General features: G+C 67.8%; 58 protein-coding genes (2 of these 58 only partly in view). 34 read left to right on the top strand and 24 right to left on the bottom strand.

The features are described 5' to 3' along the window. Nucleotides 1-184, bottom strand: partial view of a bacterioferritin gene (gene bfr, locus QN239_RS16700; protein WP_090360767.1) — the 5' end (the start) only. 296 nt of this gene lie to the left of the window's left edge; only the first 184 of its 480 coding nucleotides appear in the window; its start codon is at nt 182-184; its stop codon lies beyond the left edge, outside the window. Between the two features lie 260 nt (nt 185-444). On the opposite strand from bfr, the gene QN239_RS16695 reads away from it, so the two are divergent. Beyond that, nucleotides 445-1,080 carry a fatty-acid--CoA ligase gene (locus QN239_RS16695; protein WP_499012025.1) on the top strand — a complete coding sequence of 212 codons (636 nt, stop codon included), beginning with the start codon at nt 445-447 and terminating at the stop codon, nt 1,078-1,080. 4 nt (nt 1,081-1,084) lie between these two features. Then, nucleotides 1,085-1,270 (top strand): (2Fe-2S)-binding protein, encoded by a 186-nt coding sequence (locus QN239_RS16690; RefSeq protein WP_090360771.1) that lies wholly within the window; start codon nt 1,085-1,087, stop codon nt 1,268-1,270. On the opposite strand, the gene QN239_RS16685 is transcribed toward QN239_RS16690, so the two are convergent. After that, the gene (locus QN239_RS16685) at nt 1,267-2,022 is read right to left on the bottom strand and encodes an enoyl-CoA hydratase/isomerase family protein (protein ID WP_499012022.1); all 756 of its coding nucleotides are present in this window, start codon (nt 2,020-2,022) and stop codon (nt 1,267-1,269) included. The genes QN239_RS16690 and QN239_RS16685 overlap by 4 nt on opposite strands. Continuing rightward, complete coding sequence (locus QN239_RS16680; protein ID WP_499012020.1) at nt 2,019-2,729, bottom strand: EthD domain-containing protein; 711 nt, start codon at nt 2,727-2,729, stop codon at nt 2,019-2,021. Before QN239_RS16680 ends, QN239_RS16685 begins: the two co-directional genes overlap by 4 nt. Nucleotides 2,730-2,848: 119 nt before the next feature. Between QN239_RS16680 and QN239_RS16675 the strand changes: the two genes are divergently transcribed. Further along, entirely contained in the window at nt 2,849-4,873 is a 2,025-nt protein-coding gene (locus QN239_RS16675) for an FUSC family protein (protein WP_499012017.1), read from the top strand. Here QN239_RS16675 and QN239_RS16670 read toward each other — a convergent pair. After that, nucleotides 4,821-5,468, bottom strand: a complete 648-nt coding sequence (locus QN239_RS16670; protein WP_499012014.1) for a PaaI family thioesterase — start codon at nt 5,466-5,468, stop codon at nt 4,821-4,823. The two genes, QN239_RS16675 and QN239_RS16670, sit on opposite strands and share 53 nt — an antisense overlap. 81 nt (nt 5,469-5,549) lie before the next feature. Here QN239_RS16670 and QN239_RS16665 point away from each other — a divergent pair, with 81 nt between their 5' ends. From QN239_RS16665 to QN239_RS16650, 4 genes are read left to right on the top strand one after another with little or no spacing between them, the layout of a single operon-like run. Beyond that, nucleotides 5,550-6,293 carry a GntR family transcriptional regulator gene (locus QN239_RS16665; RefSeq protein ID WP_499012011.1) on the top strand — a complete coding sequence of 248 codons (744 nt, stop codon included), beginning with the start codon at nt 5,550-5,552 and terminating at the stop codon, nt 6,291-6,293. Between the two features lie 57 nt (nt 6,294-6,350). Continuing rightward, complete coding sequence (locus QN239_RS16660) at nt 6,351-7,769, top strand: allophanate hydrolase (RefSeq protein WP_499012008.1); 1,419 nt, start codon at nt 6,351-6,353, stop codon at nt 7,767-7,769. Next, a complete protein-coding gene (locus QN239_RS16655) occupies nt 7,766-8,452 on the top strand; it encodes a cysteine hydrolase family protein (protein ID WP_167160060.1) in 687 nt (228 codons plus the stop codon). Before QN239_RS16660 ends, QN239_RS16655 begins: the two co-directional genes overlap by 4 nt. Nucleotides 8,453-8,475: 23 nt before the next feature. After that, nucleotides 8,476-10,083 carry a SulP family inorganic anion transporter gene (locus QN239_RS16650; RefSeq protein WP_499012006.1) on the top strand — a complete coding sequence of 536 codons (1,608 nt, stop codon included), beginning with the start codon at nt 8,476-8,478 and terminating at the stop codon, nt 10,081-10,083. Here QN239_RS16650 and QN239_RS16645 read toward each other — a convergent pair. Next, nucleotides 10,080-10,469, bottom strand: coding sequence for a cupin domain-containing protein (locus QN239_RS16645; protein ID WP_499012003.1), 390 nt, complete (start codon nt 10,467-10,469; stop codon nt 10,080-10,082). The two genes, QN239_RS16650 and QN239_RS16645, sit on opposite strands and share 4 nt — an antisense overlap. An 89-nt stretch (nt 10,470-10,558) precedes the next feature. On the opposite strand from QN239_RS16645, the gene QN239_RS16640 reads away from it, so the two are divergent. From QN239_RS16640 to QN239_RS16615, 6 genes are all read left to right on the top strand, one after another. Next, nucleotides 10,559-12,244, top strand: coding sequence for a tetratricopeptide repeat protein (locus QN239_RS16640; RefSeq protein ID WP_499012001.1), 1,686 nt, complete (start codon nt 10,559-10,561; stop codon nt 12,242-12,244). Between the two features lie 142 nt (nt 12,245-12,386). Then, nucleotides 12,387-12,572 (top strand): hypothetical protein, encoded by a 186-nt coding sequence (locus tag QN239_RS16635; protein WP_090360795.1) that lies wholly within the window; start codon nt 12,387-12,389, stop codon nt 12,570-12,572. Further along, nucleotides 12,557-13,225, top strand: coding sequence for a rhomboid-like protein (locus QN239_RS16630; protein ID WP_499011999.1), 669 nt, complete (start codon nt 12,557-12,559; stop codon nt 13,223-13,225). The genes QN239_RS16635 and QN239_RS16630 overlap by 16 nt, the downstream gene beginning before the upstream one ends. A gap of 10 nt (nt 13,226-13,235) precedes the next feature. Further along, nucleotides 13,236-13,715 (top strand): nucleoside deaminase, encoded by a 480-nt coding sequence (locus QN239_RS16625; RefSeq protein WP_499011997.1) that lies wholly within the window; start codon nt 13,236-13,238, stop codon nt 13,713-13,715. Further along, on the top strand, nt 13,712-14,992 hold the full coding sequence (locus QN239_RS16620; RefSeq protein ID WP_499011995.1) for an alpha-amylase family glycosyl hydrolase: 1,281 nt from the start codon (nt 13,712-13,714) through the stop codon (nt 14,990-14,992). The genes QN239_RS16625 and QN239_RS16620 overlap by 4 nt, the downstream gene beginning before the upstream one ends. A 338-nt stretch (nt 14,993-15,330) precedes the next feature. Next, nucleotides 15,331-16,326, top strand: a complete 996-nt coding sequence (locus QN239_RS16615; RefSeq protein ID WP_499011993.1) for an esterase family protein — start codon at nt 15,331-15,333, stop codon at nt 16,324-16,326. A gap of 64 nt (nt 16,327-16,390) precedes the next feature. On the opposite strand, the gene QN239_RS16610 is transcribed toward QN239_RS16615, so the two are convergent. Then, nucleotides 16,391-17,119 (bottom strand): SDR family oxidoreductase, encoded by a 729-nt coding sequence (locus QN239_RS16610; protein ID WP_499011991.1) that lies wholly within the window; start codon nt 17,117-17,119, stop codon nt 16,391-16,393. After that, the gene (locus QN239_RS16605) at nt 17,116-18,072 is read right to left on the bottom strand and encodes an NADP-dependent oxidoreductase (protein ID WP_499011989.1); all 957 of its coding nucleotides are present in this window, start codon (nt 18,070-18,072) and stop codon (nt 17,116-17,118) included. The genes QN239_RS16610 and QN239_RS16605 overlap by 4 nt, the downstream gene beginning before the upstream one ends. Nucleotides 18,073-18,185: 113 nt before the next feature. Between QN239_RS16605 and QN239_RS16600 the strand changes: the two genes are divergently transcribed. From QN239_RS16600 to QN239_RS16565, 8 genes are all read left to right on the top strand, one after another. Beyond that, entirely contained in the window at nt 18,186-18,824 is a 639-nt protein-coding gene (locus tag QN239_RS16600) for a VC0807 family protein (protein WP_499011986.1), read from the top strand. Between the two features lie 28 nt (nt 18,825-18,852). Next, on the top strand, nt 18,853-21,174 hold the full coding sequence (gene lon / locus QN239_RS16595) for an endopeptidase La (RefSeq protein ID WP_499011984.1): 2,322 nt from the start codon (nt 18,853-18,855) through the stop codon (nt 21,172-21,174). A gap of 77 nt (nt 21,175-21,251) precedes the next feature. Continuing rightward, nucleotides 21,252-22,259 (top strand): LLM class flavin-dependent oxidoreductase, encoded by a 1,008-nt coding sequence (locus QN239_RS16590; protein ID WP_499011981.1) that lies wholly within the window; start codon nt 21,252-21,254, stop codon nt 22,257-22,259. A gap of 1 nt (nt 22,260) precedes the next feature. After that, nucleotides 22,261-22,650, top strand: a complete 390-nt coding sequence (locus tag QN239_RS16585; protein WP_499011979.1) for a nitroreductase/quinone reductase family protein — start codon at nt 22,261-22,263, stop codon at nt 22,648-22,650. Between the two features lies 1 nt (nt 22,651). Then, nucleotides 22,652-22,993 (top strand): TfoX/Sxy family protein, encoded by a 342-nt coding sequence (locus QN239_RS16580; protein ID WP_167160090.1) that lies wholly within the window; start codon nt 22,652-22,654, stop codon nt 22,991-22,993. Between the two features lie 19 nt (nt 22,994-23,012). Further along, the gene (locus QN239_RS16575) at nt 23,013-23,660 is read left to right on the top strand and encodes an endonuclease (protein ID WP_499011976.1); all 648 of its coding nucleotides are present in this window, start codon (nt 23,013-23,015) and stop codon (nt 23,658-23,660) included. A gap of 23 nt (nt 23,661-23,683) precedes the next feature. After that, the gene (locus QN239_RS16570) at nt 23,684-24,910 is read left to right on the top strand and encodes an NAD(P)/FAD-dependent oxidoreductase (protein WP_499011974.1); all 1,227 of its coding nucleotides are present in this window, start codon (nt 23,684-23,686) and stop codon (nt 24,908-24,910) included. Nucleotides 24,911-24,997: 87 nt separating this feature from the next. Next, on the top strand, nt 24,998-27,214 hold the full coding sequence (locus tag QN239_RS16565) for an arylsulfatase (RefSeq protein ID WP_499011972.1): 2,217 nt from the start codon (nt 24,998-25,000) through the stop codon (nt 27,212-27,214). On the opposite strand, the gene QN239_RS16560 is transcribed toward QN239_RS16565, so the two are convergent. Beyond that, complete coding sequence (locus tag QN239_RS16560; RefSeq protein ID WP_499011969.1) at nt 27,185-28,156, bottom strand: TetR/AcrR family transcriptional regulator; 972 nt, start codon at nt 28,154-28,156, stop codon at nt 27,185-27,187. The genes QN239_RS16565 and QN239_RS16560 overlap by 30 nt on opposite strands. Here QN239_RS16560 and QN239_RS16555 point away from each other — a divergent pair. Both QN239_RS16555 and QN239_RS16550 read left to right on the top strand, forming a co-directional pair. Beyond that, nucleotides 28,083-28,652 carry a GAP family protein gene (locus tag QN239_RS16555; protein ID WP_499011967.1) on the top strand — a complete coding sequence of 190 codons (570 nt, stop codon included), beginning with the start codon at nt 28,083-28,085 and terminating at the stop codon, nt 28,650-28,652. The two genes, QN239_RS16560 and QN239_RS16555, sit on opposite strands and share 74 nt — an antisense overlap. Before the next feature lie 260 nt (nt 28,653-28,912). After that, nucleotides 28,913-29,581: an alpha/beta hydrolase gene (locus tag QN239_RS16550; protein WP_499011965.1), complete on the top strand. Its 669-nt coding sequence runs from the start codon at nt 28,913-28,915 to the stop codon at nt 29,579-29,581. 47 nt (nt 29,582-29,628) lie between these two features. Here QN239_RS16550 and QN239_RS16545 read toward each other — a convergent pair whose 3' ends face one another. Genes QN239_RS16545 through QN239_RS16535 form a run of 3 tightly spaced genes read right to left on the bottom strand, consistent with a single transcriptional unit; the run spans nt 29,629 to nt 34,919 of the window. Continuing rightward, a complete protein-coding gene (locus QN239_RS16545; protein ID WP_499011963.1) occupies nt 29,629-31,104 on the bottom strand; it encodes an acetyl-CoA acetyltransferase in 1,476 nt (491 codons plus the stop codon). 30 nt (nt 31,105-31,134) lie between these two features. Then, entirely contained in the window at nt 31,135-32,559 is a 1,425-nt protein-coding gene (locus tag QN239_RS16540) for an aldehyde dehydrogenase (RefSeq protein WP_499011961.1), read from the bottom strand. Then, on the bottom strand, nt 32,556-34,919 hold the full coding sequence (locus tag QN239_RS16535; protein ID WP_499011959.1) for a CaiB/BaiF CoA-transferase family protein: 2,364 nt from the start codon (nt 34,917-34,919) through the stop codon (nt 32,556-32,558). The genes QN239_RS16540 and QN239_RS16535 overlap by 4 nt, the downstream gene beginning before the upstream one ends. Before the next feature lie 66 nt (nt 34,920-34,985). On the opposite strand from QN239_RS16535, the gene QN239_RS16530 reads away from it, so the two are divergent. Then, nucleotides 34,986-35,762, top strand: coding sequence for a CPBP family intramembrane glutamic endopeptidase (locus tag QN239_RS16530; RefSeq protein WP_499011957.1), 777 nt, complete (start codon nt 34,986-34,988; stop codon nt 35,760-35,762). Here QN239_RS16530 and QN239_RS16525 read toward each other — a convergent pair. After that, on the bottom strand, nt 35,759-36,328 hold the full coding sequence (locus QN239_RS16525; RefSeq protein ID WP_499011955.1) for a CGNR zinc finger domain-containing protein: 570 nt from the start codon (nt 36,326-36,328) through the stop codon (nt 35,759-35,761). The two genes, QN239_RS16530 and QN239_RS16525, sit on opposite strands and share 4 nt — an antisense overlap. 176 nt (nt 36,329-36,504) lie before the next feature. Here QN239_RS16525 and QN239_RS16520 point away from each other — a divergent pair, with 176 nt between their 5' ends. Continuing rightward, complete coding sequence (locus tag QN239_RS16520) at nt 36,505-36,882, top strand: hypothetical protein (protein ID WP_499011953.1); 378 nt, start codon at nt 36,505-36,507, stop codon at nt 36,880-36,882. A gap of 1 nt (nt 36,883) precedes the next feature. Here the strand turns inward: QN239_RS16520 and QN239_RS16515 are convergent, their stop codons facing one another. The 4 genes from QN239_RS16515 to QN239_RS16500 form a co-directional block, all read right to left on the bottom strand. Beyond that, a complete protein-coding gene (locus QN239_RS16515; protein WP_090360843.1) occupies nt 36,884-37,183 on the bottom strand; it encodes a GlsB/YeaQ/YmgE family stress response membrane protein in 300 nt (99 codons plus the stop codon). 125 nt (nt 37,184-37,308) lie between these two features. After that, entirely contained in the window at nt 37,309-38,277 is a 969-nt protein-coding gene (locus tag QN239_RS16510; RefSeq protein WP_499011951.1) for an APA family fibronectin-binding glycoprotein, read from the bottom strand. Between the two features lie 199 nt (nt 38,278-38,476). Then, on the bottom strand, nt 38,477-39,559 hold the full coding sequence (locus QN239_RS16505) for a sulfate/molybdate ABC transporter ATP-binding protein (protein ID WP_499011949.1): 1,083 nt from the start codon (nt 39,557-39,559) through the stop codon (nt 38,477-38,479). Further along, nucleotides 39,556-40,344 carry an ABC transporter permease gene (locus QN239_RS16500; protein WP_499011947.1) on the bottom strand — a complete coding sequence of 263 codons (789 nt, stop codon included), beginning with the start codon at nt 40,342-40,344 and terminating at the stop codon, nt 39,556-39,558. Before QN239_RS16500 ends, QN239_RS16505 begins: the two co-directional genes overlap by 4 nt. A gap of 129 nt (nt 40,345-40,473) precedes the next feature. On the opposite strand from QN239_RS16500, the gene QN239_RS16495 reads away from it, so the two are divergent. The 3 genes from QN239_RS16495 to QN239_RS16485 all read left to right on the top strand — a co-directional run bounded on the left by QN239_RS16495 (nt 40,474) and on the right by QN239_RS16485 (nt 43,692). Continuing rightward, nucleotides 40,474-41,145 (top strand): SDR family oxidoreductase, encoded by a 672-nt coding sequence (locus QN239_RS16495; RefSeq protein WP_499011945.1) that lies wholly within the window; start codon nt 40,474-40,476, stop codon nt 41,143-41,145. A 68-nt stretch (nt 41,146-41,213) separates the two neighbouring features. Then, entirely contained in the window at nt 41,214-42,140 is a 927-nt protein-coding gene (locus QN239_RS16490; RefSeq protein WP_499011943.1) for an LLM class F420-dependent oxidoreductase, read from the top strand. A gap of 172 nt (nt 42,141-42,312) precedes the next feature. Further along, the gene (locus QN239_RS16485; RefSeq protein WP_499011941.1) at nt 42,313-43,692 is read left to right on the top strand and encodes a type II NADH:quinone oxidoreductase Ndh; all 1,380 of its coding nucleotides are present in this window, start codon (nt 42,313-42,315) and stop codon (nt 43,690-43,692) included. 40 nt (nt 43,693-43,732) lie between these two features. On the opposite strand, the gene QN239_RS16480 is transcribed toward QN239_RS16485, so the two are convergent. From QN239_RS16480 to QN239_RS16445, 8 genes are all read right to left on the bottom strand, one after another. Continuing rightward, nucleotides 43,733-44,359, bottom strand: a complete 627-nt coding sequence (locus QN239_RS16480; RefSeq protein ID WP_499011940.1) for an urease accessory protein UreD — start codon at nt 44,357-44,359, stop codon at nt 43,733-43,735. A gap of 3 nt (nt 44,360-44,362) precedes the next feature. After that, nucleotides 44,363-45,043, bottom strand: coding sequence for an urease accessory protein UreG (gene ureG / locus QN239_RS16475; protein WP_499016819.1), 681 nt, complete (start codon nt 45,041-45,043; stop codon nt 44,363-44,365). Between the two features lie 25 nt (nt 45,044-45,068). Then, nucleotides 45,069-45,731, bottom strand: a complete 663-nt coding sequence (locus tag QN239_RS16470) for an urease accessory protein UreF (protein WP_499011939.1) — start codon at nt 45,729-45,731, stop codon at nt 45,069-45,071. Beyond that, nucleotides 45,731-47,464: an urease subunit alpha gene (locus QN239_RS16465; protein WP_499011937.1), complete on the bottom strand. Its 1,734-nt coding sequence runs from the start codon at nt 47,462-47,464 to the stop codon at nt 45,731-45,733. Before QN239_RS16465 ends, QN239_RS16470 begins: the two co-directional genes overlap by 1 nt. Then, on the bottom strand, nt 47,461-47,778 hold the full coding sequence (locus QN239_RS16460; RefSeq protein ID WP_090360869.1) for an urease subunit beta: 318 nt from the start codon (nt 47,776-47,778) through the stop codon (nt 47,461-47,463). The genes QN239_RS16465 and QN239_RS16460 overlap by 4 nt, the downstream gene beginning before the upstream one ends. Before the next feature lie 85 nt (nt 47,779-47,863). Then, nucleotides 47,864-48,166 (bottom strand): urease subunit gamma, encoded by a 303-nt coding sequence (locus tag QN239_RS16455; RefSeq protein ID WP_090360872.1) that lies wholly within the window; start codon nt 48,164-48,166, stop codon nt 47,864-47,866. A 72-nt stretch (nt 48,167-48,238) separates the two neighbouring features. Further along, a complete protein-coding gene (locus tag QN239_RS16450) occupies nt 48,239-48,640 on the bottom strand; it encodes a PaaI family thioesterase (protein WP_499011935.1) in 402 nt (133 codons plus the stop codon). A 157-nt stretch (nt 48,641-48,797) separates the two neighbouring features. Next, the gene (locus QN239_RS16445; protein WP_090360877.1) at nt 48,798-49,577 is read right to left on the bottom strand and encodes an iron reductase; all 780 of its coding nucleotides are present in this window, start codon (nt 49,575-49,577) and stop codon (nt 48,798-48,800) included. 215 nt (nt 49,578-49,792) lie between these two features. Here QN239_RS16445 and QN239_RS16440 point away from each other — a divergent pair, with 215 nt between their 5' ends. From QN239_RS16440 to QN239_RS16415, 6 genes are all read left to right on the top strand, one after another. Further along, nucleotides 49,793-50,209 (top strand): BlaI/MecI/CopY family transcriptional regulator, encoded by a 417-nt coding sequence (locus tag QN239_RS16440; protein ID WP_090360880.1) that lies wholly within the window; start codon nt 49,793-49,795, stop codon nt 50,207-50,209. 14 nt (nt 50,210-50,223) lie between these two features. Beyond that, complete coding sequence (locus QN239_RS16435) at nt 50,224-51,171, top strand: M56 family metallopeptidase (RefSeq protein WP_267289180.1); 948 nt, start codon at nt 50,224-50,226, stop codon at nt 51,169-51,171. A 73-nt stretch (nt 51,172-51,244) separates the two neighbouring features. Then, a complete protein-coding gene (gene gnd, locus QN239_RS16430; protein WP_499011931.1) occupies nt 51,245-52,690 on the top strand; it encodes an NADP-dependent phosphogluconate dehydrogenase in 1,446 nt (481 codons plus the stop codon). A 25-nt stretch (nt 52,691-52,715) separates the two neighbouring features. Further along, complete coding sequence (locus QN239_RS16425; RefSeq protein ID WP_499011928.1) at nt 52,716-54,152, top strand: GuaB1 family IMP dehydrogenase-related protein; 1,437 nt, start codon at nt 52,716-52,718, stop codon at nt 54,150-54,152. A gap of 230 nt (nt 54,153-54,382) precedes the next feature. After that, on the top strand, nt 54,383-55,753 hold the full coding sequence (locus QN239_RS16420; RefSeq protein ID WP_090361560.1) for a hemolysin family protein: 1,371 nt from the start codon (nt 54,383-54,385) through the stop codon (nt 55,751-55,753). Continuing rightward, a protein-coding gene (locus tag QN239_RS16415) for a hemolysin family protein (RefSeq protein ID WP_267289178.1) crosses the window boundary here: on the top strand, nt 55,746-56,335 show its 5' portion. It continues 460 nt past the right edge of the window; the window shows 590 of its 1,050 coding nt (coding positions 1-590); its start codon is at nt 55,746-55,748; the stop codon falls past the right edge of the window. The genes QN239_RS16420 and QN239_RS16415 overlap by 8 nt, the downstream gene beginning before the upstream one ends.

The raw sequence follows: 56,335 nt of genomic DNA, 5'->3' as shown, positions 1-56,335 counted from the left end.
TGCGGTCGGTGATCCATTCCGCGTGGTGCATTTCCTCGATGGATTCTTCGCGCGTGTGTTGCGCTAATTCACTGAATCCCCAATTGTCCTGCATCTTCGAATGCAGAAAATACTGATTGATTGCCGTGAGTTCGCTTGTCAACTGCTCGTTGAGCAGTTTCAGAACTTCCGGATCGCCTTGCATATCACTCCTAAGCACCTTGAGGGCTGGTCAAGTGTTGCTATTGCCGTGCGCTTCGAATCTAGTGCAGCGCGGACACGGGGGCGAGGGCTTCGGCGGCGATTCCGCGCGACATCGGACGGGTTTTGCGCTGCCTATAGGTGAGGCTAACCCTAGTCAGCGATACAGAGATGGACTAGCTTGCCTAACTAAGGCTACACTCACCTAACTATCAACGGTAGCGCCGGGAACCCGGCTGCCATGGCGGCGGAGGCGGTGTGCAGATGAGCGAATACCATTTGCATTCACTTATTCTGGCCGCCGACTATCGCGTCGCCGATCCCGAGTCGATGTGGAATTCGTTGAAAGGCCGCCAGCAATCGCTGGTGAATATCGACGCCCATCATGTCGTTCTCTACACGTCGATTTGGGAACCGGGACGCATTCTGGTAACCATCGGCGTATCCCATCCCAATTCAGTGCGCGACGTTCTGCGTTCGCCGGCGATATTCGATCTCTTCGATATCGCGGGCGTCGACGATATTCCGGCGATCTTCGCGGGCGAGGTCGTGGAGAAGATCGACCTGTTCGACACTGCGCCGGGCAGCGCCGCGGAAACCGTCGCCGGCGTGATCGTGGGCGTGGTCGCCACCGTGGACAGCGTGGAGGACCTGATGGTCAAGGTGCACGGCGCCTCAGACCGGTTCCGGCAGTCCGGCGTCCGCAAGATCTGGGTGTACCGCGCGTTCGACGACGGACACGAAGTGCTGATCCTGCAAGAGATCGAGAACGAGGCCAGTGCACGCCGCTGGATCGACCATCCCGATGCCGCCGCGGAGTGGTTGTCCCGAGCCGGATTCGGGGCCTACCCCTCCCTGTTCGTCGGAAAGTTCGCCCATCTGATGACGGTCGGGGGCTGAGCCGATGTTCGTCTGTCTGTGTACCGGCGCCACCACCCAGGCCGTCCACGATGCCGTGGCTGCGGGTGCCACCACGTCCAAACAGATCGCCGATGCGTGCGGGGCGGGATCGGACTGCGGACGCTGCCGCCGCACACTGCGCGCGATCCTCGCGGCCTCCCGCGAGTGCCCGGTGCATGCGGCCAGTTAGCCGCGCTTGTCGACGAACGAGGCCAGCGCGTCGACGTTGGCGGCCTGGCCCAGAAGCTCGGCGAACAACGCGTTCTCCCGCTCACTGGCCTCGGCGATACCCGGCCGAATCGGCTCCAGCATGGTCTTCTTCACCGCCAGCAGGCTGCCCAGCGGGCGCGAGGCCAGCACTTCGGCGTGCCTGCGCGCCTCGGCCAGGAGATCCTCGGGCTCACAGACCTTGAACACCAACCCCATTCGCTGGGCCTCGGCCGCGTCGATCCACTCCGAGGACAACAGCAGCCACGCCGCGTTCTGCCTGCCGATCAACCGCGGCAGCAGATACGACGAGGCCGCCTCGGGCGGCACGCCGAGGCTGGTGAACGGGCACTTCAGCCGCGCCGTGGACGACATGAACGCCAGATCCGCGTAGCCGAGGATTGTCGTGCCGATACCCAGCCCGACGCCGTTGACCGCACAGATGAACGGTTTCGGGAAGGCGGCGAGGGCCTCGACCATGCCGCGGAAACCGTACTTGCCCGGCTTGTAGTCGGGGTCGGTGACCAGCTTCTGCATCTCCACCAGGTCGTTGCCCGCACTGAACGCGCGACCCGCTCCGGTCAGCAGCACGACCGACACCTCGGGGTCGTCTGCCGCTGCCGACAGCGCCTCGGTGGTGGCGTCGTACAGCGCCTCGCTGAAGGCGTTGAGCGCTTCGGGCCGGTTCAGGGTGAGCGTGCGCACCCGGTTGTCATCGGAGATCAACAATGTCACGCCCGTAGCGTATCCACCTGGCCCCACAGCGGGTACCGGCTGGTGGGCACCGTGTCGATATCTCGGTCTGCGCCGAACCGTGCCACGCTGGCCGCCATCTTCCCCATCCGGTCCCCGAGATCGGCATCGTCGGCCGCACCGAAGAACGCGTGCAGGTCGGAGACCGCCTCGATCGGGAAGAGTTCCTCGACGATGGCGTCGATCCGAGGTGCACCAGCGGTGAGGGGCCGCACCACCGTGTTCTGGGTATAGCCGAAAGTGGCCTGGGTGGCGATGGCCACCGGGGTGTGGTCGATATGCCATCGAACGAGCCACGTGGCCTGGTCCAGGTCGGCGGGCCTGCGCAGCAGCGCCACGTTGGCCAGGCCGGGGGTACGCGCACTCGGCGGCCCCGTCGGTCCGGGCAGGGGCACCGACTCGGTCACCAAATATGCTGCCAGATAATCACATTCGGCGGCCAGCAGCTCGAGGGCCGCGGTGAGGGCCGCGCCGTAGTACTGGTGGGTCCAGATGCTCACGACCGCAGCCACCGGTGGATCCAGCGTGGTGAGCGTCATCAGCGAGGCCCGGACGGCGTCATCCCTGACGTTGACGGTCAGGCCGGGTAGGTCCAGTTCGGACAGCGCCGATGCCACCCCGGTCCGCAATCGCCGACACCATTGCTCATCCGCTTCGGCCCGCCGCAACGTGACCATCACCTTTTCCACTCCCCGAAAGTAACAACCGCCGAGACGCGATAGGGGCCGGATCACGTCGCGGTCAGGACGCGATTTCGGGAACGCCTCAGTTACCCCCGGCGGGCCACGCGGGGGACAACAATGAGTAGGTGGCGAAGGGTAAGCCCCTGGGGCTGACGCTCTACGAGTTCGGCGCGGTGATGCGCAGCCTGCTCGGCGTGCTGGGGGTGGCCGCCGTTGCGCTCTACCTCGACTCGCCAGGCGCGGCCATCGCCGCCGGGGGCGCCGCGGCAATGGCCGGTGCGACAGCCCTGCAGGACAGTCCGCGCAGCCGCTTACCACTGGTCGTCGCCGTGTCGGCGGGAATGGCCCTGGCGGTGGCTGCCGGCGGACTCAGCTCCACCTGGACACCGGTGTTCCTCGCGGTGGTCGCCGTGTGGTGCTTCGCGGCCGGCATGCAGTGGGCGCTGAGCGCCAATGCCGGAATGGTGGCCTCGGGTGCGGCAATTCTGCTCGTCACCGCCTCGCCCACGGCGGGCAGCCTCACCACGGTGTCGACCGCGAGTGGCCTGGCTCTGGTCGGCGGGCTGGCTCAAGGGGTGCTGATCTCGCTCTGGCCGCAACGCCGATGGCGCGACCAGCGGGAGGCGCTTGCCCTCGCATACCGTTCGCTCGGCGCCGACGCCAAGCGATTGGCATCGGACCCGGGGGCACAGGTGGACCGGCAGCCGTTGATCCGGCTGCGGGAGGCGTTCACGCTCAGCGAGTCTCAGGCCCGACTCCGGCCACCGGCCTACCGCGGCTGGTACGGGTTGCCGGAGCGGATCATGGTGACACTCACCGCACTCGGTCGCGAGGGGCCCCGGGACGGGGCGGCCGCCGACGTGCTGCAGGCCGGCGCCGACCTCCTCGATCTCATCGCCCGGCGCGCGCCGCGACGCCAGGTCGGTCCGGCGCTGGCACGGGTGGACGCGGCGGCCGAGCAGCTCAGCGGGGCGACCCGAATTGTCGCCCAACGGCTTTCGCACCAGCTGGCGGAGGCCGTCGAGCTGCATCTCGGCCTGTTCGAGCCCGAACAGATCGCCCCACTGCGTCGGCCCGGGCTTCCACATTCCTGGGCGGTGGCGGCCGGCCTGATCCGTGCGCAACTGAGCTGGCGGTCCCCCATCCTTCGGCACGCCGTGCGGCTGACGATCGCCGCGACCGCCGGGGTGGCGATGGGCCGCGCGGCCGGCGCCGAATCCGGTTACTGGATCGCGGTCACGGTCCTCATGGTGCTGCGCCCGGAGACTGCGCACACCTATACCCGGTGCATCGGCCGGATCACCGGCACCGCAATCGGCGTGATCGCCGCCTCCACATTCACCGCGCTGCTGCACCCAGGCGGGCCGGCCTCGGCGGCACTGGCGGTGACGTTTCTGGGAATCGCCTACCTGGCAGCGGACTTCGGTTACCTCGTGGTCAACGCCGCCCTGGCGGCCGCGATCATCTTCCTGCTGGACGTGAGCGGCGGGGTCGACACCAGTACGGTCGAACAGCGCTGGTTCGCGACCATCATCGGCGGCGCGCTGGCGGTGATCGTGCATGTCTGCCTGCCCGACAGCGCCCTCGTGCGGCTGCACCAGCGGGCCGGTGAATTGCTGAAGACCGAAATCGATTACGCAGCCACGGTGATCAAGGCTTTCGTCCACGACCTCGACCATCCCGCCGAAACGCTGTCGGCCGCATGGCAGCGAGCGGCCAGCGCGCGCACCGCCTTCGAGGCCGCCGCAGGTGCGACCCGCACCGATGATCCCGAGATTCGACGGTGGTTACGCACCTACCGCGCCTCGCTCAACGCCGTCACCACCAGTTGCGCCACTCTGGAATCAACCCTGCCCTCGCATCCGTCACCCACGCTGAACCGTGAGTTCACCAGTGCCATAGACGGTTACGTCAAAGCCCTGATGGGCAATCCGGCGACGCCGGCGGCGCCCTGGCGGGTGGATGCCGAGCAACTCGCCGCCGCTGCCGTCGCGGTACGCGACACCGCCCCGCTGCTCAGCTCCGATGACGGCCCCGCCCGCGTGCTGGTCGGTGAGTTGGCCACCATCACCCGGGTGGTGGTGGATATCGCCCACGTCAGACCGGTGGGTCAGTCAGCTGGTCATCCCTGGCCCACTTCGGCCGAATGAACACACCCTCGGCCTCGACGGTGGGACCCTGCGCGTCCGCGATGATTCCGGCCGCGAACGTCTTGACCCCCTCGGTCCGCACGATCCTGGCCTCGGCGTGCAGCCGTCCGAGCGGGGTGGGTCGCAGGTACCGGACCGTGATGGTGCCGGTGAGCCGCGGACTGGTGGCCGGGCTGGCCACCTCGCCGAGGACGTGGTCGAGCAGCATCGCGGCCACACCGCCGTGCACGTGCCCTGGCGGCCCCTCGTAGGGCGCACCGAGTTCGAAGTCGGTGAACACGCCGCCGGTCTCGTCCCGTTGCACCGACAACGGCGGAGCGATCGGGTTGCGCAGCCCGATCACCGCGTTACCCCATGGCATCCGGTCGCCGTGTGCGGTGAATCGGACACCGAACGGGCCGTCGAGCTGACGGCCGCGGAGCGCCGCGGTCGCCGCGTCGATCTGCGTCTTCGCCTCGGCCACCACATCGGCGTCCACCTCGGACCGGATCGTGGCATCGATCAGTTCGCGGACGGCCTCGGTCAGTGGCCGGTAGACGGTCCGCAAGCGCTCGACGTCCTCGGCACTGAGGTCCTCGAGTGTGAAGTCCAGCATGGGAGAACTAGAACATGTTCTAGGTGCGGTGTCGAGCCTGCACGACGCACTCGCCGGCAAAAGTTCCTACGATGGCGTGGCATGGCGGCACCCCAGGTGGACGGACCGAGGCAGAAGTTGCCTGCGACGCTCGTCGATGTCGCGGGCAACCGGCTGCGTGACGCCATCCTCAGCGGAACCCTGGGCCCCGGCGAGAAGATCGTCGAAGAGCAGCTGTGCGCCGATCTCGGCATCAGCCGCGCCCCGCTGCGCGAGGCCCTGCGACTGCTGGCACAACAAGGCCTGGTCGAGCATCTCCCCCGGCGTGGATCGCGGGTCACCGACTGGTCACCGGCCGATATCCTCCAGCTGTTCGCGTTACGCCATGTGCTGGAACGGCACGCCATCGAGATGGCCATGCCGCTCGCCGACCCGGTGTCGGAACTGGAGCCGGTGCGCCACGCCCTCCGCGAAATGACCTCTGCACGGACCGCACTGGACCGCGACGACGCTCATCGCCGTTTCCACGCCGCCGTGGTCGGCCTGGCGGCGAACCGGCAACTCGACATCGTCCTGGCGCCGATCCTGCTGAAACTGCAGCTGCCGATGGCGATGAACATGCGCGAGGAGGCCCGCCACCACCGCGCCGGCGACGGGATCGAACGGCACCGGGCCATCCTCACGGCACTCGAGTCCAACGACGCCGCCACGGTGATCGCCGCGCTGGAGGATCACGGACACCTGAGGTACCTGAATCTCCCCGCCGATCTCCCTTCCGATCTCCCCGCCGATCTCCCTTCCGATCTCCCTGTCGATCTCCCTGTCGATCTCCCCGAACATCGCTAACACGATCGACACACGCGCGTACCGCGATCGCCATCATTCTGTCGACAATCGACATTCATGGGTTCAGATGTACGCGGCGACCACGGGATCAGCAGGGGTCCGTCAATCGGGCCATCGATAGCCGAGATTCTCGATTCGCATGCCGGCGGCACCGGTTCTCCGGTCAAGACCGCGACACGAGTCGCCGACGCCATCGCCGCACGCGGGGATGACGGAACCTGGTTGTCCACCGTTCCCCGCGACGAACTGCTGGCCGCCGCGGCCGCGATCGAAAGCCGGCCAGGGGCAAGGACCTTGCCGCTGTACGGCGTCCCATTCGGGGTCAAGGACAGCATCGACGTCGCCGGGGTTCCCACCACGCTGTCCTGCCCGGACTACTCCTATATCCCCGAAACCACTGCACCAGCCGTGCAGCGACTGCTGGACGCGGGGGCCTTGTATGTCGGGAAGACCAATCTGGACCAGTTCGCCACCGGCCTCAACGGCACCCGCACCCCGTATACGGTGCCCCGCAGCGTCTTCGGCGGAGAACTCATCTCGGGCGGCTCCAGCTCGGGATCCGCGCTGGCCGTCGCGCTGGGACAGGTGCCGTTCGCCGTGGCCACCGACACCGCGGGATCGGGCCGGGTGCCCGCCGCCCTCAACGGTGTGGTGGGCTTCAAACCCTCGAGGGGACTGATCAGCACCGTCGGTCTGGTGCCGGCCTGCAAGTCCCTGGACTGCCTGAGCGTGATGGCCGGCTGCATCGACGATGTGGACCGTGTTTTCGATGTGATGGCGGCACGCGACGACGCCGACTCATGGTCCCGGGACCGCGGGCCGCGGCACGCGGGCGGACCCATCCGGGTCGGACTGCCGCCGGTGGCCGAGTTGGAGTTCTTCGGCGACGACACGATGCGTGCGGCACATCTGGGGTTCCGGGACCAACTGGAACGTCAGGCCGTCATCGTCGAGGTGTCACTCGCGCCGTTCCTGGCGGCGGGGGCGCTGCTGTATCAAGGTCCGTGGGTGGCCGAGAGATTGGTCGAATTCGGTGATTTCCTTGCCGAGAAGCCGGATTCGATCCACCCCGTGGTCCGCGAGATCTTCCGCAGTGGGTTGAACTACACCGCGGTGGATGCGTTCGCCGCGTTGCAGAAGCTGCAGGACCTCAAGGCCGAAGTGGCCCGGCTGTGGCAGCACATGGACATCCTGGTGGTCCCGACCATCGGCACCACCTTCACCGTCGAGCAGGTGCTGCACCGACCCATCGACTGCAACACGATGCTCGGTCACTACACCCATTTCGGCAATCTGCTCGATCTGCTGGGCGTTGCCGTGCCGCTCGGCGTGACCAGCGACGGGCGACCCTACAGCGCGATGTTGCTGGGCAACGCACTCTCCGATGACACGGCCTTGACGCTGGCCGCCCAGATCCTCGATGAGCCCCGGGCCGCCGCCGCGGCGGCCACTTCCGCGGTAAAGGAGCAGGTATGACCGTCCCCGTCCCCGCTGAACCGTCAGCCTTCTCACTCGTGCCGGGACAGACCGCCCTTGTCGTCATCGACATGCAACGGGATTTCCTGCTGCCCGGCGGATTCGGTGAGAGCCTGGGCAATGACGTGGATCAGCTGCTCAAGGTGGTCCCACCACTGGCCGCGCTGATCGCCGCGGCCCGCGAGGCCGGAATCCTGGTTATCCACACCCGAGAAGGCCACCGGCCCGATCTGTCGGATTGTCCGCCCGCCAAGCTGACGCGCGGCGCCCCGTCGAAGCGCATCGGCGATCCAGGCAAGTACGGACGCATCCTCATCCGCGGCGAGTACGGCCACGATATCGTCGACGAACTGGCCCCGATCGAGGGCGAAGTGGTGATCGACAAGCCGGGCAAGGGGGCGTTCTACGCCACCGAACTCCAGGACGTACTGACCGCCGCCGGTATCACGCAGCTGCTCGTCACCGGTGTCACGACGGAGGTGTGCGTGCACACCACGACCCGAGAAGCCAACGACCGCGGTTACGAGTGCCTGGTGGTATCCGACTGCGTCGGTTCGTATTTCCCGGAGTTCCAGCGGGTGGGGCTGGAGATGATCAAGGCCCAGGGGGGCATTTTCGGGTGGGTCGCCGACACCGCTGCGGTCATTCCCGCGTTGCAACAACTCACCACGAACGCCGCCTGAGCGTCCGCCGAAAGGATCCAGCCATGTCCACCGACGTCACCGATCCACCCGCCAGCTCCGATCCCCCCGCCGAAAAGGCCCAGCCGGGGTTGTCCATCCCCTGGTGGACCCGAGGCGACACCAACGCGTTCTTCGGGCTCGGATTCAACATCCTGGTCAACGTCCTGACGTTGACCGGCTTGATGATCGGTGTCGTCAAGGTGCCGCCGGGCGACGTGCTGGGCACCATCCTGCCCGCGCTGGGCGTGGCCCTGATCCTGGGCAACCTGTACTACACGTTCCTGGCCCGCCGGCTGGCCCGGCGCGAAAACCGAACCGATGTCACGGCTTTGCCGTACGGCCCCAGTGTGCCGCATATGTTCATCGTCGTATTCGTGGTGATGCTACCGGTGTACCTGAACACCAAGAACGCGATGGCGGCCTGGGAAGCCGGGCTGGCGTGGGCGTTCATGATCGGCGTCATCGTGATGATCGGCGCATTCGTCGGCCCTTATATCCGTAAACTGACCCCGCGTGCCGCGATGCTCGGCACGCTGGCCGGTATCTCGATCACCTTCATCTCCATGCGGCCGGCCGCACAGATGTGGGAAGCGGCCTGGATCGGCCTGCCGGTCATGGCGATCATCCTCATCGGCTTCTTCACCGATATGAAGCTGCCGTTCGGCATCCCCGTCGGCCTGGCCGCACTGCTGGTCGGCACCGCGATCGGGTGGATCGGCGGGTTCATGTCGGCACCCGATGTGGGACAGGCGGTTTCGGATATCGCGATCGGCGTCCCCGACCTGCGGGTGGACATGTTGTTCTCCGGCCTGTCGCATCTGGCCCCGCTGCTGGGCACCGCGATACCGCTGGGCGTCTACAACTTCACCGAGGCGATGAGCAACGTGGAGAGCGCCGCCGCCGCGGGCGACAACTACAACCTGCGCAGTGTGCTGCTCGCCGACGGTGCCGGTGCGGTCATCGGGTCGGCGTTCGGTTCGCCGTTCCCGCCCGCGGTCTACATCGGCCACCCCGGCTGGAAGGACGCCGGCGGCCGCGCCGGTTACTCGCTGGCCAGCGGCGTGGTGATCGGTATCTTCTGCTTCCTCGGGCTCTTCGGGGTGTTGGATGCACTGTTACCGGTTCCGGCGATCGTGCCGATCCTGCTGTACATCGGTCTGCTGATCGGCGCGCAGGCGTTCCAGGCGGTGCCGCGACTGCATGCCGTCGCGGTCGTCGCGGCCATCCTGCCCAACCTCGCGCAATGGGCCAGCGGGCTGATAGACAACGCCCTCAACGCGGCGGGCACGTCCGCATCGAAGGTCGGGTTGGAGGCACTCAACGGTGCGGGTGTCGTCTATGACGGCCTGTTGACCCTCGGCGAGGGTGCGGTGCTGGTGGGCCTGATCCTGGGCACGATGGTGACGTTCATCCTGGAGAAGAAGTTCCTCTACGCGGCGATCGCCTCGGTGGTCGGTGCGGCCCTGTCCTTCATCGGGCTGATCCACGCGCCGCAGGTGGCCTGGGCTGCCAATCCACAAGTCGCCCTGGGCTATCTGTTCTTCGGCGTGGTGTGCGCGATCTACCACTTCCTGCCCGGGGCGAAAGATCCCGTCGTGGTCGACGAGGCCGATATCGTCGCCGGCCACTAGCGAGGGGCGGCGACGAACGGTACCTCGGTGCCGGGCGCGAGCACGACGTACATCCGGCGCCACGGGTCGCTGTCGATCAGTTCCCACTGGTGGCCCGAGCCCGTCGTGTCCTCGGCGAGCAACACGTCGCCGGGAGCCAGTGTGAACTCCTCGCCGTCGCGGGTGCAGAACCGCAGCGTGCCCGCCAGCGTCACCACCAGCTGGCGCACGGGCGCGGTGTGCCAGGCGAGCGACCCGCCGCCTGCGGTCTCCTCGACGGTGACGTGTGCGGCCGACATCGCCACCGACACCAGGTCGGCATTGCGGCCCGGGGTCATGTCCAGAGTTCCCACCGCCACGTGGGATCCGCCGTCGTCACCGGTCCACAACCGGACGCATCTGATCATGGGGTCACGCTAGTCGCAGGCCGGCCGGTTCGCCTCAGGCCTACGCGCAACGCTTCTCGCCGCGGCCCCGCTCAATTAACGTGCGTGCCATGAGCGCAGCCATCGAGCCGTACTACGACCTGGGGACCTACCACCGGCCGGTCGACTCCCCCGAACCGGACGCCCAGGTGTGGTTCGACCGCGGCATGGTCTGGGCCTACGCGTTCAACCACGAGGAAGCCGTGCACTGTTTCGAGCGGGCGCTGGCACTCGATCCCGAGCTGTCCATCGCCCGCTGGGGCATCGCCTACGCGGTCGGCCCCAATTACAACAAGGCATGGGAGGCTTTCGACCCCGTCGATCTGGCCACCTCGTTGGACCGGGCCCGCGCCGAGCTCGCCCGCGCCCGCACCGCCCGCGCCTCCGCGGTCGAACGCGCCCTGATCGACGCGCTGGCCGTGCGCTTCCCCACCGACGATCCGCAGGACACCGAGGCGCTGGCGGCCGGCCACGACGCCTACGCCGATGCGATGGCCCGAGTCGCCGCGGAGTACCCCGGCGATATCGACGTCGCGGCGCTGGCGGCCGACGCCCTGCTCAACGTCACCGCATGGGCGCTGTGGGACAGCGCAACCGGAGATCCGGCACCGGGCTCGCGGGTACTGGAGGCCACCCGAATCCTGGGCGATGCGCTGACCACACCGGCCGGACAGGCCCATCCGGGCGTGCTGCACCTCTACCTGCACGCGTGCGAGATGTCGGCGCACCCCGAAGACGCGCTGCCCGCCGCCGATCTGCTGCGCGGTCTGGTGCCCGACGCCGGGCACCTGCAACACATGCCCAGCCACATCGACGTGCTGTGCGGTGACTACCGCGCCTCGATCGTGGCCAACCAGGCCGCGGTGCGGGCCGACCGGCGCTTCGTGCAGCGCGAAGGCCCGCTGAACTTCTACTCCCTGTACCGCGCGCACGACCTGCATTTCGTCGTGTACTCGGCGATGTTCGAGGGGCAGTCCCGGGTGGCTCTCGATGCGGCCGACGAACTGTCGGGTCAGCTGACCCCGGAACTGCTGGCCATCGAATCCCCGCCGATGGCCGACTGGCTGGAGGCGTTCGTGCCGCTGCGCGTCCACGTACTGGTCCGGTTCGGACGCTGGGACGAGCTGATTGCCACCCCACTGCCCGAGGACCAGCAGCTGTACTGCACCACCACGGCCACCATCCACTACGGCCGCGGTGTCGCGCACGCCGCCAAGGGGCAGCTCGCCCAGGCGTATGCCGAACGCGAGGCACTGGCCGCCGCGTACGCCGGCATCCCGGAGACGCGCTATCTGTTCAACAACACCAGCCGCGACATCATGGCCATCGCAGTGGCGATGCTGGACGGCGAAATCTCCTACCGCGAAGGGCATTTCGACGAGGCCTTCGCGCACCTGAGGACGGCGATCGCCCTCGACGACGCCCTGCCCTACGACGAACCGTGGGGCTGGATGCAGCCCACCCGGCACGCCTACGGCGCCTTGCTGCTGGAGCAGGGCCGTGTCGAGGAAGCGGCCGCGGCGTATGCGGCCGATCTGGGACTGGACGACACCCTGCGCCGGTCCTGCCAGCATCCCGGCAACGTGTGGAGCCTGCACGGCTACCACGAATGCCTGCAGCGGCTGGGCCGTGACGCCGAAGCCACGATCATCGGACACCAGCTCGACCTGGCGCGGGCACGCGCCGATGTCCCGGTTAACGCGTCGTGTGCATGCCGTCTCGGTGCGGTAACAAGTGAGGAAGACTGCTGCCACTGAGGCGCGTCCCGTGCGCGCGGACACGTCACGGTACTAAGGTGTTGGGCAGGCAGGGGTTTCGCGCCTCGCAACGGGGCGACTGCGCGACGGCCCCTCGCCGTTTGGGGGAACAGTGTCCATAGCCACGACAAGGTCCACACCTGTGTCGGACGAGCCGTTGTCCGCTCTGGTCGACATCATCAAATTCGCCGTCGCGGAATCGGTCCGCTCAGCCGGCGGATCCCAACGAGACATCGATCGCGTCGCGGTTGCCGCCGCCTACGCAGCCTGGTGTTGGGGCTCCGCTGCGGCGTTCGAGACCGTCCCGCAGGTATGCCGTCAGACCTAGCCGGTAACCGCCTGCGCCGCTTTGTCTTGAGCGCACCCTTCACCTTCTCCTGGTTGACGGTACTGCTGATCACCACGGTGATTCAGCACAGCCTCAGCCAGCATGCGCTGCACCGGTTCCTGCAGGCACGCTCGACCAATCTGCACCATCTGGCCGGCGACCCGTTGCGGGTGCTGTTCACCAGCCTGCTGTGGATCGACGGCCACCACTGGTGGCCGTATCTGCTGCTGTTCGCCGCCTTCGTCGCCCCCGCCGAGCGTTGGCTCGGCCCCCTGCGCTGGTTCACCGTCGGGATGCTCGCCCACATCGGGGCCACGTACCTCAGCGAGGGCTATCTGTACTGGACCATCCAGGAGGCGATGGTGTCACCCCGGTACATCGACGCCAGGGATATCGGGGTCAGCTACTTCCTCGTGGGTCCGATCGGCGTCCTGACCTACCATGTCGTGCGACCGTGGCGGTGGTTCTACCTCGCGGCGGCGGTGTCGACGTTCGGGCTCGCGGTCGCGCTGCAGCTGCAGTTCACGCCGGTCGGCCATGCCTGCGCCCTGCTGATCGGGTTGGCCTGCTATCCGCTGACCCGCAATCGTCGCCGCCCGCCCTGGGATCCGGCGAAGCTGCTGCACCGATGGCACCGCATCCGGGTTGAGTAGGCTCCCAAACGTGGCGATCAGCGCGCGAGACCTCGAATGCCTGCGCCGCTGCGTCGAACTCGCCGCGGCGGCACTCGAAGACGGCGACGAACCCTTCGGGTCCATCCTGGTCGACGGGACCGGGCAGACCGTGTTCGAGGATCGCAACCGCGTCAAGGACGGTGACGCCACCCAGCACCCGGAGTTCGCGATCGCCCGATGGGCCGTCGACCATCTGACATCCGAGCAACGCCGCGCCGCGACCGTCTACACCTCCGGCGAGCACTGCCCGATGTGCGCGGCCGCGCATGCCTGGGTCGGGCTCGGGCGGATCGTGTACGCCGCCTCGGCCGCGCAACTGAGCCGGTGGTGCACGGAGTGGGGCACCCCACCCTCACCGGTCGCACCGCTGCCCATCACCACCGTCGCCCCCGGCATCGTCACCGACGGTCCGGCCGGCGAACTCACCGACCGCATACGTGCGCTCTACGAAGCGAAGTTCACGCCGTGACCGATCCGGACTGGGTGACACACGCGATCTGGTGGCAGATCTACCCGCTGGGGTTCGTCGGCGCCTTCCCCGCCGACCCGCCACCACCACCGGACGAGCACCGTCTGTTACGCATCGTCGAATGGCTGGACCACGCCGTCGAACTCGGCTGCTCCGGCATCGCGCTCGGTCCGGTGTTCGCTTCCCGCACCCACGGTTACGACACCACCGACCACTACCGCATCGATCCGCGGCTGGGCGTGGAGGCCGATTTCGACCGGCTCGTCGAGGAATGCCATCGGCGCGGCCTCCGGGTCCTGCTCGACGGGGTCTTCAATCACGTCGGCACCGACTTCCCGCGGTACCGGGCGGCACTCGACGGTGGCGACACCGCCTGGTTCCGCCGGGGACGAGACGGTTTCGCCACCTTCGAGGGGCACGGCGAGCTGATCGCGCTCAACCACGGCAACCCCGATGTCGTCGACTACACCGTCGAGGTGATGGCGCACTGGTGCGACCGCGGCGCCGACGGCTGGCGGCTGGACGCCGCCTACGCCGTGCCCGACCGGTTCTGGGCTTCGGTGCTGCCGGCCGTCCGCGAACGCCATCCACAGGCCTGGTTCGTGGGCGAGGTGATCCACGGCGACTACCCGGCGCAGGTGCGGTCCGCCGGGTTCGACTCCGTCACCCAATACGAGCTGTGGAAGGCGATCTGGAGCAGCCTGAACGACGGCAACTTTCACGAGCTGGACTGGGCGCTGCTACGCCACAACGACTTCCTGGACACCTTCGTGCCGCTGACCTTCGTCGGCAACCACGACGTGACGCGGATCGCCAGCCGGCTCGACGATTCCCGGCATCTGGAGCATGCGCTCGTGCTGCTGCTCACCACCGGGGGTACGCCGAGCATCTACGCCGGCGACGAATGGGGATGGCGCGCGGTCAAGGAGGAACGGGTGGGCGGCGATGACGCGGTCCGCCCCGAATTCGACCAGCGGCCGACCGGTGACAACGACATCCTGCAACTGCACCAATATCTGATCGGATTGCGGCGTCGCCAGTCCTGGCTACACACCGCGCGTACCGAAGCGGTCGAGGTGAGCAACACCGGCTACGTGTACCGGACCGTCGCAGACGGCCACGAGCTGACGGTGGCGCTCAACATCGGCGACGATCCGTTGCCGGTCGCCTTGCCTCGGCCCGGCCGGATCACCGCCGGCTCGGGTGCCCCGCCGCCGGATCACGTTGCCGACCTGGTGGTTCCGCCGCACGGATGGGTCATCGTCGAGCCGCAGTGAACTGGCCGCCGGGTGACGCTCCACCCGGTGCCGTAGCGGTGTGGCCGCCGGTGGGGTATCGATTTCGGCCGAGCCATTTCTAATTGCGTTGGCGCACAACGTATATCGACAATCCCCCCGGCCGCCAGACTGCGCGCAGCCCCGGCCAGATCACGGCGGATCACGGCGAGGTCTCAGGGCTGAGTCTCAATCGTTAGCCAACCGCGATATCACGACGCGGCCGTGTTACACGTGTGGCATTTGGGGCGCGTGATTCACTACCGACGAAGAAAAAGCAGCGGCAATTGCTTTGGGTCCCGGACGGGACACGCAAGAGGAAAGGTGGGTTGGTTGCCGTTATGAAGTTCATCAGAAAGATTCGTGGAGAGTGGCTCCGTCGAGCGGCGGTGGTCGCCGCGACCGTCGCCGCACTGCCCGGGCTGATCGGCTTCGCGGGGGGTTCGGCGACGGCAGGAGCATTCTCGCGGCCGGGCCTTCCCGTCGAGTATCTCGACGTGCCCTCGGCATCCATGGGCCGCGACATCCGTATCCAGTTCCAGGGTGGCGGGCCGCACGCGGTGTACCTGCTCGACGGTCTGCGCGCCCAGGACGACTACAACGGCTGGGATATCAACACCCCGGCCTTCGAGTGGTACTACCAGTCCGGCCTGTCGACGATCATGCCGGTCGGCGGCCAGTCCAGCTTCTACACCGACTGGTACCAGCCGTCCAAGGGCAACGGACAGACCTACACCTATAAGTGGGAGACGTTCCTGACTCAGGAACTGCCGGCTTACCTGGAGGCCAACAAGGGCGTGTCGCGCACCGGCAACGCCGTGGTCGGTCTGTCGATGGCGGGCAGCGCTGCCCTGACCTACGCGATCTACCATCCGCAGCAGTTCATCTACGCGGGCACGTTGTCGGGCTTCCTGAACCCGTCCGAGGGTTGGTGGCCGATGCTGATCGGGCTGGCCATGAACGACGCCGGTGGATTCAATGCCGAGAGCATGTGGGGCCCGGCCTCTGACCCGGCCTGGCGTCGCAACGACCCGATGGTCAACATCAACCAGCTGGTCGCCAACAACACCCGCCTCTGGATCTACTGCGGCACCGGTACGCCGTCGGATCTCGACGCCGGGACGGCCGCCCAAAACCTGATGGCAGCCCAGTTCCTGGAAGGGTTCACGCTGCGCACCAACATCACCTTCCGCGATCGCTACATCGCCGCGGGCGGTACCAACGGCGTGTTCAACTTCCCGCCCAACGGGACGCACACGTGGGCGTACTGGGGTCAGCAGCTTCAGATGATGAAGCCGGACATCCAGCGTGTGCTCGGGGCGCAAGCCGCCACGTAACACACCAGAACCACAGGGAGCCTGCCGCAACCCCCCGAGCGGCAGGCTCCCTGCTTCTGTCTGATCAGTTCTGGACGGTCGGACGGATGGTGATCTCGCCGATCTCGACATCCCGGGGCTGCTCGATCGCGAACGCGACCGCCCGAGCCACTGCCTCCGGGGCGATCGCCATCTCCGCCATCCTGGAACCGATTTCGGGATCACGATCCGGCCCGCCGAGTTCGGTGCGGACGTAGCCCGGCGAGATGCCGGTCGTCCGGATCACCCCGTCGGTGGACTCCTGGCGCAACGTCTCCAGCACCGTGCGCACCGCATTCTTGGTGGCCGCATACACACCCATGTTCGGCACGATCTTCAACCCCGCCGTCGAGACCGTCGTGACGAAGTCGCCGTGACCCTGGCGCAGGAACACCGGCATCGCCGCCGCGATCCCGTTGAGCACCCCCCGCAGATTCACATCGATCATGGCCGACCAGGCGCCGAGGTCGCCGTCTGCCAGCGGGCCGAGCGACGCGATCCCGGCGTTGCTCACAAACACGTCGAGTCGGCCGAAATGCTGCACCGCCATCGCGACCAGCCGCTCGACATCCTCTGGCCGCGTCACGTCGACGGCCACGTGCACCACGTCGGCGCCGTCGGCCCGCAGCGAATCCTGCAGCGCTGTCAGCAGATCGACGCGGCGCGCGCCCAGCACCAGCCGGGCCCCGCGTCGCGCCAGCAGCCGGGCCGTGGCGGCCCCGATCCCACTACTGGCCCCGGTGATCGCCACGACCTTGCCCTCGATGGGGTTCACGGGCGCAGCACCAGCTTGCCGCGAGTGTGCCGCTCCTCCAGATCGCGATATGCCGCGCGCACCTCAGCCAGCGGGTACACCTTCGCGATCGGGACCTCGAGCTCGCCGGATGCCACCAACGCGGCGAGTTCGGCCATGACCGCGGCAGTACTGGCCTCGGCACTGCCGACGCTGAGGACACCGAACTGCTCGATCGCCGCGAAATCGATGACGGTGTCCACCCGTTCGCGGGGCACGCCCAACTCGTCCACGGCGAGCGCGACGTAGCCGCCGCCGAAGAAATCGAGGAACGCGTCCACCCGGCCCGGCTCTGCTGCAGCCCGCAGCCGGTCCGCCAGACCATCGCCGTAATTCACCGGAGTCGCACCGTGCTCACGCAGCCAGTCGTCGTTGGCCGGTCCCGCGATACCGAGCACCCTCGCCCCGGTCCGGGCCGCCAACTGCACGGCGATACTGCCGACACCACCGGCCGCGCCCGCGATCGCCACGGTCTCCCCGGATTTCAGACCGACCGACCCGACGGCGGCGTAGGCGGTGGATCCGGCGACATACAGCGATCCGGCCACCTCCCAGGACACGCCGGCCGGCTTGGCCGCGAGCTGATCGGCGGGCACCGTCACGTACTCGGCGTGGCTGGACCGTCGCATCGAGAACCCGAGGACTTCGTCGCCCACGGCGAACTCGGTGACACCGATCCGTTTCCCGTCGCTTCGCTCGCCTCGGTCACCCAATTCGACGATCACTCCGGCCAGATCACTCCCCTCACCCGAGGGGAACGTCGCCGGCCAGATGTCGTGCAGGAAGCCCCGGCGGATCATCGCCTCGCCCGGATTGATACCCGCCGCCTTGACCTCGACGAGCACCTCACCAGGGGCGGGCTCGGGCCGTGGCACCTCGCGAACCTCCAGGACGTCGACGTCTCCGTACCGGTCGAATTGCACAGCTCTGCTCATGAGGGCTACGACGATCAGTGGCCGGTGAGTATTCCGCCGCATCGCGATTTCTCGGCCGACACGCGGATACGCCCTTCAGCGACCTCACAGCTTCGCGACCTACCGTCGGCTCGGTGAGCGAGCCGCCCGCGCGACCACCGTCCCTACGTCCGGTCCTGCGCGGCATGCTGCTCGACTTCGGGCCGCCGTTGGGCGCCTACTACGGACTACGCGCCGCCGGGGTGTCCGAATATATTGCGCTCCTGACCGCGACCGTGGCGGCCGGGATCAAGGTGGCCTATGACGCGATCAAGGCGCGCCGGCTCGATCCGTTCGCCGGCTACCTGATGCTCAACTTCGGTCTGAGCCTCGCCGTCGGAGTGGCGACCTCGAATGCCCGGATGCTGATGGTGGGCGACACCCTGGTGGGCGGGATCGGCGCGTTGATCTTCCTGGGCAGCTGCGTCATCGGTAAGCCCCTGACCCAGGTGGTCGCCGAACGCGTCCAGGCCCCCGACGAGCGCTCAAGCGAGCCGGGCGCGGCGGCCTACAGACACCGCGTGCACGTTCTGCTGTCAGCGATATGGGGAGTCGGCCTACTACTGGGCATGTTCCTCAGTCTGGGCATCATCTTCTCGCTGTCCGTCGACGTCGGGAAGGGTGTGAACACGGTGGTGTCCCTCGCGCTGACCGGCCTGCTGATCCTGGCGACCGTGGTGGTGGCCAAGGCCGCCAGATCGCGGTGGGAACAAAGGATCGCCCCACAGGGTTGAGCCCATCAGGTTCAACTTTGGAGGATTGATGACTGAAGCCATCGCAGTCCCGGTGTTGTTTGTCAGCGAGCCGATCGTGCTGCCCGGCATGGTCGTGCCGATCGAGCTCGACGATGCCGCCCGTGCGGCCTTCGACGCGGCGCAGGCAAGCGAATCCGGCAAGCTGCTGATCGCGCCACGCCTGGACGACCGCTACCCCACCTACGGTGTGATCGCGTCCATCGTGCAGGTCGGCCGCGTCCCCGGCGGCGGTGCCGCCGCCGTCGTGCGCGGTGAACGCCGCGCCCACATCGGTTCCGGGACCACCGGACCCGGTGCCGCGTTGTGGGTCGAGGTCGAGGAAGTGGCGGACTCCGAGTCCACCGATGAGACGAAAGCCCTTGCCGCCGAATACAAGAAGCTGCTGCTGGCGATGCTGCAGCGGCGCGAGGCGTGGCAGATCGTCGATGTGGTCAACAAGATCACCGATCCGTCGCAGCTGGCCGACACGGCCGGATACGCGTCGTACCTCAGCGATGTGCAAAAGCGTGAGCTACTGGAGACCGAGGACGTGGCCGCGCGGCTGCGTCTGCTGATCGATCTGACCGGGGAGCACCTGGCCGAGGTCGAGGTCAACGACAAGATCGCCGAGGACGTCCGAGAGGGAATGGACAAGCAGCAGAAGGAGTTCCTGCTGCGCCAGCAGCTGAACGCCATCCGCAAGGAGCTCGGCGAGGGCGAGCCGGAAGGGTCCGATGATTACCGGGCCCGGGTCGAGGCCGCCGATCTGCCCGAGAAGGTGCGGGAGGCGGCGCTGCGCGAGGTCGGCAAGCTGGAGCGGTCCAGTGAGCAGAGCCCCGAGGGCGGCTGGATCCGGACCTGGCTGGACACCGTGCTGGAGCTGCCGTGGAACGTCACCACCGAGGACTCCACCGACCTCAAGTCGGCCAGAGAGATCCTGGATGCCGACCATCACGGGCTCGACGATGTGAAGGACCGCATCGTGGAGTACCTGGCGGTGCGGGCCCGGCGCGCGCAACGCGGGATGGCCGTCGTCGGTGGACGCGGATCCGGTGCCGTCATGGTGCTGGCCGGTCCGCCCGGAGTCGGCAAGACATCGCTGGGTGAATCGGTGGCCCGCGCCCTGGGCCGCAAGTTCGTCCGCGTCGCCCTCGGTGGTGTGCGCGACGAGGCCGAGATCCGTGGCCACCGGCGCACCTACGTCGGCGCCCTGCCAGGCCGCATCGTGCGGGCCATCGGCGAAGCGGGCTCGATGAACCCCGTCGTGCTGCTCGACGAGATCGACAAGGTCGGCTCGGACTACCGTGGCGATCCGTCGTCGGCGCTGCTGGAGGTGCTGGACCCGGCGCAGAACCACACGTTCCGCGACCACTACCTGGAGCTGGATCTGGACCTGTCCGATGTGGTGTTCCTGGCGACGGCCAACGTCATCGAGAACATCCCGTCGGCCCTGCTGGACCGCATGGAGCTGATCCAGATAGACGGGTACACCGAGGACGACAAGGTCGCGATCGCACGCGACTACCTGTTGCCCCGGCAGGCCGAGAAAGCGGCGCTCACCTCGGAAGAAGTGCGGGTGACTGATTCCGCGCTGCGCAAGATCGCCGCCGACTACACCCGCGAACCGGGTGTGCGGCAGTTCGAGCGGTTGCTGGCCAAGGCGCTGCGGAAGGTGACGACCAAGCTGGACTCCGGTCAGGCGTCGCTGACCATCGATGAACCCGATCTCGTCGAGTACCTGGGCCGTCCGCGGTTCACCCCGGAGTCGAACGAGCGCACGGCGGTGCCCGGTGTGGCCACCGGTCTGGCGGTCACCGGGCTGGGCGGCGATGTGCTCTACATCGAGGCGGGCGCCACCGATGGCGACGCCGGGTTGAAGCTGACAGGTCAACTGGGTGACGTGATGAAGGAGTCGGCGCAGATCGCGCTGTCCTACGTCCGGGCGCACGCCGAGCAGCTGGGCGTCGACCCGAAGGCGCTGGACCGCCAGATCCACGTGCACGTGCCCGCGGGCGCGGTGCCCAAGGACGGTCCGTCGGCCGGCGTCACGATGGTCACGGCACTCGTGTCCATGGCGACCGGCAGGCAGGTCCGCGGCGATGTCGGCATGACCGGTGAGGTCACGCTGAACGGCCGGGTGCTGCCCATCGGCGGTGTCAAGCAGAAACTGCTTGCGGCGCAACGGGCCGGGCTGAAGACCGTCTTCATCCCGCAGCGCAACGAGCCGGACCTCGACGACGTGCCTGCCGAGGTGCTGGCCGCACTGGAGGTCAAGCCGATGACCGATGTGGCCGAGATCGTGGCCCAGGCGCTGGAACCGGTCGCCGAGGCGGCGACGGTCGCGGCATAACCACGCCAGCGTGCGTGTTTGTACGTCCTGACACGGTGTGTCGCGTGCAAACACGCACGCTCGCGTGAGGAGAGAAGATGCGCAAGCTCGGCTTCCTGACCATCGGCCGCTTCGACGTGGACCGTCCGGGTCCGGGTATCGAGGAAACGCTGCAGGTGATCGAACGGGCCGAGGCGCTCGGTTTCGACAGCGTCTGGTTGCGCTGCCGGCACTTCCAGCCCGGCATCTCCTCCCCCGTGGCGATCATGGCGGCCGCCACCCAGCGCACGTCCCGCATCGAGCTGGGTACCGCCGTCATCCCGCTCGGCCTGGAGAACCCGGTGCGGCTCGCCGAAGATCTGGCCACCGTCGACATCCTGTCCGGCGGCCGGATCAACCCGGGGGTCTCGGTGGGCACACCGATGCTCTACGACCACTACAAGACTGCGCTGTACCCGGAATCCCATGATGTGCAGGATTTCTCGAAGGAGCGGGTGCTGCGGCTGCTGCGCAGTCTGCGCGGGGAACCGGTCAGCGATTTCGAGGGCGTCACGGGGATAGAACAATTCGTGCGCCAGGTGCAACCGCACTCCCCCGGGCTGGCGGGGCGAGTCTGGTACGGCGGCGGCCGGGAGTCGGCGATCTGGGCCGGCCAACAGGGGATCAACTACATGACGAGTTCGGTGGTCAGCGTCGAGGGAACCGAATCCCGCGACTTCGCGACCATCCAGGCTGAACACATCGACGCCTACCGGGCGCACCATCCCGAGCCCGGGAAATCCCGGGTGTCACAGGGATTGGTGGTCATCCCGACTGACTCGGCCACCGACGACCAGATCCGCCGCTACCGCGAGTACGCGGCGAGCCGGTTCGAGCGGACCAAGAGCCCGCAAGGCGCGCGCGGCATGCTGTTCTCCCCCGACTACCTCGGCACCTCCGACGAACTCGCCGACCAGCTTTTCGCACACGCCGGATTCACCCGGGCTGACGAGGTGACCTTCGCGTTGCCGTTCAGCTTCGCACCCGCGGATTACAGCCAGATCATCACGGACATGGCGCAGGAACTGGGACCTAGACTGGGTTGGACACCGACCCAGGAGGCCTGACGTGCCCGACCTGAACACGCTCAAACGCCGCATCGTGCACACCGCCCAGCGCTACCTCGTGAACCCTGTCGGGCGAAAACTCCCGGTCACGATGCTCGAGACCACGGGCCGCAAGTCCGGACAGCCTCGGCGCACCGCCGTGGGTGGGCGCGTCGTCGGCAATGCCTTCTGGCTGGTCTCCGAACACGGCGCCCAGTCCGACTACGTGAAGAACATCAAGGCCGATCCCGCGGTGCGGGTCCGGATCCAGGGACACTGGCGCACCGGCACCGCGCATCTGCTGCCCGACGACGATGCGGTGGCCCGGCTGGGCGAACTCCCCCAGCTCAATAGTGCGATGGTCCGCGTGATGGGCAGTGACCTGCTCACCATCCGAGTCGACCTGGACTGATATGTCCTACGACGAGGACCTGGCCAACCGGATCCGCGAGATCCTGGCCACCACCGCGAATGTCGACGAGAAACGGATGTTCGGCGGACTGGCCTTCCTGGTGAACGGCAACATGGCGGTGGCCGCCAGCGGCGGGGGCGGGTTGATGGTGCGCGTGCCGCCGGAGGAGACGGCCGCGCTGCTCGACCGCGACCATGTCGAGCCCATGGTGATGGCCGGCCGCGAAACCCGCGGCTGGCTACGCGTGCGCACCGACGGTATCCGCACCACCCGCCAGCTCCAGCCGTGGGTGAGTCGCGGGGTGGACTACGCGTCGGGACTCCCCGCCAAACAGCGCCGTTAGGCGGCAACAAGGAGCGGGTATGCCTGATCTCATGCCTGGTGCACACACCCTGGCTGCGCGGCTGCTCCGGCAAGCCGGAACCACGTTCGCCGACGAAGCCGGCATCACGGTGCGCGACAAACCCAAGCCGTTGTTCCAGCTCCTGGCGCTGGCCATGCTGGCTAGCAAACCGATCAGCGCGGAGGTCGCCGTGGCCGCGGCAAGTGAGGTGTTCCGCAGCGGCATCCGGACCCCTGTCTCGGTACTGCACGCCGATCGCGCGACGCTGATCGAGGCGTTCGGCCGGGCGGGTTACGCGCGCTACGACGAAAGCTCGGCAACCCGGCTGACCGGCCTCGCCACCCGGGTGCAGCAGCGGTATCGCGGTGATCTGCGCAGACTGGCCGACGAAGCCGCCGGCGATGTCCGGGCTGCCGCGCATGCCCTACAGGAATTCGACGGCATCGGCCCGGTGGGCGCCGACATCTTCCTGCGCGAGGTTCAGAACGTCTGGCCTTGGGTGCGGCCCTATTTCGACGATCGCGCCCTGGCAGGCGCACACGAACTGGGCCTGCCCGAAGATCCCGAGACACTGCTCGACCTGTCTCACGGCCACCCCGCCCAGTTGGCCGCCGCGCTGGTCCGCGTCTCACTCGACCACCACCTGCGCGAACACGTCACGGCGTAGCCGCTCATCGAAGGAGAACTGCCATGACCACACCGACCTATGTCATCATTGGCGCCGGCCTTGCCGGAGCCAAGGCTGCAGAAGCCCTGCGGGACCGGAACTTCAGCGGACAGATCATCCTGTTCGGCACCGAGGACCATCTGCCCTACGAACGTCCGCCGCTGTCGAAGGACTACCTGGCAGGCAAGAAGGAACCCGACGAGTTCACCGTGCAGCCCGCGAGTTGGTACCGCGAGCACGATATCGACCTGCGGCTGAACACCACCGTCAAAAACATCGATCGAGCGGCCCACGCCGTCGGCTACCAGGACGGCAAACACGAGCACTACGACAAACTGCTGCTGGCCACCGGGTCGGCATCGCGGCGCCCACCCATTCCCGGATCCGACTCCGACGGGGTCCACTACCTGCGGACCGTCGAGGACGCGGCGGCCCTGCGCGCGCTCCTGCGAGGGGGTGCACGGCTGGCAGTGGTCGGCGCGGGCTGGATCGGTCTTGAGGTTGCCGCCGCCGCCCGCGAATTGGGCGCCGAGGTCACCGTCGTCGAATCGGCGGATCTGCCGTTGGCCGCGCTCGGCCGCGACGTCGCGCAGGTGTTCACCGACCTGCACCGCAACCACGGTGTCGACCTGCGATTGGGCACCTCGGTCGAAGAGATCACCACGGCCGGCGGCCACGCCACCGGCCTGCGCCTCGATGACGGATCCACCGTGTCCGCGGACGTGGTGCTCGTCGCGGCAGGCGCCCAACCTCGTATCGACCTTGCCGAGAAAGCGGGGCTGACGCTGGCCGACGGCGGCGTCGCCGTCGACGCGGCACTGCGCACCAGCGATCCCGACATCTTCGCCGTCGGCGATATCGCCGCGGCCCAGCATCCCCTGCTGGACATCAGGATTCGTACCGAGCACTGGGCCAACGCGCTCAAGCAGCCCGCCGTGGCCGCGGCCGGGATGCTCGGCGCACCCGGCAACTACGACGAGTTGCCGTACTTCTTCACCGATCAGTACGACCTGGGCATGGAGTACGTCGGACACGCCCCGCCGGACGCGCGGGTGGTATTCCGTGGCGATGTGCCCGGCCGCGAGTTCACCGCGTTCTGGCTGGACGACGACGCCCGGGTGCTGGCGGGGATGAACGTCAACATCTGGGAGGGCCTGGACGACATCAAGGCGCTGGTGCGCGGCGGGCAACCGGTGGACGCCGCGCGGTTGGCCGATGTCGACACACCGCTCGGTGAGGTCGGCGGCTAGATCTGGAGCGGACGCCCCGCCGGAGGCAGTCATGTGTTAATAATGAAGGTTCATTATTATTGATTGCTCTGGAGCTGAGGAGTGCTGGTGGGCACCTACGATGTGGCCGCGCGTCCAGGCGCCCCCAATGTGGTCATGATCGTGCTGGATGACCTCGGCTACGCTCAGTTCGGCTGCTACGGATCAGACATCCGAACCCCGGCCATCGATCGGCTCGCTCGCAATGGGCTCAGGTACAACCGTTTTCACGTCACCGGGCTGTGTTCACCGACACGAGCCGCACTGCTCACCGGCCGCAACCACCACTCGGTGGGAATGGGCTTTCTTGCCGACATCCCGACTGCGCATCCGGGCTACACCGGGAAGATCCCGCCTTCGGTGCCGACGCTGCCGCGCTTGCTGCGGGATTCCGGCTGGAGCACGATGGCCGTCGGAAAGTGGCATCTCGCACCGCGCGGTGAACGGACGAGTGCGGGTCCATTCACCCGCTGGCCCTTGGGCCTCGGGTTCGAGCGCTACTACGGCTTTCTGCTCGGCGACGCCAATCACTGGGACCCGCAACTGGTACGAGACAACACGTATCTCGACGGACCTGATGTGCGCCCAGCCGGCTACCACTTGACCGAGGACCTCACCGATGAGGCGATCAGGATGGTGGTCAGCCAACAGCAGTCAGCACCCGGCAAACCGTTCTTCCTCTACTTCGCCACCGGGGCCATGCACTCACCGCATCATGTCCACAAGAGCTGGGCCGACGCCTACGCGGGGAAGTTCGACATCGGTTGGGACGCTTGGCGAGACGAGGTGTTCGCACGTCAGCTCGCCGAGGGCGTGGTGCCCGCCGGCACCACGCTCACCGAGCGACCCGATTGGGTTCCGGCTTGGACCTCCCTCACCGCAGACGAACGCGCCGTGTACGCGCGGATGCACGAGGTGTATGCCGGCTTTCTGAGTCATACCGACCACCAGATCGATCGATTGATCCGCACGCTGGAGGACATCGACGCCATGGACAACACGCTCGTTCTCATCATGTCCGACAACGGGGCCAGCGCAGAAGGGGGCGTTGCCGGAACCAGCAACGAACACCGGTTCACCCACCGGGTGCCGGAGTCGACGGCCGACAACCTCGACCTCCTGCCGGACTGGGGTGGCACGGCGGGGTATCCGCACTATGCGTGGGGCTGGGCGTGGGCCGGCAATACCCCGTTCCGCCTGTGGAAGCGCTATGCGTGGCTGGGCGGCACCCGCGTTCCGCTGATCGTGCACTGGCCGCGCGGTATCGGCGGAGGAGCTGTGCGTTCACAGTTCGCGCACGCCATCGACATCATGCCGACAGTGTTGGAAGCCTGCGGGGTTCGGCAGCAGTCGTCCGAAGTCGAAGCTTCCGGCAGCGGCGTTCATGGGGCGAGCTTGTTGCCGACATTCAACGACGCGACGGCGCCTGCGCCCCGATCCACCCAGTACTTCGAAGTCGTGGGTTCCCGGTCGGTCATTGCCGATGACTGGAAGGCCACAACGGATCACGTGGCCCAAGGTGTGATGGACGAGGAGGCGCTGCTGGAGGGCAGCCGGGACTTCACCGCTGATCAATGGTCGCTGTTTCGGGCCGACGACTTCTCCGAAGCTCACGACGTGTCGGCGGATCACCCCGACGTGGTGGCGCGATTGACCGCCCTGTGGGCAGCCGAGGCCGCCCGCTATGACGTGCTCCCCCTGACCGATTCGTTGGTAGCACGAGCGGCCGAGATGGTGTGGCCCGAATTCCCGCCCGGGCAGCGCGTGGTGTTGCGGCCTTCGGGCGGGCCGGTCGCCGATGAGGCACTGCCCCTGCTGTACAGCCGGTTGTCCGCTGACGTCGACGTCCCGTCCGGGGTTGCCAACGGTGTGTTGTTTGCGATCGGCAACTGGACCGGAGGGCTGGCGGCGTTCGTGATCGAGTCCAGACTGCACATTGCCGTCGCCGCCCCGGGCGGCAACATCCGGGTGCGGGCCGATCGGCTGCTGGCGGAAGGACGCCACAGCGTGGGCTGTCGGTTACACCGCCTCGACGGCGGGACTCGAGTGGAAGCAGTGATCGACGACGCCGTTGTCGGCTCGGCGGTGGCCCCGGTGACGCTGCCCCATGTCTGGCAGCATGGCGGGACATCTTTGCTCTTGGGCCAAGACCGCGGCCTGCCGGTGTGCGAAGACTATCGACCACCGTTTGCGTGGAACGGCGGATTGCGTTCGGTGACAGTGGAATCCGATCTGGAGTCGCTACCAGGTCAGGAACTACTCAAGGCCGCGCTCAAGTCTGACTGATGTGACTCCTTCATGCCGCGACGCCTCCAGGGTTTCTGCTGAGGCCGGCGCACGAATGATCGCAGTCAACGAATCGATGAGGTCGGACACGAACATCGCCGTGGGCGGCGCCGCGGTGGCGATTGCCCGTTGTCGCTGGTGGTCGGCCACCGCATTGAGGGAGCTTGTGTAGACGAAACGAAGCCTGGCCGTGGCGACAGCGTCAGGGAGATGCGAAAGATGCTCCCAGATAAGCTGATTGAGCCGTTGCCCGTGTCCGGTCAGCGAAGGATCGGCCAGAATCCAGGCATGCCCGCCTGGTTCGCCGTATCCGTGAAACAGCAGCTGAGCTACCAGCTCGACATGTCGCTCCCCCCGCTCGATGCTGCTCACCTGAGGAAGAATCAAGGCCGCAAGGAGGCGTCTGAGCTCGGCCGGGTGATCACCCGACACCGCATGGTCGAGTATTTGTCCCCGCTCTTCATCGATTCGTTCGAGACGATCTTCGAGTATGGCCTTGATCAGGTCGTCTTTTGAGCCGAAGTGGTAGTTCACCACCGCGGCGTTGCTTTGCCCGGCAGCAAGTCTGATCTCGTTGAGGCTCACGGCTGCGATGCCCCGGTCGGCGAACATCGTCTCCGCGACGGTGATGAGCTTGAGGCGCGTCGCTTCTCCGCTGCTGTTGCGGCCGCGTGTGCGCGCCTGTTCCCGAATGCGGTCCGACTCCGAGGGCATTGCCCGATGGTACGCATCTCCCCCGGTCAGTATATAATGAGGGCTCATTATTTTACTGGCGACGAGAAAGCTCGGGTGCGCAATGCAGGTGGAGCTGGCGTCATTGGCACTGGTCATCGCCGTGTCGCCGGCCTCGGTGGTGCCAGCGATCCTGATGCTGCACACACCGCGCCCGCTGGCTACGGGATGGGCGTTCGCCGTCGGCTGGCTGCTCGCTGTGGCGGCCACGACCTGGATTTTCGTCGAAATCGCAGGGCAATTGCCTGACGCCGGCGGTCCGCCGCCACCATGGATCCGACCCGCAACGATGATGCTGGCGGTGCTCCTGATCCTCGCCGGCCTCGTCACCTGGATGCGCCGGGGACGTCGTGAACGTGCGCCGGTATGGCTGCGGGTACTGGACTCGGTCACTGCGCCGCGAGCATTGGCAGCCGCGCCGATTCTGGCGGCCGTGAATCCAAAAGTGCTCTCCGCGTGCGCTGCAGCAGGTTTCAGCATCGGATCCACCACGCAGACCGGCATCGCCCAGTGGGGTGATGTCACCGGTTTCGCCCTGCTCGCCAGCGTGACAGTGTTACTCCCGGTGCTCACCTATGTGATCTGGCGTGAGCGCATGACCGAACCCCTTCAACGGCTCAGGGTCGCGCTGGAACGCCACAATGCCGCCATCCTGGCGGTGGTTCTCGTTGCCGTAGGGCTGATCTTGTTGCTGCAAGCAGCGTGATGGCCCTGCCCTGATGAAATGAAGGAAAGCCTGTGTCTGTAGCCATTTCTCACCGTCCGAGCCGACGGCTGCTCGCCCTCCAGAAGCTCATGCTGTTGGCGACCTCGCGATCAGCCGGTGTCCAGGATGTGGGCAAGACACGCAGAATCACCCGGTTGATGGAGTCGCGCCAACGGCTGGCGCGTGGAGTCCAGGAGTCCACCGATTCGGTGGCCGGGGTGCCCGTTCGGTGGTTCCGGCCGGACCGGGCGGACGCTGGATTGATCTTCCACGTGCACGGCGGGGCCTTCGTCGCCGGTAGTTCCCTGGCGGCCCGTGCCCACAGCGGGCTGGCCCGCAGTCTGCGAGCGGAACTGGTGAGCGTCGACTACCGACTTGCGCCGGAGCATCCGTTCCCCGCGGCGCTGGATGATGTGTGGACGGTCTACTCGGAGGTCGCGCGCGACCGGCCCACCGTCATTGTCGGGGAGTCCGCCGGCGGTGGTCTGGCCATGTCGCTGGTGCGGCGAGTGTTAGACCAGGGTGGTCACGCGCCGAAAGGTCTGGTGGCAATGTTCCCCTGGGTAGACCTCACCAACAGTTCCGAGAGCTTCGCGCGGAACGAACCTCGAGATCTGCTCTCCCGCAAAGGTCTTTCGCGTAGTGCAGTGGCCTATGCCGGTGACTGTGATCTGAGGATGCCGCTGGTGTCGCCACGCTACGGCTCGTTCGCCGACTTTCCCCCCACGCTGATCGTCGTCGGTACCCACGACTGTTTACTCAATGATTCCCGCGCCGTCTCGACCCGCATGCGCGCCGACGGTGTAGACACCACACTTATCGAAATAGCTGGCGGATTCCATGGTTTCATCCTGTTGCCTGCGCCCGAATCGAAAGAAGCCAGGCGGCAAATATCGTCGTTCGTAGGCTCAGCCCTGGTCGACCGATGATTGACGCTCTGAGTAATGCCATCAGTGCATCTAGTTCGTCGACATCGTCACTCCAGGGTGGCGATGCCTTCGGCGGTGACGGTGACCTTCAGCCCGGCGATGTCCTCGGCGACGGTCGCCGCGGCTTGCGAAGGGTCGGTGATCACGGCCAGGGCTCGACTGCCTGTCGGGGTCCGCACCGCCAGGAACGCCTTCTCCGCGGTGTCCTCGCGGGTGTAGGGCGTGGTCCAGGTCTCCACGGTGCCAACCCCGGCCCACACGTCCTCGGCCACCACGGTGGGCTCGGCATCCACGGCCGATTGCACGTCCTCCCAGCGGAATTCGCCGGTGGGCGGCTCGGTGCCGTAGATGCCGAAGCTGTGCTTGGTGAGGTAGCCGCCGTTGGCGGTGATGAGGCCGACGGTGCCGGGTTGCGCGGTGAGGCGTTCGGCCATGGTCGCGATGGAGTGCGAGACGTAGTTGTTCCACGGTCCGCCCGCGAAGGTCAGACCGCCGGTGACCGTCAGCGGTCGCTGCGGGTCGTCGGTGGGCAGACCGAGTTCGTTGGCCGCGACCTGGACCGCGCACGGGAAGCACGAGTAGATGTCGACGAGGTCGATCTCGTCGATGCCACGACCGGCGAGTTCCAGGGCGCGCCGCCCGCCGATGCGGATCGCCGGTGACCCGTCGAAGGTTGCCCGCTCCCCGATCAGGTAGGTGTCGTGGGCATCGGTGCCCGCGTAGGGGAAGACCCAGCGGTCCCGCGGAATCTGCAGGGACTGCGCCTTCTCCACCGAGGTGAGGATCAGGGCCGCGCCCTGGTCGACCATATTGTTCGAGTTCATCAGCTTGGTGTAGGGCCAGCTGATCATGCGGTTGGTCGGACCCGGCTGCCAGATCTCCTCTGCCGGCACCGCCTTCTGGTTCCAGGCATGCGGATTGTCCTGTGCCACTTCGCTGAACCGCGACCACAGCGCACCGATCCGGCGCCGGTGCGCCTCGGGCGACTCCCCCGAGGCGATGCGCAGCGCCTGCTCGAACATCGGGTACACGTAGGCCGGCCGGTCCAGTCCGATCCGGATCTCGGCGGGGCCCGACATCTGGAACTCGTCATCGGCGCCGGCGGGTAGCGGCACAGAATCGTCCTGGACGGTACCGGTGAGCTTGTGCCCCTGCGCCCTGATCCGGGTGCGGCTGCGCCAGGTTTCACCGCCGGCGATGAGGACCACGTCGTTGCGGCCCTGCTGGATGTCCAGGCAGGCCTGGTTCACCAGCGACTGCGGGATGTTGCCGCCGATGCTGGTATACCGGGTGGCCGCGGTGGGCGCGCCGATCCGTTGGGCCAGCAGCAGACCCGGGTCGCGGTAGCGCCAGGACAGCAGGTTGACGATGCGCACGGCGTCCACCGCTTCGAGCAAGCGCGGGTCGGCGGCGGCGCGCGCTGCGCGCTCCATCAGGTCGACGGGCTCGGTGCTGGCGCTCTCCTCGCGCTGGTTGACCTGGCCGTAGCCGACGAGGATCGGGGTGCGTGGGTCGAGAGACATCTGGTGAATCTTCCTGTCTTGTAGAGGTGTTCAGGCCGGGCCGACGCGGTAGATGGACTTCAGCTGCTGGTAGGCGGCCAGCCCCTCCGGGCCGAGCTCGCGACCGAGGCCGCTGGACTTGACCCCACCGAACGGGGCCGCGACGTCCAGTTGGTAGTCGTTGACGCCGATGGAGCCGGTGTGCACCCGGCGGGCGATCTCGGTCCCGCGATCGGCGTCGGTGGTCCATACGGTGCCGCCGAGGCCGAACTCGCTGTCGTTGGCGATCGCGACGGCCTGCTCCTCGGTGTCGTAGGGAATCACCGCCAGCACGGGACCGAAGACCTCTTCCTGAGCGATCCGCGACGAGTTGTCGACATCGGCGAAGACCGTCGGCGAGACGAACCAGCCGTGCGGCTGATCGGCCGGAACGGCGCCGCCGGCAACGAGTTTCGCCTCCGCCTTACCGATGTCGATATAGTCGAGCACCCGCCGGCGCTGACGATCACTGACCAGCGGACCGACGTCGGTGGCCTTGTCCAGCGGATCACCCACCGTGAGCCCGTCGGCCAGGGCCGCCACCGCGTCGACTACCTCGGCATACCGTGAGCGCGGCGCCAGGATCCGCGAACTGAGGTGGCAGGTCTGGCCGTTGTTGACGAAGGATGCGTTCTTCAGTCCTTTGACCGTGGCGGCCAGGTCCGCATCGTCGAGGATGATCGCGGCGGACTTGCCACCCAGCTCGAGGGTGACCGGCCGCAGCAACCGGCCGCACATCTCGGCGATGGTACGGCCCGCGCCGGTGGAGCCGGTGAACGCGACCTTGTCGACGCCCGGGTGCGCCACCAGGTGCGCACCGGCGGCCGGGCCGCCCGCGACCACGTTGAGCACACCGGCGGGAAGCCCGGCCTCTGCGGCGGCTTCGGCGAAAACGAGTGCATCCAAGGCAGTTTCGGGCGCGGCTTTGAGCACCATGGTGCAGCCCGCGGCGAGCCCGGGGGCCAGCTTCATCGCCGCCAGGGCTTGGGGATAGTTCCACGGCGTGATGGCCGCCACCACACCGACGGCTTCCCGGCGCACGATGGTGTGCCCGATCAGTGCGGGCCGGATCTCCTCGTCACCGCCGGCGGCGATCAGGTCGGCGTAGTAGCGCAGCAGGACCGCCGGGAACATGCCGTTGGCGCCCTTGGACAACCGGATCGGCATGCCGTTCTCGCGCGTACACAGTTCGTTGGTGGTCGCCGAGCGGGCCAGCAGGGCGTCGGCGAAGCGCAGCAGCAGCGCCGCCCGTTCGCCGGCGGGGGTGGCACTCCAGGCCGGCAGCGCTGCGCGGGCCGCCGCCACCGCATCGTCGACCTCGGATTCGGTGGCCGAGGAGCCGTGCCCCAGCAGCTCACCAGTGGCGGCCTCGAGCACCGGTTCGGTGCGTTCGGCGGTGCGGAACTGGCCGGCGATGAAGATGGAAGCGGTGCTCACAGCGAACTCCTCGGGTCGTTCGGGTCTGTTCCGGCGAACAGCACCCCGTCGGTGATCAAGTGGTCGATGGTGGTGTCGTCCAGCGCGAGCACCCGACGGCAGATATCGCGGGTGTGCTCGCCGGGCAACGGGGCCGGGCGTAACGGGGCGGGCGGGATGTGGCGGTAGCGAGCAGGTCCGGTTTCGGTGGGCATCGGTTCCTCGAACAGCGGATGCACCAGGTCCGTGTAGAGCCCGCGATGACGGACCTGCGGATCGATGAGGATGTCGGCGGCCCGGTTCATCGGGCCAGCCGGGACACCGGAGCGCTGGAGCACCTCGGCGACGTCGTGCTTGTCTCGTTGCATGGTGAACGCGCTGAGCACTGCGATCAGTTCCGCTGCAGCCGTGGGCATCTCGACGCCGACGATGCCGGCCAGGGCTGCCCGGTCGGCGTCATGGCGTACCGAGATGACGCACCATTCGTCCTCACCGGCGCACGGACATACCGCGTGCACGGCGGTGTCGGGTACGACGGGCAGACCGGCCACCCGGGCGGCCTCGATGACGTAGGCGGTGGCCAGTTGGTTCACCGCCACCTCGGCCTGCGAGATGTGCACGTGGGCGCCCTGTCCGGTGCGCTCCCGGCGGATCAGGGCGGCCAATGTCGCGAGCGCGGTGATACGGGCGACGACGTGGTCGGGGAAAATGGTGGTGGCATCGAAGAACTGCGCGAGTTCGTCGTCAGTACCGCCGGGTGCCCGCCACAGTCGCGCCACCCCGGTCGTGGCGCGCACCAGCGGCCCGTATCCCATCCGCTGACTCCACGGTCCGCGGTCACCGAACGCGCTGCTCTCGGCCAGCACGATCCGTGCGTTGATATCCGTCAGCTGCTGATACGAAAAGCCCAGGGCCGCCAGCGTTCCCGGCTTGAAGTTGGCGAACACGGCATCGGAGTGGGCCACCAGCCCGGTGAAGATCTCCGCGCCGCGCGGGTGACGCAGGTCCAAGCCGAGACTGGACTCGTTGCGGTGGGTCAGCGCCCAGGACCGGCTCATCGGCCGTCCCGGCGGGGCCTGGCGCAAGCCGTCGGGATAGGCGGCACTCTCCACCTTGATGACCTCGGCGCCCAAGTCGGCGAAGAGCCGGCCGAGTTCGCCGCCGGCGACGATGACACCGAGATCGAGGATGCGCAGGCCGTCGAAGGGCCGGTCGGCGGCCGGGAGATTCACCGCCGAGCGGGCGGACACCCATTCGGCCCGGTCGGCGCCCGGAGACGGCGCGGTGCGCGCGAATCCGTGGTGGAGGTCGTCGATCACGAATGCGCCCACCGGGACGACAGTGTCGGTGCCCGGCGTGAGCTGCGCGTCGACCAGGGCGCCGACAGCGCGGAAATGATCGGAGGCCAGCGCTTCGGCGGGGCTCTGCACGGCCGCGATCGGTACCCCGCGGGCTTGTCCTTCGGCAACGAGGTCGGCCATCGTGCCGCGGGCGAACAGGTCGGCGATGACCGCGTTGAGCTCTCTCGTCACCGCATAGCGTGCACCGATGGAGTCGAATTTCGGGTCGGAGAACTCCTCGGGTTCGCCCAGCCAGGCCCGCATCCCGCGCCATTGCCGGGGGGACAGCAGGCAGATCCGGACGAACCCGTCGCGACAACGGAATGTCGGATAGATCTGTTGGTTGCGCGGTCGCCCACGCCAGGTGGAGCGCTTCTGCCCGGACGCGGCCTGGCCCTCGGAGCCGAAGGGCGGGTCGAGTGCCTGCAGGACCGCTTCGAACCGGGAGAAGTCGATGCACCCACCGCGGCCGGTACGCAGCCGGTGGTAGTAGGCCACCAGGATCGCCCAGGCCGCCTGGACTGCCGCGGTGGCCGACGCGATACCCGCCGGCGGCAGCACCGGGGTTCCGGTCGGCGGGCCACTGCGGGACAGCGCCGTCGACATCGCGTAGAGGACGGGGTCGGTGGCCGTCCACCATGCGTGTGGTCCGTCGGTGCCGAAGTCGGTGATCACGGCGGCCACCAGCTCGGGATGTCCTGACGACAGTTCGGCGACGGTGGTGCCGAACGCCGCGACGAACTCGTCACCGATGAGGATGTCGGCACCGGAAGCGAGCTCGTCGAGCCGGCGCCGGTCGTCGGGGTCCAGCGGATCCAGGATTGCGCTGCGTTTGTTGGCATTGTCGAGGGCGAAGGACACCGATGCGCCTGCGAGTGTGGGGGCGCCCACGCGGGCCGCCCCGCCGCTCGGGCGTTCGATCTTGAGGACGTCGGCACCGAGGTCGGCGAACAGCCGGGCGATACCGTCGGCCGGCCCGTCGGTGACTTCGAGGACCCGCACCCCGGCGAGTGGATGGCTCACTGCGTCATACCCCGGCACGACGGACACCTTAGTGCCCACTTCTATAACTTAGGTAGACAACCCACACCAGTACACTGGAGAACGATGTCTGACCTCGGCGTGGTGGCCTCACCGATCTCCCCTCCAGCCCATCCGCTGGTGGGAACTCTGTCGGCGCTGCACCACGCCCGCGTCTACATCGACCTGGCGGTCGTGGTGCTCGTCCTGATCGCCACCAATCTCATCGCCCACTTCACGACACCCTGGGCCAATATCGCGACGGTGCCCGCCGCAGCGATCGCCCTGGTCGCGCTGGTGCGTGCCCGCGGGCTGGGCTGGACCGAACTGGGCCTGGGGCGCGAGCACTGGCGCTCCGGCGCCCGCTACGCCGCGGCCGCGATCGGTATCGTGCTGGCGGTCATCGCCATCGGTGTCGCGCTGCCGTGGACCCGGCCGATGTTCATGAACAACCACTACGCGACCGTCTCCGGCGCCCTGATCGCCTCGATGATCATCATTCCGCTGCAGACCGTCATCCCCGAGGAACTGGCATTCCGCGGTGTGCTGCACGGTGCACTGGACCGGGCCTGGGGTTTTCGCGGGGTGGCCGCCGCCGGATCGCTGCTCTTCGGCCTGTGGCATATCGCCAGTTCGCTCGGCCTGACCAGCGGTAATGCCGGATTCAGCCACCTTCTCGGCGGCGGCGTGTTCGGCATGGTCGCGGGTGTGGTCGGCGCCGTGGTGGCCACCAGTGCCGCCGGTTTCGTGTTCACCTGGCTGCGCCGGCGAAGCGGCAGCCTGCTCGCGCCGATCGCCCTGCACTGGTCCCTGAACGGGATGGGAGCGCTGGCCGCGGCGCTGGTCTGGCACGCGTCGTTCTAGCGGCTCCGCCGGCGCGCCCGGAACTCGCGGTTCTTGAGCTTGTTACCGCAGCTGGCCATATCGCACCACGTACCGCCGTGGTTGCGCGAGCGGTCATAGAACGCCCACCGACAGTCTTCGTTGGCGCAGCTCTTCAGATGCACCCAGCTGCCGTCCCGCTGCGCGTCCGCCACGATCAGTAGCAGGCCCAGCAGCCGGTCCGGTACCGAGCCGCCCACCGGCGCCACCTCGACCGCGCCGGTATCCCCGACGATGAGCCGGGCCGGCGCACCCGCCGACAGCCGGCGCAGCGGATCCAGCTGCCCAGCAGTCGGCGCCGGTCCACCGGTGTTGTGAATCACCAACGCCCGCAAGCTTTCCCGTACCTCCGCCAAGTCGGCGAGATCAGCCCTGCCCGGTACGGCACCGTCGTCGAGTAGACCCGCAGCGCTCAGCCACTCCGCCGCGTCGGCCGGATCCGCCAGGCGGTCCTGCCCGCTCTCCCGGTCCAGTGTGTTGATGAACGCCTGCACCCGGCGCAACGGGCCCGGGGCGGGTTTCGCCTCGACATCGCCATACCACTGCACGCTCGGCAGCCTACTCCCAAAGTGACCAGCAAAACATGTTGACTGGTCATTCATGACCGGTATAGCGTCTTTGTAGGTCACGTTCGTGGGAAGGGACACCGATGATGACGACCTCGGTTGAGCCGCGAACAAGCAGGCCCGTCCACATAGGAGTTGGGACGCGCATCCGCGCCCGGATGTTCGCCGCCCGGTGGGATCAGCAGATCGAACGCGCCACCCCCGGCACCGTGGTGATCGCTGACAGCCCGCTGGCGGCGCACATGCGGCGGATCACGTCGCGCGGTGAGCGCGAGCAATTGGCCGACGCACTGAACCCGACCCGGCGATCCAGCGCAGGAGGCGTCAGTTTCCGGGTCCCGGTGCATGCGGCAGCTTTGTCCGCCGCGGCGGACCTGATCGACGAGCTGACATTCCGGCTGCGTGGGCCGCAACCGGTACGCGTTCGCGGCATGGCCCGCTTGCGCATCCTGCTTGCCGACGGCCGCGGGCCGTTCTACCGACCCGGGCCGGCCAGTCTCAACGCCGCCCTGCGCGGCGTGCTGGCCGCCCTGTGAGTCAGTTCTTGCGGACCAAACCAACGATCCACAGCAGGATCACCGATCCGAGGACGGCGGTGAACAGCGTGAACCACCAGCCGCCCGCCGCGGTGTCGAGGAAGAAGCTCAGCAGGAATCCACCGATCAAGGCGCCGACGACACCGATGACGATGTTCAACAGAATCCCGGAGCCGCCGCCCTTGACGATCTTGCCGGCGATCCAGCCGGCGATCGCTCCGATGATGATGTAGCCGATCCAGCCCACGCTGGTCTGCGTGGTCGAACGGGCCAAGAACTCAGTAGCTGCAACGATTTCCATGTGCTGGTCTCCTGCCTACCACCGGTGCGACCCGGCCGAATGCCGAGTCGCTCTCCGGTCTACCCGGATCAGGTCACGATTGGGCCTGTGAAACGGGCACATTCGTCACATATCAGCCCTGGGACTCAGCCCTGCGGCATCATCTCCGGCGGTGCGTTCGTCACGGGCACCGGCACGCCGACACCCGGCCTGGCCGGCGGTGCGTTGGGATCGACCGGCGGTGGCGGCGCATTCGGGTCCGGCGCCGGGGGCGGCGGCGGGCTCCAGGGGCGGATGGACTGTGCCAGCGCGGTGGCGGCGGCTTTGTCCACGGGATGGTTGGCGGTGCCCAGCCACACGACGAACCAGCGCGAGGGGGCACGCTGCCCGCGCGGCACGCCCGCCGGGTTGGGCGCACCGACGACGCCGGCCCAGATCTGACCGGTCGGCTTGGTCGTGTCGGTGAACTTCACCTCGTAGTAGGACGCGGAGCCGGTCAGATCACCGGCGGCCAGCGGTGTCGTCTCCTGGCCGATCCGGGTGCCGGGGAACGGCATGAAGAACTCACCCATATCGGAAGCCAGCCGCGCGGCCGCCTTCGCGTTGTCGGATTCGGCGCCGGCGAACAGCTTCAGGTCCAGCCGGCCGAGCAGCACGCTGGTGTCGTTGGCCGGCTGCGCTGCGGTGCCCTGGGCGGGTGTGGGCTCGGTGCCGGCGGGCGGAATCTTGGTCAGCAGCGCCTGGCCGTAGGACAGCTGGGTGGCGTCGGCCACCTTCCAGCCGGGCGGAACGACGTAACTGAAACCACCGGCCGCATTGTCGACCCGGCCCGGCTCCGGTGCAGGGGGCGGCGGCGGGGCCGGGGCGTTCGGATCGACCGGGGGCGCGTTGGGATCGACGGGCGCGGGTGCCGGGGTGGCGTTCGGGTCGGCGGGCGCAGGCGCGGGCGCCGGTGTCGCATTCGGGTCCGCAGGTGCCGGCGCCGGCGTCGGGGCCGGGGGTACCGGGTCGGCATGGGACACCGCGATGGGGAGCGTCAGTGCGGCTGCGGCCGCAATCGCCAGTGCGGTCGATAGGCGCTTGCGGTGTGACGAGCGCACGTCCGGCTGATTCATGGGGACGAAAATACCGTGTTACAGCCGTGACGCAAGTGTGAGTTGCTCTTATAGTGCCCATCTGGGAAGTAGCTGACCGCAATGAAACTCGTGACAAAGTGCACTACCACATGTAGCTGTCCGGATGCGGCCATGGCTGCGCCACCCCGTGCCGGCGGGGTGGGTTTCATCCGGTATTTCGCCGCCATCGAGCGGGTTGTTACGACGCCGGCTGGATTCTCAGTTCCTGCGCCTTCACCGTGAAGTAGACCCGTTCCCCCGGCGCCAGTCGCAATTCGGCGGCCGCCTCTGCGGTGATATCGGCCGCCAAGCCCGGCGCGCCGTCGGGTTGCGGCGTGGCCCGCACCCGGATCGACGGTCCGCGGCTGTCCAGCTCGGCCACCGTCACCTCCACCGCATTGCGCGGGCTACCGTGTGGCACCTCGCGGTAGACCGCCACCGCCGCCGGCGCGAACACCGCCACCGCCGGATCACCGGCCGCCATCCCCGACTCCGGGCAGCCGTGCCAGTGCGTATCCCAGTCGGTACGCAGCGCCCCGTCCGCTTGCCAGCGCCCGCGGACCAGATTCACCCCGGCGAACCGAGCACCGAACACGCTGCGCGGAGCGGCCAGGACCTGCGCGACGGGACCGAACTCCACCACCCGGCCCGCCTCCACCACCGCCACCTGATCGGCGAGCGCCACCACGTCCAAAAGGTCGTGGGTGACCAGGATCGCCGTCCGCCCGTCCCGGGTGAGCACCCGGCGAAGGACGGCGCGTATCGCCGTCGCCACCGATACGTCCAGACCGGCCATCGGCTCGTCGAGCAGCAGCAGGTCGGGTTCGGCGGCCAGCGCCCGCGCCAGCGCCACCCGCTGCGCCTGTCCCCCGGACAGCTGCCGCGGCATCCGCCCGGCCAGCTCACCGGCCCCCACCTCGGTCAGCCATGATTCGGCAACGCCCCGGGAATCCTTGAGGCTCAACCGTTTTCCACTGCGCGGGCCGAACGCAACGTTGTCTCGTACGTTCAGGTGCGGGAACAGCAACGCCTCCTGCATCAGCAACCCGACCCGCCGGTCATGGGTGGCCACGTGGATACCGCCGGCACAGTCGGTCAGCGTCCGGGCACCGACACGCACCGTCCCGTGGTCGGGCCGCACCACACCGGCCAGCACATGCAGCAGCGTCGATTTACCCGCCCCGTTGGGGCCGAGAACGGCGAGCACCTGACCCGCGGCGACGGTGAGGTCGAGCCGAACATCGCGGGGGGTCACCTGCACGCTGACCTCGAGCCCGCTCATGTGGCCTGCCATGAGGTGGGCCGCAACCGCCGCGCGCCGAGTCCGATCACCACCAGTGCCGCCACCAGTACCAGCAGCACTGACAGCGCCACGGCCGCGTCGGCATCGCTCTCCCGCTGCAGGTAGATCTCCAGCGGCAGGGTTCGGGTGACGCCCTCCCGCGATCCGGCGAAGGTCAGCGTCGCACCGAATTCACCCAGGGACCGCGCGAAGGCCAGCACCGAGCCGGACAGCAGACCGGGCGCGAGCAAGGGCAGTGTGACCCGTCGCCACACCGTGGTCGGGCGGGCCCCGAGCGTCGCCGCAACCACCTCGTAGTCGGCGCCCGTGGTGCGCACCGCCCCCTCCAGGGCGATCACCAGGAACGGCAGCGAGACAAAGGTCTGCGCCAGCACCACCGCCACGGTGGTGAACGCGATCTGGACACCGGCCGCCTCCAGATAGCGGCCGAGCAGACCCAGCCGGCCGAACGCGTACAGCAGCGCGATTCCGCCCACGACGGGTGGCAACACCAGCGGAAGCAAGATCACCGGCCGGAGCGCCCCGATCAGTCGAGACGGGCTCCGGGCCAGGACGAGCGCCATGGGGACGCCCAGCACCACACATATCGCTGTGCTCGCGGCGGAGGTGCGCAGGCTCAGTTCCAACGCGGTCAGCGAGGCGTGGCTGCTGATCAGCGACCAGAAGTGCAGCCAATCGACCTTGGCCGCCATCGCCACCAGCGGCAGCAGCACGAACAGGGTGCCCACCGCGGCCGGGAGGTAGATCCAGCGCGGCAGCCCCATGGGCCAAACCCTAGGCGACCGACCAGCAGCCGGCGGGCTCATGTGGCGCGTCAGATTTCGCGGCCTAGCTACTGTCCAGTAACATCGTTTCGACTCGCTGTGTTCAGCGCTGAACAAGGAGGTAACCACATGGAGGTGCTGCTCACCGGCGGCGATACCGAGCTCGGCCGCGTGGTCGCCACCGGCTTCCGGGATGAGGGCCACAACGTGGTGCTCGCGGGTGTTCGCCGCGACGATCTCGAAGTCCTCGCCAAAGAGCTCGATGCGAACTTCGTGGTCGTCGACAACACCGATCCGGCCAGCCTCGAAGCGGCGCGCGAAGCGTTTCCCCTGCACCTTGACTGCATCGTCAACGTGCCCGCACCGGCACAGGTGGCCAAAGACCCGCGCACCTTCACCCTTGCCGACCGCGCCGCGGCCTGGCGCCAGACGCTCGACGCGACCCTGCTGTCCGCGGTGTTGACCGTCCAGGTGCTCGGCGATCAGCTGAGCTCGGGCGGATCGATCATCAACGTCGTTCCCGGTACTCCGGCCGAGGGCAGCGCCGACGCCGCGATCAAGGCCGCGCTGTCGAACTGGACCGCCGGCCAGGCGGCCCATTACGGAATCCGTGGGATCACCGTGAATGCGGTGGCCACGGGCAAGAGCGCCGAGCCCGGGTACGACGGTGCCGCCGAGACGACACCGTCGGTCGCCGACGAGATCACGCGGTTGGCGCTGTTCCTCACCACCCAGTCGGCCCGGCACATCACCGGACAGACACTGCACGTGAGCCAGGGCGCGCTCGCCAACTTCGGCTGAGATATTCCCGCGTTCGCCCGCAGCTAAACGGGGTGCCCTCTCCGCTTCGGTGTGGTTACGTAAGTCCCATGGCGATTCGACTCGGACTTCAGATCCCCAATTTCTCCTACGGCACAGGCGTTTCCGAACTCTTCCCCACCGTCATCGCGCAGGCGCGGGAGGCCGAACAGGCCGGGTTCGACTCCGTCTTCGTGATGGACCACCTCTACCAACTGCCCGGCCTCGGCGCTCCCGAGGAGCCGATGCTCGAGGCGTACACCACGCTCGGCGCCCTGGCCACCGCCACCGAGAAGGTGCAGCTGGGCACCTTGGTGACCGGTAACACCTACCGCAACCCCACGCTGCTGGCCAAAGCCATCACCACCCTGGACGTGATCAGCCAGGGCCGCGCCATCCTGGGCATCGGGACCGGCTGGTTCGAGTTGGAACACGACAGCCTCGGCTACGAGTTCGGTACGTTCACCGAGCGGTTCAAGAAGCTCGACGAGGCCCTCGAGATCATCCTGCCGATGCTCAAGGGCGACCGTGTCACATTCGACGGCACCTACTACAAAACCCAGGAAGCCTTCGCGAATCCCCGCTTCCGCGACCACATTCCGCTGATGATCGGCGGAAGCGGCGAGAAGAAGACGATCCCGCTGGCGGCCCGGCACTTCGACCACCTCAACATCATCGCCGGCTTCGACGAGTTGCCCCGCAAGGTGGCTGTGGTCAAGGAGAACTGCGAGAAGATCGACCGCGACCCGGCGACGCTGGAGACCAGCGTGCTGGCTATCGCCCTCATCGGCGAGCAGTACACCGTGGACATCATCCCGGACGAGTTCAAGCAGCAGGCGGTGTACGGCTCACCCGAGCAGGTGGCCGAGCAGCTCAAGGAGAAGGTGTACGACGCGGGCGTCGACGGCGTCATCCTGAGCGCCTTCACCATCGGTGGTTACACCCCCGGCGGCGTGGCGGCGGTGGGCGAGGCGCTGCGGCCGCTGATCGCGGGGTGAACAGTCCGGCGGGCAGGAGCGAAGCGACTCGGGGGTGAACAGTCCCGGCGGCCAGGAGCGAAGCGACTCGGGGGTGAACACTCAGTGCAGTGCGCCATCTCACCGCACTGACTGAATCGGTACCGACTACCCTAGAGGTTGTATTGACAAAGTACGTCCGCTAGGAGCAGCAATGAGCCACCCCGGAGCCACGGCATCGGATCGGCATAAGGTCGTCATCGTCGGCTCGGGGTTCGGTGGATTGAACGCCGCGCAGGCGCTCAAGGGCGCCGACGTCGACATCAAGTTGATCGCGCGCACCACGCATCACCTGTTTCAGCCGCTGCTCTACCAAGTCGCCACCGGCATCATCTCCGAGGGTGAGATCGCCCCGCCGACGCGCCTGATCCTGCGCAAACAGGACAACGCGCAGGTGCTGCTCGGTGATGTCACGCATGTCGATCTCGAGCGCAAGACGGTCGAGTCGGTTCTGCTGGGCCACACCTACAGCACCCCTTACGACACGCTGATCCTGGCGGCCGGCGCGGGGCAGTCCTACTTCGGTAACGACCACTTCGCGGAGTGGGCGCCCGGCATGAAGACCATCGACGATGCGCTGGAATTGCGCGGCCGCATCCTCGGCGCCTTCGAGCAGGCCGAACGGTCCAGCGACCCCGAACGCCGCAAGAAGTTGCTGACGTTCGTCGTCGTCGGCGCCGGCCCGACCGGCGTGGAGATGGCCGGCCAGATCCAGGAGCTGGCCGACCAGACACTCAAGGGCAGCTTCCGGCACATCGACCCGACCGAGGCGCACGTCATCCTGCTCGACGCTGCACCGGCCGTGCTCCCGCCGATGGGTGAGAAACTGGGCCTGCGGGCCAAGGAGCGCCTGGAGAAGATGGGCGTCGAGATCCAGCTCAACGCGATGGTCACCGACGTCGACCGCAACGGCATCACCGTCAAGGACAAGGACGGGTCGATCCGGCGTATCGAGTCGGCGTGCAAGGTGTGGTCGGCCGGTGTGCAGGCCAGCCCGCTGGGCAAGGAGCTGGCTGCGCAGTCCGATACCGAGATCGATCGGGCCGGGCGCGTCAAGGTCAATCCCGACCTGTCGATCCCGGGCCACCCCAATGTCTTCGTCATCGGCGATATGGCCTTCGTCGAGGGCGTCCCCGGTATGGCGCAGGGCGCCATCCAGGGCGGCAAGTACGTCGCGGCCATCCTGAAGAACGAGGCCAAGGCCCGCCAGCACGGCACCATCCCCAAGCCGCGCGTGCCGTTCAAGTACTTCGACAAGGGCTCGATGGCCACGGTGTCGAAGTGGAATGCGGTGGCCAAGGTCGGCAAGCTGGAGTTCAGCGGTTTCATCGCCTGGCTGGCCTGGCTGGGGCTGCACCTGATCTATCTGGTCGGCTTCAAGACCAAGGTCGCCACGCTGTTGTCGTGGGCGGTGACGTTCCTGAGCCGGCAGCGCGGCCAGCTGACCATCACTGAGCAGCAGGCCTACGCCCGCACCAGAATCGACCAGCTCGAGGAGATCGCCGCGGCGGTCGAACAGGAGCGGGCGAGCTAACCGGTCACCGGCGGGCGGGAGCGCAGCGACCAGGTATTGATCAGAGCCGCGCGCCCTGCCACGTCGCCAGGCAACCGCCCGCGGCGAGTTCGAGGACCGTCCCCGGGCTCTCGAAACTCGTTTGCGGGTACCGCAATTCGCTGACGCATGCGCGGGGACTGCCGAGTTCGTCATCGGCCACCGCCGCCGCGCCCAACTCGACGCGGTGCCGCAGTAGCGGCACACCGTCCACATCGGCGTGCAGCGCTCCCGTCCAATACCCGTCGGACTCCCCCGATCTGCCGATCTGGACGCTTTCGCGCACCCTGGCCCGGCCCGTGGTTCCCAACCGGAGCCGGGTCCCCGCCGCATGGCGGGAGCCGCCCGCGATGACGGTGGGTTGCAGGTCCAGATCGAGTTCGCCGTCCACCTGCAGGTCCCATGCGCTGTGCGACTCGACGGTGGTCGCACTGGGTAGCACCATCGTGGCCGCCGCCGATCGCACCCGAAGCCGGGCCCCGGCCTCCACCACGATCCGCACGGAAATGGTGTCACCCCCGAGCGGGGTGGCCGCCGCGGACAGCAGATGTACGGTGTCGGCGGCGGTTCGACGGGCCGCCAGTGCACCACTGCATTCGATGCGCGGACCGCGGTCGGGCTGTGCCACCAGCAGGATGTCGGAATGCATGGGCTAGCCCGAGACCGGAACCTGCAGTTGCTCGTGCACCCAGCGCAGCACCGGGCCGGCGGTGGGATCCTCGGTGAGCGAGATGAGGACGAACGGCCGGTCTCCCCGCACCGCGGTGGAGTCCCGGCGCATCACCTCCAGATCCGCACCGACCATCGGAGCGAGATCGGTCTTGTTGATCACCAACAGATCTGAGAACGTCACCCCCGGGCCACCCTTGCGCGGCACCTTGTCCCCACCGGCGACGTCGATGACGAAGATCTGCACATCGATCAGACCTGAGGAGAAGGTGGCCGTGAGGTTGTCGCCACCGGATTCGACGAGGATGAGATCGAGACCCGGATTCGTCTCGATCAGATCGTCGATCGCGTCGAGATTGGCGGTGATGTCGTCGCGGATGGCGGTGTGCGGGCAGCCGCCCGTCTGCACGGCGGCGATGCGTTCGTCGGGCAGCACGGCGTGGCGGCGCAGGAAGTCGGCGTCCTCGGTGGTGTAGATGTCGTTGGTCAGCACCGCCAGCGACAACTCGTCGCGCAGCTGCCGGCACAGGGCGGCGGTCAGCGCGGTCTTACCGGAGCCGACCGGCCCCCCGATGCCGATGCGCAGCGGCTCCCCCGCGTGCCGTACCCGCTTGGGCCGGTCGGAGTGACTGTGCGGTTGTCCGTCGATGAAATGCGGTGGCATATCGGTCCTCATCAGCTCTCGAACTTCAGGAAACAAACAGGGGTCGCTCGCGTGCGGCGTGCTGTTGTGCGAGCACGTCGAGCAGGGGGTCGGACAAGTCGGCTAGCTCATTGACCGCCGCAGCAGCGGTCTGCTCACACAATGGCGACAGTTCGAAGGTCAGTGCCGCGACATCGGCCGGGTCCAGGGCCAGCAGTCGCTGCGCCGCGGTCGCCGAGCCGGTCATCGTCGTGTAGACCAGTGACAGCGCCGTGTGCTCGGGGGCCACCGAAGCCGCGACGCCGACGACGCCGGCGGCCACCGCGAGATGCGGTTTGGTGCCCACCGGCCGCCAATCATGTTCGGGCCACACGCGCTTGGCCAACCGGGTCAATCCGCGCCCTTGCGCTCGGGAGGCCGCCCGCGCGGCCGGCGCCGGGGTGCGGGCGTCGGTTTCGGCATCGGCGGCCGCGACGGTCAGTGTGCCCGTCTGCACCGCCACCGCCAGCGACGCGGTCACCAGCCCCTGGCTGCGGATCCGGCGCCGCAGGTAGGCCTGTAACGTCGCCAGGTCGATCACCAGCCCCGCGGTGATCGCCTCTTCCATCCCGCCGGAATGCACGTGCCCGCCGGTCGGCAGCCGTGAATCCGCCAGTGCCAGAAGGGTTGCCAACCCAGGCGAGTGAAGCGACGGGAAATCGAAACTCATCAGAACAGGAAGTAGCGCTGCGCCATGGGTAGTTCGGCCGCGGGTTGTTCGGCCCACACGTCACCGTCGATACGCACCGTGAAGGTGTCCGGATCCACCTCGATGCGGGGCAGCGCATCGTTGAGCGGCATATCCGCCTTGCCGATCTTGCGGACGTTCTTGACCGCCACCAGTTTTCGTCGGATGTCCAGACGGTCGGCCAGGCCGTCCTCGATGGCCTGCGGGGCCACGAAATGCACCGAGGTGGCGGCGGCCGCCACCGGAGTCGCACCGAACATCGGCCGGGGCAGCACGGGCTGAGGCGTCGGAATCGACGCATTGGCATCCCCCATCGCCGCCCAGGCGATCATCCCGCCCTTGAGCACCGCATGCGGGCGCACCCCGAAGAACGCAGGTTCCCACAGCACCAGGTCGGCGAGCTTGCCGACCTCGACGGAGCCGATCTCGTCATCCAGACCGTGCGCGACGGCCGGGCAGATCGTGTACTTGGCGACATAGCGCCGGGCGCGGTTGTTGTCATTTCCCTTGGCACCGGCGATATCTCCGCTGAGCGCGCCGCGGCGCTTCTTCATCACATGGGCGGTCTGCCAGGTGCGCAGCACCACCTCGCCGATGCGGCCCATCGCCTGGGCGTCACTGCCGATCATCGAGATGGCGCCGATATCGTGCAGCAGATCCTCGGCGGCGATCGTCGACGGCCGGATCCGGCTCTCCGCGAAGGCCAGATCCTCCGGAATGCTGGGGTTCAGGTGGTGGCACACCATCAGCATGTCCAGATGCTCATCGAGGGTGTTGACCGTGTGCGGCCGAGTCGGATTCGTCGAACTCGGAAGCACATTCGGGTGCGAGGCAACGGTGACGATATCGGGTGCGTGGCCGCCGCCGGCGCCTTCGGTGTGATACGCGTGGATACCGCGGCCCTTGATCGCGGCCAGCGTGTCCTCGACGAAGCCGGCCTCGTTGAGGGTGTCGGTGTGGATGTTGGCCTGCACGCCGGCGGCCTCGGACACCGTCAGGCAGGCATCGATCGCGGCCGGCGTGGTGCCCCAATCCTCGTGCAGTTTGAATCCGGCTGCGCCACCGCGCAATTGCTCCCACATGGCCTTGGCGCTGACGGTGTTGCCCTTACCCAGCAGTGCCACGTTCAGTGGCCAGGAATCCAGCGATTCCAGCATCCGGGCCAGATGCCAGGACCCGGGGGTGACGGTGGTCGCCTTGCTGCCCTCGGCAGGTCCGGTACCCCCGGCGATGATGGTGGTGATCCCCCCGCCGAGGGCTTCCTCCATGATCTGCGGGCAGATCAGGTGGACGTGGCAGTCGATGGCCCCGGCGGTGAGGATGCGGCCGTTGCCCGCGATGATCTCGGTGGACGGACCGACGACGAGGTCCGGATGCACGCCGGACATGATGTCGGGGTTACCCGCCTTACCGATCGCCACGATGCGGCCGTCGCGAATGCCGACATCGGCCTTGATGATTCCCCAGTAGTCGAGGATGACCGCGCCGGTGATGACGGTGTCGGGCGCCCCATCGGCTCTGGTCGCCCGGGACTGCCCCATCGATTCGCGCAGCACTTTGCCGCCCCCGAACACGGCCTCGTCACCGGCCAGGCCGGGCCCACCGCTGCGATCCTCGGTGATCTCGATCAGCAGGTCGGTATCGGCCAGCCGGATCCGGTCGCCGGTGGTGGGACCGAACAGGGCGGCGTAGCGCTCGCGGGACAGTGAGCTCACTGGTGCGGGTCCAATCTGCCGGGCGGGGTGAGGGACAGCCCGTACACCTCGCGGGTGCCGCTCAGCGGGACCAACGAAACCCGTTGGGCGATGCCGGGTTCGAATCGGACGGCGGTGCCGGCCGGGATGTCGAGTCGGTGCCCGTGCGCGGCGGCACGATCGAAGTCGAGTGCGGCGTTGGCCTGCGGCAGGTGCACGTGGCTGCCCACCTGGACCGGACGGTCACCGGTGTTGACGACATCGAGGGTCAGTCGAGGTGCATCGGCGTTGAGCGCGATCTCGCCGTCGCCGTAGAAGAATTCGCCCGGAATCATGCGTGATCCGCCTTCGGCTTCTCACTTGGGGGAATCATGCGTGATCCGCCTTCGGCTTCTCACTTGCGGGAATCATGGAACCGCCTCACGGAATCGGATGGTGGACGGTGACCAGCTTGGTGCCGTCGGGGAAGGTCGCCTCGACCTGCACGTCGTGCAACATCTCCGGCACGCCCTCCATCACCTGCTCGCGGGTGAGCACATCGCGTCCGCTGACCATGAGTTCGGCCACCGAGCGCCCGTCGCGGGCACCTTCGAGGATGTGATCGGTGATCAGCGCCACCGTCTCGGGGTGGTTGAGCTTCAGACCGCGCGCCTGACGTCGCCGTGCCAGGTCGGCCGCGTAGGAGATGAGTAACCGCTCTTGTTCATGCGGCGTTAAACGCATAGTGCGCGATATTGCCATGGCGCGCGGCAATCAGCAGCGCTCATGGCAATCGATCGGGTTTGTCGCCCGCGGCTACCCTTCGACGTTCTGCAGCCGGACCTGCCCGCGGGCGACCAGCTTGTCGTTCTCGTCGGTGATGGTGATGAGCCACAGTTGCTGGCGTCGGCCCCGGTGGATCGGTGTGGAGACCGCGGTGACCGTGCCGGAGCTGATGGCGCGCAGGAAGTCGGTGTTGTTGTTGACCCCCACCACGGTGCCGCCGCCGTGCTCGGCGAGCCAGACGTGGCCGGACACACTGGCCAGGCTCTCCACGATCGCGCAGTACACACCACCGTGCACGATGCCCCATGGCTGGAGCACCTTGTCGGTGATCGTCAGCTGGGCGCGTCCGCCGTCCGGCGTGACCTCCAGATATTTCAGTCCGAGTTCGTTGTCGAAGCCCTTGCCGAGGCGGTCGAGTCCAGATGCCGTCACAGCACTCTTGTCTACACGGGCCACACACCGAAATGCGGATGGGCCCCGCGCACGGTGTGCGCGGGGCCCATCCTTCGAGTGGACCGGGGGTCTCTGCAGCCCTCAGGACTCCGGCTCGGTCCGTTAGCCTCGCATGAACATAGTAGGCAAGGCTTGCCTAATTTTGCAAGGCCTTCCCGATCGACACCCGGCTCGTGCCGCGGACCGGCAGACCGAATCCGACGAGCGCGTCCAGGATGGCCTGGCTGCGGCGCATGCTCGTCAGCTCACTGGAGCCGGCCAGCAAGGGCACCTGAGTGGCGGCACTGACCACGGCCGTGCCGACCACGTTCCACATGGCGGCCACGGACATCGCCCCCTCGGTCACCTCGACGAGCTTGGCGAACAGCGGGCTCAACGCGCGGTGACTGCGATGGGCCACCCATGTCGTGAGCGCCCCCTCGCTGGGCAGCATCACGATCCCGTCCCGGGTGGTGCGCACCGCGCCCACACTCGAGCGGGTGGCCAGGTGTGGGTCATCGGGCAGCGCGCGCAGCGTCGGATCGACCACGCCCACCCAGTCGATGGCACCTTCGGAGTCGACGTGCACCCACAGGTTCTCCAGGCCGGTGTCCCAGGCCCGGCCCTCCAGCACGATCAGCGGGACCACGCGGCCGACCACGACGTGGGCCAGGGTGGCGGCCAACTGCTGGGCCACCGCCGCACGGCTGTCGGTCTCGGCCACCGCCGCGTCGAACATGTGCTGCAAACGGTCGGTCGTGAGCACTTCCGCCAGCGGCCACCAGCGTCGCCGGGACAGATCGCCCATCACCGCGACGCCGTAGACACGCGGACACTCCGGATACAACTCGCGAAGCCGCCGGCTCGATTCATGCAGCGGCAGGGCCCGCCGAATCGACATCCGGGCAATCAGCGGGTCGTCGACCACGACCGTCATCCGCACCTCCTCGTTCAGTTAGGTTAGCCTTACTATAGTCACACCTAACAAGGAGGCCAAAAGCTGTGACTCGACTCACAGACCACACGGAAACGGCACGTGACCGGGAACGGAGAGCGCAGTCCCACACGTTGGACCAGGCACGGAAATTGGATACGACGCTCGGTAGTAAACGCGTAGTAGGCTTGTTTGATTGCTCAGGAGTGGAACGGAATATGGCCAAGTTGACGCGGCTCGGTGAACTCGAGCGTGAGGTGATGGATCACCTCTGGACCTCGCGCGAGCCGCAGACGGTCCGGCAGGTGCACGAGGCACTCGCGGCACGCCGCGATCTCGCCTATACGACGATCATGACCGTGCTGCAGCGGCTGGCGAAGAAGAATCTGGTCATCCAGCATCGCGATGACCGGGCGCACCGCTACGCCCCCACCCATGGTCGCGACGAGCTGGTCGCGGGCCTCATGGTCGATGCGCTGGACCAGGCCGCCGACTCCGGCAGCCGCGAGGCGGCACTGGTGCATTTCGTCGAACGAGTGGGCGCAGGTGAAGCCGCCGCGCTGCGTCGTGCACTGGCCGAGTTGGAGGCCAAGCACGATATTGCGCCGCCCGCTGGTAATTCGACCACCGGCTGAGAGACACTAGCGGCGTGTCCGCGCTGGCCTTCTCCATCGTCGCGTTGTTGCTCGTCGGTCCCGTGCCGGCGCTGCTCGCGCGTGCGTCCTGGCCACAGCGCGCTCCCCGCGCCGCCATCGTGCTCTGGCAGGCCATCGCACTGGCCGCCGTCCTGTCGGCCTTCTCGGCGGGTATCGCGATCGCCAGCAGGCTGTTGGTGCCCGGACCGGACGGTAAGCCCACCGCCACCCTGACCAGCGAGATCGTCGCCCTGGGTTGGCCCCTGTGGCTGCTGTACGTCGCCGTGTTCGCCGTGACCCTGATGATCGGCGCCCGGCTCATCGTGTCGGTGCTCGCCGTCGCGGTCGCCACCCGGCGGCGCCGCGCGCACCACCGCATGCTGGTCGACCTGGTGGGCATGTCCCGCGACGCCATCCCGGCACCGGCGCGGCGCCCCAGTGGCCTGCGCGTGCTCGGTGTGGCCCAGCCGATGGCCTACTGCCTGCCCGGGGTGCGCAGCCGGGTCGTCGTCAGCGAAGGCGCCCTGACCACCCTCTCCGAAGCCGAGATCGACGCCATCCTCAGCCACGAGAGTGCCCACCTGCGGGCCCGCCACGATCTGGTGCTGGAGATGTTCACCGCGGTGCACGCGGCGTTTCCGCGGTTCGTCCGTAGCGCCAATGCCCTCGACGCCGTCCGGCTGCTGATCGAACTGCTCGCCGACGACGCCGCCGTCCGCGTCACCGGGCCGACTCCCCTGGCCCGTGCGCTGGTCGCCTGCGCTGCCGGCCGGACCCCATCGGGTGCGCTGGCCGCGGGGGGACCGACGACGGTCCTGCGCGTCCGGCGGCTCGGCGGCGAGGGCAATAGTCTGGTGCTGGCGGTCGCGGCCTACCTGAGCGCGGCGGCCATCCTGGTACTGCCCACGCTCGCGCTGGCCATCCCGTGGCTGACCGAGTTGCATCGGTTGTTCGCCAACTAGGCATGAATTTCCGCGCAGCACTGCCCCTGTTCCATCGAGCGCGTCGCACAACAAAACAACGAAAGGCGTCTGCATGACCCAAACCGGCACCGCCCAAATTGGAGTCACCGGCCTGGCCGTGATGGGCTCCAATCTCGCCCGCAACTTCGCCCACCACGGCTACACCGTGGCGCTGCACAACCGGTCGATCGCCAAGACCGACGCACTGCTGGCCGAGCACGGCTCCGAGGGCAAGTTCGTGCGCAGCGAGACGATCGCGGAATTCCTTGACGCCCTGGAGAAACCGCGCCGGGTGATCATCATGGTCAAGGCCGGTGACCCGACCGATGCCGTCATCAACGAACTCGCCGACGCCATGGAGCCGGGCGACATCATCATCGACGGCGGCAACGCGCTCTACACCGACACCATCCGCCGCGAGAAGGCAATCCGCGAACGCGGCCTGCACTTCGTCGGCGCCGGGATCTCCGGCGGCGAAGAAGGCGCCCTCAACGGGCCGTCGATCATGCCCGGCGGACCCGCCGAGTCCTACAAGTCGCTGGGCCCCCTGCTGGAGGAGATCTCCGCCCACGTCGACGGCGTGCCGTGCTGCACCCACATCGGTCCCGACGGCGCCGGTCACTTCGTCAAGATGGTGCACAACGGCATCGAGTACTCCGATATGCAGCTGATCGGCGAGGCCTACCAACTGCTGCGCGACGGGCTGGGCCTGGAGGCCGGCCAGATCGCCGATGTGTTCAGTGAGTGGAACAAGGGCGATCTGGACAGCTACCTGGTGGAGATCACCGCCGAGGTACTGCGCCAGGTGGACGCCAAGACCGGCAGGCCGCTGGTCGACGTCATCGTGGACGAGGCCGAGCAGAAGGGCACCGGCCGCTGGACGGTCAAATCCGCACTCGATCTCGGTGTGCCGGTGACCGGTATCGCCGAGGCGGTGTTCGCCCGCGCGCTGTCGGGTTCGGTCGCCCAGCGCAAGGCCACAACGGGCCTGGCCTCCGGCACCCTCGGGGAGAAGCCGAGCGAGGCGAAGCAATTCATCGAGGACGTGCGCAAGGCGCTGTACGCCTCGAAGATCATCGCGTACGCCCAGGGGTTCAACCAGATTCAGGCCGGCAGCGCCGAATACAACTGGGGCATCACCCTCGGCGATATGGCCACCATCTGGCGCGGCGGCTGCATCATCCGGGCCAAGTTCCTCAACCGGATCAAGGAGGCCTACGACGACGATCCCGACCTGGCCACCCTGATCGCCGCGCCGTACTTCCGCGACGCCGTCGAGGCCGGGATCGACAGCTGGCGGCGGGTGGTGGTCAAGGCCACCGAACTGGGCATCCCGGTTCCCGGCTTCGCCTCGGCCCTGTCCTACTACGACGCGCTGCGCACCGAGCGGCTGCCCGCGGCCCTGACCCAGGGACTGCGGGACTTCTTCGGCGCGCACACCTACGGCCGCACCGATGCGCCCGAGGGCCAGAAGTTCCACACCTTGTGGAGCGGGGACCGCAGCGAGGTCGAGGCCTGAGCGCGCGGAAACCTAGACTGAGCACGTGAAGTTCTTACCTGGACACACGCCGCCCTATGACCTGACCTACAACGACGTCTTCGTCGTGCCGGGACGTACCGATGTCGCGTCCCGGTTCGACGTCGATCTGTCGACCGTCGACGGGTCCGGCACCACCATCCCGGTGGTGGTCGCCAACATGACCGCGGTCGCCGGTCGCCGGATGGCCGAAACGGTGGCCCGCCGAGGCGGAATCGTCGTGCTGCCACAGGATGTGCCGCTGGCCGCGGTCGCCGGGACGGTCGACTTCGTCAAGAGCCGGGACCTGGTGGCCGACACCCCGGTCACCCTGGCCCCCGACAGCGCGGTCTCGGATGCGATGGCGCTGATTCACAAGCGGGCCCACGGCGCCGCGGTCGTGGTCGACCGCAACCGCCCGGTCGGCCTGATCACCGAGGCCGGCTGCGCCGGCGTCGACAGGTTCGCCCGGGTCCAGGATGTCGCGCTGACCGATTTCGTCACCGCACCCGTCGGCACCGACCCCCGCAAGGTGTTCGATCTGCTGGAGCACGCGCCCGTCGATGTCGCGGTGCTCACCGGGCCCGACGGCGAACTCGCCGGCGTGCTCACCCGCACCGGGGCCATCCGCGCCGGGATCTACGCCCCCGCCGTCGACAGCCGCGGCCGGTTGCGCATCGCCGCCGCGGTCGGGATCAACGGCGATGTCGGTGCCAAGGCGCGCGGGCTGGCCGAGGTCGGTGCCGACCTGCTCGTCATCGACACCGCCCACGGCCACCAGGCCAAGATGCTGGACGCGATCGCGACGGTGGCGGCCCTCGACCTCGGTCTGCCCATCGTGGCGGGCAACGTGGTGTCCGCCTCGGGTACCCGCGACCTGATCAACGCCGGCGCCACCATCGTCAAGGTCGGGGTCGGACCCGGCGCCATGTGTACCACCCGGATGATGACCGGCGTCGGACGTCCCCAGTTCTCCGCTGTCGTCGAATGTGCGGCTGCAGCAAGGGAACTCGGTGCACATGCGTGGGCCGACGGCGGTGTGCGGCATCCCCGCGACGTGGCGCTCGCGCTGGCCGCGGGCGCGTCCAACGTGATGATCGGTTCGTGGTTCGCCGGCACCTACGAATCCCCGGGCGATCTGCTGCGCGACCGCGACGGCCTGCCCTACAAGGAGAGCTACGGCATGGCGTCCAAGCGGGCCGTCGCCGCGCGCACAGCCGGTGACGGCGCGTTCGACCGGGCCCGTAAAGCGTTGTTCGAGGAGGGCATCTCGACCTCGCGGATGGCGCTGGATCCGGCCCGCGGCGGCGTGGAGGATCTGCTCGACCACATCACCTCGGGTGTGCGCAGCACCTGCACCTACGTCGGCGCCGCGTCCCTGCCCGAGCTGTACGACAAGGTGATCCTCGGGGTGCAGTCGGCCGCCGGGTTCGCCGAGGGGCATCCGCTACCCAGCGGTTGGTGAGCCCGGGCCGCGGGCAGGGCACGCTACCATTGAGTCTTCCCGGCGCAATGCACAGTGCTGCGCCGATTTAGCGAAAGGGATCCCGTGCCACAGGCACCCGTGGAAGCCCACGGTTTCGACATGGGCTCGGGGGTTCCCGGGGCTTTAGACCCCGCCGGTGAATCCGGTGACGCCGACCCCTCCACTAGTCGGCCGGGCGCGTGGCCCGGCCTCAGTGCGGTGAGATCGCGATGAGTCCCACCATCACGTTGTTGTCCCTGCTCGCGTTCATCGCGCTGACGGCCGGCACCGCGCTGTTCGTGGCGGCCGAGTTCTCCCTCACCGCGCTGGAGCGCAGCACCGTCGAGGAAAACGCCCGCACCGGCGGCCGGCGTGACGAGTTCATCCGCAAGGCCCATCGCACGCTGTCGTTCCAGCTGTCCGGCGCCCAGCTCGGTATCTCGATCACCACGCTGGCCACCGGTTACCTGGCCGAACCGGTCGTCGCCCGGCTGCTGCACGCCCCGCTCGCGGCGATCCGGATTCCCGCCGGAATGATCGACGGCATCGCGCTGGCGCTGGCGCTGCTGATCGCCACCTCCGTCTCGATGATCTTCGGCGAGCTGGTGCCCAAGAACCTCGCCGTCGCCAAGCCGTTGCCGACCGCACGCTTCGCCGCCGCCCCGCAGTGGTACTTCGCCAAAGCCCTGACCCCGGTGATCAACGCGACCAACGGCACCGCCAACTGGATCCTGCGCCGGCTCGGTATCGAGCCGGCCGAGGAGCTGCGCTCGGCGCGCTCCCCGCAGGAACTCGTGTCGCTGGTACGCAACTCGGCGCGCAGTGGCTCGCTGGACCAGGACACCGCCTTGCTGGTCGACCGTTCGCTGCAGTTCGGTGAGCGGTCGGCCGAAGAGTTGATGACCCCGCGCCAGTTGATCGAGACCCTGGAAGCCGATGACACGGTGGCCGATCTCGTCGAGGCCGCGATGCGCACCGGGCACTCCAGATTCCCGATCGTCGAGGGTGACCTCGACCAGACCATCGGCATGGTGCACGTGAAGCAGATCTTCGAGGTGCCGCCGGGCGAACGAGCCGGTACCCGGCTCGCCACCCTGGCGCTCCCGGTGCCGACCGTCCCGTCCACCCTCGACGGTGACGCGGTGATGACCCAGATCCGCGCCAACGGCCTGCAGACCGCGATGGTGGTCGACGAATACGGTGGCACCGCAGGCATGGTCACCGTCGAAGACCTCATCGAGGAGATCGTCGGCGACGTCCGCGACGAACACGATGACGCCACCCCGGATGTGGTGCACGTGCGCACCGGATGGCAGGTGTCCGGCCTGCTGCGCATCGACGAGGTCGACTCGGAGACACCGTTCCGGGCCGCCGACGGCGACTACGAAACCATCGGCGGACTCGTACTGCAGGAACTGGGCCGCATCCCCGAAGTCGGCGACACCGTCGAGTTGCGCGCCTTCGATCCCGACAGCGTGGACGAACCGGTGCTCTGGCAGGCCACGGTGCTGCGGATGGACGGTCGACGGATCGACCTTCTCGAACTGACCGAATTGGGCCCCAAGGACGACACCGGAAACCGGGAGCCGCGCCATGGGTGATCTGCTTGCCGTCGTCCTCACCGTGCTGTTGCTGGGCGCCAACGCCTTCTTCGTGGGCGCCGAGTTCGCGCTGATCTCAGCCCGCCGTGACCGCCTCGAGGCGCTCGCCGAGCAGGGCAAGAAACGGGCGGTCACCGTGATGCACGCCGCGGAGAACCTGTCGCTGATGCTGGCGGGCGCGCAGCTGGGCATCACCATCTGCTCGATCCTGCTGGGCCGGGTGGGCGAGCCCGCCGTCGCGCACCTGCTGGAGAAACCGTTCACGCTGTTGGGCGTCGATGAGGCGGTGCTGCACACCGTTTCGTTCGTGGTGGCGCTGGCCGTGGTGGTGACCCTGCACGTGCTGCTCGGTGAGATGGTGCCGAAGAACATCGCGATCGCCGGGCCGGAGACGGCGGCGATGCTGCTCGTGCCGCCGTACCTGGCCTACATCCGGCTGGCCAAACCGTTCATCGCGTTCTACAACTGGGCGGCCAACACCACGCTGCGCACGCTCGGGGTGGAACCCAAGGACGAACTCGACGTCGCGGTGTCGACCGTCGAACTGTCGGCGATGATCGCCGAGTCCCGCTCCGAGGGTCT

The sequence above is a fragment of the Mycolicibacterium sp. Y3 genome (assembly GCF_051188035.1).
Taxonomy (GTDB): domain Bacteria; phylum Actinomycetota; class Actinomycetes; order Mycobacteriales; family Mycobacteriaceae; genus Mycobacterium; species Mycobacterium fluoranthenivorans.
Note: the sequence above shows the minus strand (reverse complement) of the source record. Positions and strands in the feature narration are given on the sequence as shown.

Excerpts from the sequence above, each read along its gene's own strand:
- QN239_RS16695 (WP_499012025.1), top strand. The coding sequence starts at position 445 with ATGAGCGAATACCATTTGCATTCACTTATTCTGGCCGCCGACTATCGC.
- QN239_RS16690 (WP_090360771.1), top strand. The coding sequence starts at position 1,085 with ATGTTCGTCTGTCTGTGTACCGGCGCCACCACCCAGGCCGTCCACGAT.
- QN239_RS16670 (WP_499012014.1), bottom strand. The coding sequence starts at position 5,468 with ATGCTGGACTTCACACTCGAGGACCTCAGTGCCGAGGACGTCGAGCGC.
- QN239_RS16665 (WP_499012011.1), top strand. The coding sequence starts at position 5,550 with ATGGCGGCACCCCAGGTGGACGGACCGAGGCAGAAGTTGCCTGCGACG.
- QN239_RS16660 (WP_499012008.1), top strand. The coding sequence starts at position 6,351 with ATGGGTTCAGATGTACGCGGCGACCACGGGATCAGCAGGGGTCCGTCA.
- QN239_RS16655 (WP_167160060.1), top strand. The coding sequence starts at position 7,766 with ATGACCGTCCCCGTCCCCGCTGAACCGTCAGCCTTCTCACTCGTGCCG.
- QN239_RS16650 (WP_499012006.1), top strand. The coding sequence starts at position 8,476 with ATGTCCACCGACGTCACCGATCCACCCGCCAGCTCCGATCCCCCCGCC.
- QN239_RS16645 (WP_499012003.1), bottom strand. The coding sequence starts at position 10,469 with ATGATCAGATGCGTCCGGTTGTGGACCGGTGACGACGGCGGATCCCAC.
- QN239_RS16640 (WP_499012001.1), top strand. The coding sequence starts at position 10,559 with ATGAGCGCAGCCATCGAGCCGTACTACGACCTGGGGACCTACCACCGG.
- QN239_RS16630 (WP_499011999.1), top strand. The coding sequence starts at position 12,557 with ATGCCGTCAGACCTAGCCGGTAACCGCCTGCGCCGCTTTGTCTTGAGC.
- QN239_RS16615 (WP_499011993.1), top strand. The coding sequence starts at position 15,331 with ATGAAGTTCATCAGAAAGATTCGTGGAGAGTGGCTCCGTCGAGCGGCG.
- QN239_RS16605 (WP_499011989.1), bottom strand. The coding sequence starts at position 18,072 with ATGAGCAGAGCTGTGCAATTCGACCGGTACGGAGACGTCGACGTCCTG.
- lon (WP_499011984.1), top strand. The coding sequence starts at position 18,853 with ATGACTGAAGCCATCGCAGTCCCGGTGTTGTTTGTCAGCGAGCCGATC.
- QN239_RS16590 (WP_499011981.1), top strand. The coding sequence starts at position 21,252 with ATGCGCAAGCTCGGCTTCCTGACCATCGGCCGCTTCGACGTGGACCGT.
- QN239_RS16580 (WP_167160090.1), top strand. The coding sequence starts at position 22,652 with ATGTCCTACGACGAGGACCTGGCCAACCGGATCCGCGAGATCCTGGCC.
- QN239_RS16575 (WP_499011976.1), top strand. The coding sequence starts at position 23,013 with ATGCCTGATCTCATGCCTGGTGCACACACCCTGGCTGCGCGGCTGCTC.
- QN239_RS16570 (WP_499011974.1), top strand. The coding sequence starts at position 23,684 with ATGACCACACCGACCTATGTCATCATTGGCGCCGGCCTTGCCGGAGCC.
- QN239_RS16555 (WP_499011967.1), top strand. The coding sequence starts at position 28,083 with ATGCTGCACACACCGCGCCCGCTGGCTACGGGATGGGCGTTCGCCGTC.
- QN239_RS16545 (WP_499011963.1), bottom strand. The coding sequence starts at position 31,104 with ATGTCTCTCGACCCACGCACCCCGATCCTCGTCGGCTACGGCCAGGTC.
- QN239_RS16530 (WP_499011957.1), top strand. The coding sequence starts at position 34,986 with ATGTCTGACCTCGGCGTGGTGGCCTCACCGATCTCCCCTCCAGCCCAT.
- QN239_RS16520 (WP_499011953.1), top strand. The coding sequence starts at position 36,505 with ATGTTCGCCGCCCGGTGGGATCAGCAGATCGAACGCGCCACCCCCGGC.
- QN239_RS16515 (WP_090360843.1), bottom strand. The coding sequence starts at position 37,183 with ATGGAAATCGTTGCAGCTACTGAGTTCTTGGCCCGTTCGACCACGCAG.
- QN239_RS16510 (WP_499011951.1), bottom strand. The coding sequence starts at position 38,277 with ATGAATCAGCCGGACGTGCGCTCGTCACACCGCAAGCGCCTATCGACC.
- QN239_RS16505 (WP_499011949.1), bottom strand. The coding sequence starts at position 39,559 with ATGAGCGGGCTCGAGGTCAGCGTGCAGGTGACCCCCCGCGATGTTCGG.
- QN239_RS16500 (WP_499011947.1), bottom strand. The coding sequence starts at position 40,344 with ATGGGGCTGCCGCGCTGGATCTACCTCCCGGCCGCGGTGGGCACCCTG.
- QN239_RS16495 (WP_499011945.1), top strand. The coding sequence starts at position 40,474 with ATGGAGGTGCTGCTCACCGGCGGCGATACCGAGCTCGGCCGCGTGGTC.
- QN239_RS16490 (WP_499011943.1), top strand. The coding sequence starts at position 41,214 with ATGGCGATTCGACTCGGACTTCAGATCCCCAATTTCTCCTACGGCACA.
- QN239_RS16485 (WP_499011941.1), top strand. The coding sequence starts at position 42,313 with ATGAGCCACCCCGGAGCCACGGCATCGGATCGGCATAAGGTCGTCATC.
- QN239_RS16480 (WP_499011940.1), bottom strand. The coding sequence starts at position 44,359 with ATGCATTCCGACATCCTGCTGGTGGCACAGCCCGACCGCGGTCCGCGC.
- ureG (WP_499016819.1), bottom strand. The coding sequence starts at position 45,043 with ATGCCACCGCATTTCATCGACGGACAACCGCACAGTCACTCCGACCGG.
- QN239_RS16470 (WP_499011939.1), bottom strand. The coding sequence starts at position 45,731 with ATGAGTTTCGATTTCCCGTCGCTTCACTCGCCTGGGTTGGCAACCCTT.
- QN239_RS16460 (WP_090360869.1), bottom strand. The coding sequence starts at position 47,778 with ATGATTCCGGGCGAATTCTTCTACGGCGACGGCGAGATCGCGCTCAAC.
- QN239_RS16455 (WP_090360872.1), bottom strand. The coding sequence starts at position 48,166 with ATGCGTTTAACGCCGCATGAACAAGAGCGGTTACTCATCTCCTACGCG.
- QN239_RS16445 (WP_090360877.1), bottom strand. The coding sequence starts at position 49,577 with ATGACGGTCGTGGTCGACGACCCGCTGATTGCCCGGATGTCGATTCGG.
- QN239_RS16440 (WP_090360880.1), top strand. The coding sequence starts at position 49,793 with ATGGCCAAGTTGACGCGGCTCGGTGAACTCGAGCGTGAGGTGATGGAT.
- gnd (WP_499011931.1), top strand. The coding sequence starts at position 51,245 with ATGACCCAAACCGGCACCGCCCAAATTGGAGTCACCGGCCTGGCCGTG.
- QN239_RS16420 (WP_090361560.1), top strand. The coding sequence starts at position 54,383 with ATGAGTCCCACCATCACGTTGTTGTCCCTGCTCGCGTTCATCGCGCTG.